We start from the raw sequence: 57,671 nt of genomic DNA, 5'->3' as shown, positions 1-57,671 counted from the left end.
ACCCCCTCCTTGCGATACCAGCGTGCCATCCACATTCACCTCGCTGAGGTCGTTGACGATCACGGCGACGCGCATGCCTTCCCGGTTGTTCAAGACATGATTGAGCACGGTTGTTTTGCCTGCTCCCAGATAGCCGCTCAGGACAGTTACCGGGATTCTTTTATCGGTCATAAGCCAATCTCCTTCGCTTCTCAAAACGTAATGGTTACGATTTAATAAACATGCTAACGCAACACTCTTTCCCTTGTCAAGACAAATCGTAATGATTACGTTTAGGCGTAACAAAATGATGAAGTGACCCTATCCTCGCTCTTTTTCTGCCCGCTCTTGTTTCATCGTTTGCTATAATCAATTTATGTCGCAATGGAAAGTAGGGGCAGATGTGACGTTATACGGATTTTACACAGATGAATCAGGAAACAACGGCTTCAATGATATGAGAAATCAACCCGTTCTCTGTTACGCAGGCATCCTGGTCCCCATCCATTACCAGGTGTTTTTGCATCATGAGGTCCAGAAAATCAAAGACAATCTGGAAAAAGATATAAAAGCCACCATTCACGGCATACCCGCAGAGCAGTTTCCCCATATCGACTTTTTTAAAAAGTTTGAAATCCACGGAAAGGCATTTATTGACGGGGAAAATTTCTACTATAACTTATCGGATGGCCAACGCTTCAAAGTCGTGGAAAATTTGTTGTCTTTAGTGAAGGCTTCGGAAGTAAAGGTAGTGGCTGCTCTCGTCAACAAACAGCTTTACCAGACCCGGACGGGTGAAACCAACCATAACCGCATGCATCTCCACGCGTATACGGAGCTTGTTCGCTGCCTGTCCAACGAGCTGAGCCGTGCTGACTCGTATGCGTTTGTCATTTGTGACGACGGCAAGCCGAGCGAGCTCAACCATTTTCGTGACGCCCTGCGAAATCCGCTCAATCGCAGAGTGTATCCCGACCTGCAGGTAAAGCTGTCGCACGATCATAACGGAAACCTGATTCAACTGGCTGATATGATTAACTTCATCACCTCTGTCCATTTCCGGCATCGTTACGGCTTCCCTCCGCGAAAACGACACCAGGCCGCCATCCTCGATATATATGCACGGCATCTGGACTCCAAGCTCATCATCTGGGAATACAAATAAAAAGAGGAGGACGCACACAACGTGCGAACTCCTCTTGTCGGTCGTACACAACGTGCGACCTTATTTCTACCCTATCCAAAATCACCGGACGATATGTCAAAATAAATTAAGACATTCTGTTCATAGGTCAATGCATGAGCTACGTACAGAATGCCTTAATTTTCGTGTGGATTTAGTCGTACACAACGTGCGAGCAAATCCACATCTATAATTGTACGTTTGCAAAAGGAAGTTGTCAAGCATAACGGAGAGAAAACACAGGCTTCGCCCAGCTTTTCAGCGAAGCCCTGTTTACGTGTGTCGATCCTTCCGCTACTTCACCCGCTTCATCGCCACCGCTTCCCCATACGCGCCGATGACCGGCTGATACAAGCTGCGGTTGTTCAACTGATCCTGGCTCACTACCGGGGTCGGACGATTCCCTTTCCATGTAATCTGGCTGTATACATGGCCCGCGGCGGTCGGCATCGTGACCAAAATGTCCTTGACCTGATCGTTGTTGCCGTCTGTTATGTGCAGCTTCGGCAGCAAAGCTTTGTCGCGCGTGCCCACCGAAACAAACGTCTGCTGGTTGTTTTTCCCTTCGCGAACCACAATGCGCAAATTCTCGGCCGTCTGGTTCATCGCCAATCCCATCTTGTCGCCTACCAAAAAAATGTGGTCCTTGATCCCGTCGCCTGTCACATCTGCGTATTTCGTATCCAGCACAAATGTACTGTCGCTTTTCATGCTGAACCCGCTATTGATTGAGACATCCGGCGAAGGCAAGTTGTCGACATCGGTTTTTTCCAGCGTGACCCCGAGCAGTTGCGGCTTTTGGTCCACGATATTCCACACGCTCGTCGCTACAGCAATATGGTCCTGATTGTTTACTCCCCAAATATTTTGCTTGCCCATCCAGCGCAGATTGCCTTTGGCATCGCGAAAAGGCACCAGTTCCACCAGCTTTTGCACGTAGCCGTTCGTCGGCTTTTGCAGCTTGCCGTTTGCCTGATAAATCCCTTGATGCAGGTATGTCGCTTTATTGGCAGACAAATCAAACGTGCTGACTGCTTTTGTCTGCAAATTCGTTACCTTTACCCGAAACCCGTCGGTAAACTGCACGGAAAACGGAATGTTGTGCTGCGGTTGCAACAGGGCAACGGTAGCATACGATTGGGACTGTGACGGAAGGACATTCGCATGAACCGGAGCAACCCCCAGTCCTGATGCCATGAGAATAGCACCGCTCCATACGATTGTTGCCATCGTTCTTTGCCAAAGTCTCATGATTCTCTCCCCCTATGTAACAGGCACGCAGGCACGCCGTTTCTTGCCAAAGGTTACACCCGTGCCTTTTCTTCGCTGCTCTTCTTTCTAAACGAGATGAACCGTTCAAATGTTGCTAGGAAATAACCCCAATGTTTTCTCGCCATTTTTACCGATTTGCAACAACTTCGCAGATAATGCAGGCTACAATATAGTCAAACGGAAGTAGCTGTAGAAAGGAACAAGCACAAATGAAAAAGGCCTGGCTTTTGCCTGCCGCGATCTGCGCTTCTCTTCTGAGCGGTTGCGGCCTGGCAGATACCCCTAACGAACTGATGCGCGCGCCCGCTGCCGATGGCGATCAAAAATCGATCAATCAGGCGGTCATGCAATTTTTGCCTGCGGGCTCACAGTTGGCGATGCCGCTCCACCCCGCAGAGGCGAGCGCCGTCTCTCTGCAAGACCTGAACGGCGATGGTACTCCCGAGGTCGTCGCCTTTTACAAGTCGGAAAAAACCGATTACGAAATCGGTGTGCTGGTGCTTACGCAAAAGCAAGGAAACTGGCAAAAGCTGACCTCCTTTACCGGGATTGGCAATGAGCTGGACTACGTTTCGTTTCACGATCTCAACGGCGACCAGGTTCCCGAGATGCTGATTGGCCTGGGCGGCGGCGACGGTCTGAACCGGGAGCTGTCGGTGTACTCCATTACCGACGACAATACCAGGGAGCTGATGAAGCAACCCTATTCCGTCATGGCGGTTGGCGATTTGACCGGAGATCAGCAGACTGAGCTTGCTCTGGTCCTGCACGATCACAACAATTTCACCTCCAAGGCAGAGCTGTTTGGTGCAAAAGACGGCCAAATCACCAAGCTGGCCGAGGTAGCGCTCGACGGCTATGTGAACGGATACGAGCAAGCGATCATCGGAAAAGCGTCTCCTGAAAAAAATGCCCTGTTCATCGAAGCCGGGGTAGGCGCGCACTCGGCATCCACCGACCTATTGATCTGGGAAAATGGCACCTTGCACAACCCACTGGCCAAGGCAGAGGGAGAAATGGATGTCACCTTCAAGGCCTATGCCTTGTACAGTGAGGATATTAACGGAGACGGCATTATCGAGATCGGCACCAGAACGCAGCCGCCTGGCACAGAAGAGATGGCCATGGCCGAAATTCCCTGGATCTCCTCCTATTTTCAATGGGACGGCAAGACTGGGCTGAAGCACGTGGAAGATCATTACCAAAACTATTCACTTGGACTGGATATGAAAATTCCGGAAAAATGGCGCGAAAAATTCACCATATCCGCCATTCCCAACGCCAGTTCGCACACCATCCGCTTTTTCTACTACGGAGAAAACGGAAAAAATAAAGCCGAGCTTTTGACGCTCCAAACCATTCCGCAAACCGAATGGAACAAATTCGAGAACGGACTCAAACAAAAGCAAGTGCCTTACGTTCTGTTGAAGGAAGAAGGAAAGCAGGTTCTGATCGCGCTCCTTCCGCAAGCGACACCCAGCCTTGGCAAGTCTGCCATGCAGGAGTACCGCTCCATGCAGCTCACGGCAGACGAGATACGTCAGCTCTACAAGCCTTTATCCATTCCGTGATAAAGGCCAAAGCGGTTTTTCCTGTACCAATCCACCTGAGAGCGAAAAAGTCAAAATCAGACCAAGGGGATTTGTTTATGAAGGTTTTATTGCTGGAAGACGAAAAATCCATTCGTGATTTTGTCCGCATCAATCTGCGGCGTGAAGGCTGGGATGTCGTTGAAGCAGCGACAGGCGAAGAAGCGCTGGAAATCGCGCAAGCGCAAAGCGATATTGAAATTGCCATTCTCGATGTGATGCTGCCCGGCATTGACGGCTTTGAAGTGTGCGGACAGCTGCGCAAAAAATACCCGCGCCTTGGAATCATCATGCTTACTGCCAAAAGCCAGGAGCTGGACAAAGTGATGGGGCTGGAGTTCGGGGCAGACGATTACGTGTCGAAGCCGTTCAGTCCGGCTGAGCTGTTGGCCCGCGTAAAGGCATTGCACCGCAGGCTGACACCCCTCCCCGCTGCTGTGGAGGACAAAAATACGATTGACATCGCTCCCTTCACCCTGCTGCTCGATGAGCGAAAACTGCTCAAAAAGGATCAGGAAATCGTCCTGACCCCCAAGGAGTTTTCCATTATCAAGCTGCTGGCTGAGAATGCCAACAAAGCGATCAGTCGCGATGAGATTTTGAGGAAGGTCTGGGGGCAGTTTTTCGTCGGGGACCTGAAAATCGTGGATGTGAACATCCGCAGAATTCGGCAAAAGATCGAAGACGATCCTGCCCATCCAACCTTCCTGGAAACGGTCTGGGGGTACGGGTATCTCTGGCGGAAGGATGCTCCTGATGAAAGGAATTAGAAGCAGGCTCGTCTTTTACTTCGGCATGATCCTGCTGTTGATCGTACTTTTGCTGGAAGGACTGTTTTACTGGGCCGTCCATACGTACTACTTCGGAACGGCTACCGAAGCGTTGGAGACGCGCAGCACGACCTTCACCAATTTTATCAACAAGTACGCAACCGGCTATCGCTTGAAAGACAAGGCCCGCTACATTCTGGAGAACGTATCGAGCCAGGAATACGCCAAAATCGAGGTGCTCGACCTAAACGGCAAAGTCATACTCAACTCGTACGGTTTCCAGACAGGAGAGCTTGTCCAAACCCCCGACGTCATGGAAGCGATCAGGGGGCAAAAAGGTCTGTTCGTGGGCAGAACGTCCGAGTCTCGCGAACGGGTCATTGCCGTTTCCAATCCCCTCACCTTCGGGTCAGAGTACGTCGGCGTCCTCCGCTACACGATCTCGGCAGAGCCTTTTTATCAGGCAGTCAATCGCATCGCCTTGTACGGGCTGGGCGTTGGGGCTGGCGTCGTCCTGCTGGCCTTTGCCCTCAGCCTGCTCATGGCCAAACGGATCGTCGACCCCATCGAAGACCTGACGAATGCCGCGAAGCAAATGGCGGAGGGCAACTTCACCGCCCGCGCTCCGAAGCGGTACGACGACGAGGTCGGGACGCTCGCCGATACGTTCAACTACATGGCAGCAGAGATCGGCAAAAACGAAAAGCTGAAAAACGATTTCATCTCTTCTGTCTCCCACGAGCTGCGCACGCCGCTGACCTCGATCAAAGGCTGGGGGGAGACGCTCATCTCCGGCGGCCTGGAAGACCCGGAAGAAACGATGCTCGGGCTGGAGGTCATCTCCAAGGAAACCGACCGCCTCATCGGTCTCGTGGAAGAGTTGCTCGACTTCTCGAAGTTTCAGTCCGGTGAAATGAAGCTCACCCGTGAGCTGCTCGATTTGCGCGAGATTTTGGACGACGTGCACGTACAGTTCGCGATCCGCGCCCAGGAAAAGCAGATGGAGTTTCAACTGGCGCTCCCGTCCTCCCCGCTCACTGTCATGGGCGACCGCAACAGGCTGAAGCAGGTGTTCGTTAACTTGCTGGACAACGCCTTCAAATTTACGCCAAAGGGTGGCACTATCTCCGTAGCAGCAGAGGCCTCCGCGGACAAGCTGACCGTCACTGTCACAGACAGCGGAGAAGGGATACACCCGAATGATCTGCCGCATGTCACGGAAAAGTTTTTCAAAGGAAGCTCCAAGCTTTCAGGCAGCGGACTTGGACTCGCGATCTGCAAAGAGATCATTCAGTTGCATACTGGACGCTTTTTGGTCAATAGCAAGCAAGGACAGGGTACTTCGATCATGGTAGAGCTACCTTGTGTATGTGGTGGGACTGTAAAATATTCTGTGTAAACTCTCAAAACCTATTACAATAAAAGAAAGGTTGGTTTGAGAGGATGACACCTATGGCGAGATTTAGTAAGGAACAAGTGAAGGCGTTTGTGAAGGAAAACAACCTCAAGACGATGGACGATGTGCAGTCGGCACTGAAGGAACTGTTTGCAGAAACGCTGCAGTCGATGCTAGAGGCGGAGCTTGACACGGAACTCGGCTATGAAAAGCACGATGTGAAGCGAAAGAAAACAACAAACAGCCGTAACGGGAAGACAAAGAAGACGGTGACAAGCGAATACGGCGAGGTGGAGATCGCGGTGCCACGTGACCGTAATGGCGAATTTGAGCCCGTTATCGTGAAAAAGCATCAGTCTACCGTTACCGGCATTGAGGACCAAATTATCGCCATGTATGCCAAAGGTGTCAGCACACGGGATATTCAGGACCATCTGAACCATCTGTATGGAATTGACGTTTCTCCTACCATGATCTCCAATGTGACGAATAAGATCGTGCCACTCATCAAAGAATGGCAGAACCGACCGCTACAAAGCATCTATGCGGTTGTATTTATGGACGCCATTCACTACAAAGTCAAGCAAGACGGTGCTATTGTGAACAAAGCGGCTTATATGGTCATTGGCATTGATTTGGACGGCAACAAGGACGTATTAGGCATGTGGATTGGAGAGAATGAATCCTCAAAGTTCTGGCTGAGCGTACTGAACGACTTACGGAACCGTGGGGTTCAGGACATTCTCATCACCTGCGTGGATAACCTAACGGGCTTCTCTCAGGCCATCTCTGCCTGCTATCCGAATACGGAGATCCAAAAGTGCATCATTCATCAAATCCGCAACTCGACCCGTTATGTTTCTTATAAGGATCTTAAGAAAGTGACGGCGGATTTAAAGCCAATCTACAAAGCGGCAACAGAAGAGGCTGCCTTACTGGAATTGGATCGTTTTGAGGAAACATGGGGTAACAAATATCCCCTCATCGTTCGCTCTTGGCGTACCAACTGGGACGAGCTAGCTACTTTTTTCAAGTATCCACCAGAGATTCGTAAATTGATCTATACGACCAATATGATTGAGAGTTACCATCGGCAACTCCGGAAGGTGACGAAGGGCAAGAGCATTTTCCCCACCGATGAAGCCCTGCTCAAAATGCTCTATTTGGCTACCATGGACGTCACCAGGAAGTGGACTGGACGAGTGCAGAACTGGGGGCAAATGCTCCTCCAGCTCTCCGTGTTCTTCCCGGATCGGATCGGCCAATACTTACGCTAGTTTTTTATTCCAAAAGGGTTTACACAAAATACTGGACAGACCCTATGTGGTTCTGAGGAAAATTATTCAGCAGGCTGACCAGGCAGTCGGTTCGCTTGTCCTCCTCCCGCCGTAACGGAAAGCCGCTGTTCAACGGCTTTCCGTTTGTCCTTGGTTGGTCATTTTGCCGCTTCGCCAATTTTAGCGAACAGCATCTTCACCCATCTTCCTCGATCAGCCCGAAAGTCACACTATCGATCATGTCTGGTCTTTGTACATATCATTCAAAAATTTAATCTACACACCCTATTTAATGTACTTTCATTCTTGATCTGCGTACTTTAAATTAATAATTTCAGTATTTTCAATACCCTCAACATCTGTCCAAGTTATTTTGTAAACTGGATACTCCCCGAAGAAAAGGGTAATTTCTTCGGGGGTTACACCATTTTTAAACTCGTTTTTCGTGCTTTCTGAGTTAGGTACATCTTGAAAAATGGTGAGATAGCCATCTTTAAAATCAGGATTTTGAACATGACCTGTTTGTTCACTCGTTTGAGTTAAATTAGATACAAAACGAATTGTATTCACCTTTTTATCCCCGAGATACTTAATTTTCCCAATAAAGCGTGCTCCATTCTCTTGATCTGGAATAATTTCAGTAACACCATGCCAATTTTCTGTTGTTCCTTCGTACCGATAGGACCATTCCTTTTCAGAGCAAGCAACGAATGAAAAAAGGGAGATAATAATCAAAAATACAAAGCCTATGTTCTTCTTCACATTGTATTCCTCCCTTTACACAACATTATTTAGCCTTACACTACAATATTCATGGCAATATGCTAGCGGTGCATCAACATTTTCCCACCGTTCAAGATACCCATTATTTCGATTGTTTAGTGCTCGTGCAAAAAATCTTCAACATTGAAATAAGAGGTATACTCCTATTTCAATCAAAAATGATCTTAGCCAGATTAACTAAGAGGAAATGGGAGCGATTGATGTTCGTCACACCAAAGAAACTTATTGATAACTTGCCAAGTAAACGGCCAGAACGACCGTTTACTTGATTTAAAAGAACGTACTACCAACCAATATTACCTACTGAAACAGTACTATAAATGGTACCTGTTGACGATCGAGCCGTATATGATGTTTTTAGTCTTGCACCAAAACCTCCAAGGTTATCATCCATTCTAATATAGTCCCATGAAAGTAGCTTTATATAGCTTTGGCCCCAGGCGGGAGGGGTATACAGCTTTGGATCACTATTGCTAACAAGCTTTCCACTAGATTTGCTATAGCCAGCAGCTTTCGCATTGAATTCCCCGGACTGTATTGTCAAGCCGTTCCTATCCAACAAATCCCATCTCGCCTCATATCGTGTTGCTTTTCCCCACATATCAATACCGTTCTGTTTAATGATACTCGTCCACATCCAAACGGTTTGTTGAAAGTTTAAACCTGAGTTGTTATCCCGATCCCGTTGGTCATAATCAGATGGATCTGAAACTGCATATACTACGTAATCGCTAATTACCTGTTGACCCACTTGCGTTTCCTTCAATTTTTGTACCGTATAGTAGCTGTGTTCGGTAAGATCTTTTACAACATTTCCTTTTTCATCTCGTAATTGAATCTTAATCTTTTTAAAGTCGTAATCCTTTTTCCCCGCTAAGGCATCTTTTCTAAGCTCTTTTTCTGATTTCATTTCCGCTTTATAAAGCAATTTTTCTTGCTTTTCAGCAGCATATCCATGTCCAAAAGAAAGTGTAGAAACAACTAGAGTTAATGTAAATACCATCCTTGAAAGTAATTTTTTCATTTCAGATTAGAACCACCTTTTTAAGGATCTCATCTCTAAACACAATAAGCTAAGTGTATGTTACCAGGGGATGCTGCCATTCCCAACCATAACCGTGCTATACAGAGTACCAGTGCTCGAACGAGCAGTGTACGAAGTTTTTAATCTAGCACCAAAGGCACCAATCGAATCGTCCAGGCGAATATAATCCGCTGTAGGATTCTTTACATAGCTTTGACCCCAGACCGGGGGATAATATGGTTTTGAATCACTGTAATTTACGTTTTGATTATTAGATTTACCTTTGCCTATTGCTTTGGCATTGAATTCCCCGGACTGTATTGTCAAGCCGTTCCTATCCAACAAATCCCATCTCGCCTCATATCGTGTTGCTTTTCCCCACATATCAATACCATTCTGTTTAATGATACTCGTCCACATCCAAACGGTTTGTTGAAAGTTTAAACCTGAGTTATTATCCCGATCCCGTTGGTCATAATCAGATGGATCTGAAACTGCATATACTACGTAATCGCTAATTACCTGTTGACCCACTTGCGTTTCCTTCAATTTTTGTACTGTATAGTAGCTGTGTTCGGTAAGATCTTTTACAACATTTCCTTTTTCATCTCGTAATTGAATCTTAATCTTTTTAAAGTCGTAATCCTTTTTCCCCGCTAAGGCATCTTTTCTAAGCTCTTTTTCTGATTTCATTTCCGCTTTATAAAGCAATTTTTCTTGCTTTTCAGCGGCATATCCGTGTCCAAAAGAAAGTGTAGAAACAACTAGAGTTAATGTAAATACCATCCTTGAAAGTAATTTTTTCATTGCTATGCTCCTCCTGTAAAATTTTTACTTTATAGGTTTTTATTATATAGTTTTATCTGAATATTCTCAATGTATTTTCAACAAAAAGTTAAGTCTATTTAAGTAAAAAAGATGAACCCTTTTCAAAACTCTCGGTTAGAATGGTAATCTTGAGTCACCATTGCAAAATACAAATGGCTCCACTAGCGTTGCATAAAAATCGTCAGGGTTAATAAACTGATTTTTCTGAAGTAATTTCCACTTCCAAAAGGCTAAAGAACGGAGTGACCCACAAAGGTAGTTCCGCCCATTTGGCATTTATATACACTTAAACCAGATGCTACACAACCGTTTCCTTCCTGCTTATGGATCAGGCTTTCTTCGTTTCGATGTTAATCGCTCCCACCAGATTCGGCTATCCTCCCAGAGCATCACACGTAACCACCGATAGATTTGGAACCAGTATTTTGATAATGTTCAATACAACATCAGTGCTTCAGTATTAATTATTTATGTAAAATATGGAAATTATAGGTGGTAGACCAAACTGCGGAAATACGTACCAAATCAAGTCATTCAAGCGCAGAGGATAGGAACAAATGGGCGTTTCTGCTACGAGCAAACAGATGGGCGAAAAAAGAATGCTCAAACAGCATCTTCCCTAGTTGAAGCCATCACATTGATTATTCCTCGAATTTCTTGGTGGAAAATTTTCGACAAAGCTCTTAATGAGTTACTAGCGGTGTGAAAACGCGTTTATCTTGTCAAAAAGATAGAGGATAGTTACAGCAGTGTGCCTGTACGAAAAGTAGCGCATGCAAAATTGTAAGGAACAGAGCTTTGAAATGTTCCTTATTTGGCCCCGATCATCAGGACTTGGAATCATCACCTCAAGACAGTCACATTTCCTTGCACTCGTCGATGTGATATTTCTCCAAATCCATGTCAAGTTTCACCTCGTGGCAATATGATCGGGATCGGAGTATATAGTGAAGAGTATCGAGCAGTACGAGCCATGAAGAATTGTTGATAAAAATACCAGAGCAACTTCATATCACTCTAATCTTAAACTAGCCGATGCCAAGAAGCCACTTTCGCATCTTTAGAACAGTATGTTTAAATGGATTTTTATAGCTCTTCACCGTAAAACGTGCTTGATCTTCCTCTAGCGCAGTTTTTCGTAGTTATATAGCCGGTTTACACTCCAGTCTAATGCGAATCTTGAATCTCTCTAGATTGCGGTAGCCGTAGGCTCTTCGTTTGATCACCTTCACTTTGTTGTGTGTCCCTTCAATCTTGGCATTCGTTACCCGAAAGGAAAAATAATTCTGAATGGGCTCTCTCCACTGGACAATCGTTTTGGCAATGGAACGAACCGCAGGAGTCGGAGAATAGAGATGGTCGTCGATCCATTTCTGAAGTGCTTTCTCACCTGCTTCTTGGGTTTGAACGGCATACACGGCTCTGATGTCTTGAAGCGCAAAGTAGAGTCGTTGAGGTGTGGATCTTCTGCTAACCAATTCTTCAGTTCCTGAAGCTCTTCGGGCTTCAGTTTGTCAGGGATCGTATGGAACAGGCGTTGCTCATGTCTACCCCGACGATGTGTTCCACGAGCATGCGTGCGTTTTCGGGTAGCTTCCAACGCTTTCGAGAAAAGCTGGATCACGTGAAATTTATCTGCTACCACAAGGCTATGCTTCCAGACTTGGCGTACGGTTTCAGCCATTCCTGGAGCCAAATCCGTGACAACGACATGAGGAGCCTTACGAAAGGGCCATTGCTGCAGGGCGTTTTGTACCTGTTCACGTGAACGTCCTTCTGTAACTTGCCAGATATGACCGGTTTGAGCATCCATGAGGTTCACGCCATACTTATGGCCTTTTTGCAGAGCAAACTCCTCCAGACAGACCACTTCAGGAGCTTCCTGTTCTTGTGGTTGAGCAAGGCGTTGGGGGGCTAGTTGGTAGTACCAGCGTTCGAGTGTCGAGTAGGCCACACTCAATTGTTTGGCAACCGAGAGCAAATCCCGGCCGCGGCACATATCCACTGCCATCTCTTGAAAAGCAGAGGTGACCGATCCTCGAGGCGGGATACCGTTCCATTCCACTGTCCATGTAAGCCCACAACTCGCACAGCGCTGGCGATACATGGGAACGGATACCCAGACGGTTCCCCAAGAAGGAACGAAACGATGACGAAGAATACGCCGTCCAGGACGGGCATGGTTGGTACTAGCTCGGAGACAGAGCGGACAAAGATAACAAGCAGAATTCGGTTCCAGAACAGCGATCCAATCCGTTTCCGTTGTTTTTTCCCAATGAGTGAGATGGAATGATGGAAGTCTGACAAAGTCTGTGCTAAAATCAAGGAACAACGCAGATTTCCTCCTTTTCAGTGGTTGTCTCAACAACTCCCACGATAGAGGAACATCTGCGTTTTTTCAATGTCTAGCACGGGTTATGGTGATGAATCATATTTTATGACGTGTGAGAATGGCATATTGTTTCTTAATGAACCTATACTTTTTTTAAAAAAATCCCCCCACATCGACAGAGTAAGGCCTTGCTTTACTCTGTCGATGTGGGGGACTTGCAAAGGTTGGATTAGAAGCTGTTCGTAATCACCAGCTCATCCAGTCCAAAGCGGGCTGTCGGATGAGCTTGCTCGCTTGCTTTGCCGAGTGACAGCATCAGCGTCGGGATGTAACGGGACGGAATGTTCAGCTCTTTGATGAGCGCGTCGCGATCGTATCCGCCCATTGGGCATGTGTCGTAGCCTTTGGCTTTAGCCGCCAGCATCAGTTGCATGGCCGCATAGGAAGAGTTGCGGATTGCTTCGTCGCGGGCGATCTCCGGATTGTTATTGTAAGCTGCTTCGATTTGCCCGATCAGGGTGTCACGCACTTGTTCGGTGACGTAGCCTTTTTCGAGGGCAGCGTCATACACTGGGCGCGCCGACTTGTACGCTTCCAAATCTCCGAGTATGATGATGGTGGCATACGCATCCACGACTTGCTGCTGGTTGTAAGCAATCGGCAGAAGCTTTTGCTTGATCGCCGGATCAGTCACGACGAGAAAACGCCAATGCTGCAGGTTCCAGGAGGACGGAGCGCTTGCCGCGAGACGCAAAATTTCGTTCAGGTCGCCCTGTGGGATTGTGGCATTCGGATCGTATTTGCGCACGCTATGGCGAGCTTCCATCACTTGTTCAGCAGTCATTTTCAGTTCGGTACTCATACAATTTTCTCCTCTCCATCTTCATTTCCTATTCCTGATACACACTTACTTTAATATAGTTAGAAACATTTTACAACCACCTTTTTCCTCCCGGTTGCAGTTTGCCGGAAGACGGACAGGGACATGGTATTACATCCTATATTGTTGGGAGGAGTTTTGCTTGAAATACACGGATAATATTGTCATCGTCACAGGCAGCGGACAGGGCATCGGACTTGCCGTCGCCACCATGTACGCCGCTCACGGTGCGCACGTCATCATTGCCGAGCGCAGTTCCGAGACCGGTGAAGCTGCCGTCCGGAAAATAAACGGAGCAGAAGCAACGACAGGCTCAGCCTCGTTTGTCCAAACCGATGTGAGCGAGCCGCAGCAGATCGAGCGGCTGATGCAAACCGTTGACGCCCGCTGGGGCCGCCTTGACGTGCTCATCAACAACGCCGGCTTGTCCGTCTGGGAATCTCCTTACGACCTGACTGTCGAAGCGTGGGACCGTATTTTGAACACAAACCTGCGCAGCGTCTTCCTCGCTTCGCGGGAAGCGGCCAAACTCATGCGGCGAAACGGCGGCGGAGCCATCGTCAATCTGGCCTCGACCAGAGCCCACATGTCCGAGCCGCATTCAGAGGCGTACGCAGCGTCCAAAGGAGGCATTTTGGCCCTCACCCACGCCTTGAGCGTATCGCTTGGTCCCGACAAAATTCGCGTCAACACCATCTCGCCAGGCTGGATTGAAAACGGCGATTATACGGCGCTGCGCCCCCAGGATCATGCGCAGCATCCCGCAGGTCGCGTCGGTACGCCCGACGACATCGCCCGCGCCTGCCTCTTTTTGACGCAAAAGGAAAACGACTTTATTACCGGAACCGAGCTAGTGGTGGACGGCGGCATGACCCGCAAAATGATTTACGAGCCATAAAGCCAAACCAATGCCTCTCCTCCTGAATACTTTGGAAGTAACAAGAGATAAAGGAGGAGTTCCATGTCTTTTGAAGAGGATGATCTCAGGCTGCTCGCTCTCTGGCTGCTAGCAATTGGCTACTTGATTCTCGCCTTCACCGAATTGGCCGCTCTTGGATACTGGTAAAAGCAAAAAGAGCCACTCCCATGCATATAATATGGAGAGTGGCTCTTGGCTTTTTCGTTTTCTTAATCTTACCAGGTCCGGAATGGAGGCGAGCCTGGCGCTTGATGCTGAATCTGCTCCATGATCGGATAGCCGTAGGCCAGAACAATCAGGAAGGCGAGCAGCCCGATCCATACAGGCCAACGCTCCAAAATGCCTGGCACTGTCTGATTAGTCTCGGTTTCAGCAATTGGATACTCGGTGTTTCCTTTTGGTGCGTAGAATGTCAGGTACAGCAGGATGAGAATCAACAGAATCGCGGATACAAACAGCAGCCCTCCACCAAAGGCCATGACGCGTTGGTAATCCATCCAGCCAAGCGCGGTCGGATGATCCATGTATGTCGTGTAGTCTGTCCGGCGCGGTGCGCCTTGCAGCCCCATCGTATGCATGGCAAGCGACATCAGGAACATCCCTACCGACCAGAATACGGTTTGCACCATCGCCATGCGATTTGCCGTCTTGGTCAGCCTGCGTCCCGTCAAGGCTGGCACCAGCCAGAAGCTGACACCGAAGAAAGTGAGCGCAACAGCAGCACCGACTGTAATGTGGAAGTGTCCTGTTACCCAAATCGTATTGTGTACGACTGCATTGAGCTGGTTACTTGCGTTGATAATTCCGCCCGCACCACCAGGAATGAAGAACAGCATTCCCATAAACGGAGCGAAGAAGCGAGCGTCACTCCAAGGCAACTTCTTGAACCAGCCGAACAGTCCGCTGCCACCTTTTTTGCGGCCTGTTGTCTCGAAGACAGCAAACATCGAGAACGCCGTCATCAGCGACGGAATAACAACGATCAGCGTCAGAACGACGTGGATCATTTTCCACCCGGCGGAAATTCCCGGCTCCATCAATTGGTGGTGGAACCCAACCGGAATGGAGAACAGCAAGAAACAGATAAAAGAGAGACGGCTGAGCGAGTCACTGAAAACATGACCGCCAATAATGCGCGGAACGCATACATACCAGGCCATGTAAGCCGGCAGCAGCCAGAAATAAACGAGCGGGTGACCAAAAAACCAGAACAGCGTGCGGCTGAGCATGATGTTAATACTTGGTACCAGTCCGAGCGACCACGGAATGAGTTGGAACAGCACCTCAACCGCTACCGGAAGTGTCGCGATGATCCACAGAATATAAGTGGCGACAGACATGAAGACGAACAGCGGAGAGGTTTTCCCCGGATTTTCCCGTCTCCATTTGCGGTAGCTGGCAAAAACCCCGACGCCTGCCAGCCAACTGCCCACTACGAGCAAGGCCGCACCAATGTAGAAATAAGGCGATGCTTTCAATGGAGCATAGAAGGTGTACAGGACCGAAGCTTCATTCATCACAATTGTGACACCAGCCATCAACGTACCTGTCACCATGAGAATCCAGCCTACCCAACCAAGTTTCAGCGTCGTTCCGTGCAAGGAACCGCCTGTCGTTCGGGCTACACCGGAAAAGATAAACCCGACAATGAAAAACGTGGTAAAAATAAGTGCCATCAATACGCCATGAGCTGTCAAGATTTGATAGTAGTTCATCCAGCTTGGCAGTTCTATGATACCGCCGCGCACCATTCCCTGAAGCATACCTGCCAATGCAGCCAGCCCGAAGGCGATATACGCCACCCACACATACGCCAGACTAAGCTTTGCCGCTGACCGCTGTATTGGAACGTGGGGAATCGAATCGTCTATTTTTCGTGCGATTACCATAGGGTTCACCTACCTCTATTTCACAATAATCGTGGTTGCCATCACCTGATGGCCTGCGCCACAGTATTCGTTGCAAAGAATCAAATACTCGCCCGGTTTGTCAAACGTATAGCTGGCCGAGCTGATATGTCCCGGCAAGACCATGAAGTTGACATTTGTTTCCGGAATCTGGAATCCGTGAATCACGTCCGGACTTGTGACGTGGAAGTTGATCGTAGAGCCTGCTTCGACCTCCATCTTCGTCGGCGCGAAGCCAAAGGCAAACGCCGTCATGTAAGCGTCGTACTCCTTGTCTCCTACCTGCACTAGTCCCGGTTTATCAAAAGGAGGGGTTTCCATCACCTTTTCAGGGTCGATCATTTCCATACTGCTTGGCGGGGCCATTCCCATCGCAAACGCATTGACGCACAGCAACACGACAAACAGCGCCAGACCGCCTGCACCAAGCATCAGCCATATTTTTTCATAACGGTGCAAATGCATAAGTATCCTCCTTCTCTTCCTCTATTACGCCCGTTCCAGGAAAAGCCCGAATACACCCAGCCAACCGACGAGAATGATGCCCCCCACAATTAGCACAGCGGCAAACGTCCCCTTCAGTTCCTCTTGCTCTGGCTGCGTCTTTTTTTCTTTCGACTTTTTGCCTTGCTTTAATTTGTCGATTTGCGTCTCCATCGCACTTTTCTCCTTTCTGTGTGCCGCGCAGGCGCATCATATTTTTCACGCCTTCATTCTACTCCTGGAACCAGAAGGAAGTAATTCGGGGAAATCCCCTAAATTGGTCGGGGAAACTCCTGATTCTGCTCGGTTTGTGTCACATGTTCGACAAAAAAGCCGATTTCTGCAAGTGCAGAGATCGGCTTTCGTGGTTTGTAGTATTTTTATTGATATTTCAATTCGATTAATTTGCCCGTAGTTGCGTCGACAAAGCGGTAGCTGCCCTCTCTTTTTGGCTGGTAGACCAGCTTTGGCTCAGGTGCACGCTGATCTTCGTAGTGCTCCCAGTAATACACCAGCTCCAGCTCGACTTCCTTTTGGTACGTTTCTTTTGCTTCCTGGGCGCTAACCAGCTTTGTGGCAGCGGGCAAGACGATATCAGGATGGAGCGGATGGAGATTCAACTCTATAACGGCGCCTGTCACCAGATCGATCTCAACCTGGTAAAACTCATCCGATACGGGGATTCCGTTGCGTTTTCCCTCAAAATGGAAGGAAACCGTACGCCGCTCGTTCCTTGGTCTCAGCTTGCTCTTGTCCACCCAGGCCGGAATTGCTTTATCATCATACGCGAACGTGAACAGCGTCAGCTCGGTAACAGCCGGATCGAGGTATGGCTGCAACACGGCAAGCGCTTTTTTCTTCGCTTCTTCGACGCTGATTTTGTTCTTCTGCTCCTGTCCTTCCCGCAGATGCAGATGGAAGGCGATCAGACGGTCACTGGCTGCATCAGTGGTAAGCGAAATGGTATCAAAAGCATGGTCGTCTTTTTTTGAGAAATCCCATATATACGACTCAATCGTCTGTAATCCTCCTTGGAGATTGTCCTTGTGATCGTCGTATTCAAAAATAGCGCCGGCAACGTCGATGCCAAACTGGGACTTCAGCCATTGCTCGGCCTCTTTTTGCGAAGTGATTTTGACGGACTTTCCTTCGCCTTTTACCTGAACGTTCTCCTTGGCCTGCTGGGCTGGCTGGTCCAGCACCTCTCCTGTGAGGGCGTCGATTGTTCGCACCTCGTTTGGCTGGTAAGTTAGCATCGGCTTTTTCTCATTTACCTTGCCAGGCCCTGAATAGGAAAGCGGCTGCTCATCTACGTATTGCAGTTCCATTTTCAGCTTATCCTGATAAACCTGCTTTGCTTTTTCCAGCGGGATTGCCTGTTTCGGATCAGGCCATTTTGCCTCGTCAGGCAAGACTTGATTGTACGCATCATAACGGATTATGTGTCCGGCGTGGTCAACAGAAACCGAGAGTGCATGGTCCTCAACCGGAATCTGATTGATGAGCGTCTTGTAGTGGACAGTAGAGCGTGCCCATTCGAGCGTTGTACCTTTTTCGTCGCTCATCCCTGCTTTTCCCCTGGACATCAACTTGGACTGCTTGAATTGACTGACATCCTTCCCGATCATGCTGGCGAGAAACGCATCGGCCTTTTCGCGCGCCAGCTTTTCGTCCGGGTAGGCAGCAGATGCCCAGGCTGGATTTTGCACGTCCAGGTAAAGCAGTCGCCCTTTCTGGGAATCGATTACGATTCTTGCGGTAGTATAGGCAAAGCTGTTTTGCTCTGCTCCTGTTTCCGGCTCATCTGTCAGTATTACGTCCCAAACCGGATGCGAATAGTGAATGCTCTGTGTTCTCTCCGTTTTGCTTTTCATACGAAGCTTTTTCAATTCCGGAATGGCTTCCTTCAATTTGTCCAGCGTATTTTGCACCTCTTGGGAAAATTCCTTTTGCTGAGACTGCTGCTCCTGTGTACCATTTGCTGCGTTCGCTGGCACCGTCCATATTGGCGTTGCAGCGAGCAGGCAAGCTGCAACAACTGTCATGACAGACTGATTGATCTTCTTCATCTTGCCCTCCTGAACCTTGCATGAAAAATATTTTTACACTTACAAACAAAAAGACGCGAGGGATACCCAAAAAGTTACATATTTACCTCGTCTTTTACAAACAAAAAACACGCCCTCGCATCGCGAAAATGGCGTGTCAAAGCATGAAGCTATTCAAAATCAAGCCAGCCTTTTTTAATCGCATACCGTACCAGATCAGGCCGCGTGCGCAAATGCAGCTTTTCCATGATGTGCGCCTTGTGCGACTCGACGGTCTTCACGGACACGGTGAGCTGCTCGGCGATTTCCTTGTTGCTGAAGCCTTTGGCGATCAGCACGAGCACTTCTTTTTCCCGATCCGTCAAAATTTCGTACTTGGCCTGCTCCTCGCCGTTTTTGACCATCTGCAAAAATTCCTCGATCAGCGATTTGGTCGCTGACGGATACAAATAGGCCATGCCGTTGTTCACGGAGCGGATTGCGGAGATCAGGTCGAGATCGGGAGCGCTTTTCAAAATATAGCCGGCAGCTCCGGCCTGCAGTACGCGGAACAAGTATTCTTCATCGTCGTGCATGGTCAGGACGAGCACCTGAATGTCTGGCGCTGCTTCCTTCAGCCTCGCGGTAGCCGTCAGGCCGTTCTCCCCCGGCGGCATGCTCAAATCCATCAGCACCACGTCCGGGCGGATTTCCAGCGCTTTTTCGCAAGCCTCCTTGCCGTCAGCCGCATAGCCGACGACCTCCATGTCCTCCTGGGCATTGATTAGCATCCCCAGCCCGGACCGTACAATCGCGTGATCGTCAGCGATCAAGACGCGAATCGTCATCCAACTTCCCCTCCTCAGGCAACGGAATACGGACGATGACCGTCGTCCCTTCCTGGGGCGCCGAGCGAATATCGACCGTACCTCCGAGCAGTTGCGCCCGTTCCTTCATGCCGAACAAGCCAAGCCCCTTGCCGAAATTCAACGTCTTCTCCACCTCAAAGCCGATACCGTCGTCCACGATCGTTACAACCACTTCTTTTTCCCGATTCTCAAACACGATCCCGAGCTGGCTCGCCTGCGCGTACTTCGCCGTATTGGTCATGGCCTCCTGAACGATCCGGTACAGCGCTGTCTCCATCGGGGCGGAATACCGCCGCTTCTCTCCCTGCACATGCAGCTCGATCTGGAGGTGGAACGTTTTTTCCAGCCGCTTCATCAACGAACGCAAGGCAGGCAAAAGGCCCAGATCGTCGAGAGCGGACGGGCGCAGCTCCAGTGCCATACGCTTGACTTCCTCCATCGCCCGCGACGTCATGTTCACCAGCTCTGTCACATGCTGCATGACGGCTTCGCTCGGATTGCCTTGCCTGACCACATTCAGCCCTACCAAAATACTGTAAAGCGCCTGCCCTATGCCGTCGTGCAGTTCGCGGGCAATACGCTTGCGTTCCTCTTCCTGAGCCTGAATGGCAAAGTGGGTCAGCTTGTGCTGGTAACGCTCTTTTTCCACACGCTGCTGAGCCGACATGTCGCGCAAAATCAACACCAGCTTGCCACCTGTATCATCAGGCAATCGGGCGGAGCTGGCGGCTACGGGAAAATCACGACCGTCTTTTGTACGGAGCTTCATTTCAAAGGACGGCATCTGTACGCGTTTGAAAAAACAGTCCGTACAGCTCGTTTCCTCCATACAGGTTGCCATCCCCAGGCAAAGCTCGCAAATATGCTTTTCCCGGATCAGTTCGTCTTCGGTCCAACCCGTCATCTTCTCCAGCGCGGCATTGGCCCGGACGATCCGGCCCTCATGGTCGATCACCAGGATGGCGTCACTGACGTTGGCAAAGATGGACTGCATCAGGGATATGGCTTCATAGGATGTCCCCAGGTCTTCTCTCCACGTACTCATGCGCTCCTCCTTTGAGACAATCATCTAAGTGCTATTGTAGAGTTTACAGGGGCGGTTGTGTATCAGGGAATTCCCTTAACCTGCTTGACTGGCACGCTGAGGGCATTGACATTTTCTTATATTAGATTACCATCTAATTAGATTGTTGTTAAATGACGAGAAAGGAGCCTTCGTATGCCACATTCTCCTGCTTTTATCCCCTGCAGCAAGCGGCTGCATTTTTCGCCAGTCACTCCCGCAGATTTTGCCGAGCTGCTTGCTGTCTATAACTCGAACCCCGACTATATGGAGTACGCCTTCGGAAAACGCGCCGTCACTGTCCAGGAGATAGAAGCCGATCACCTGGAAAACCTCGCCCTCGAGGACTCCTACAGCATGGCGCTGCGCGAATCTGCCAACGGCAACATCATCGGGATTGCACAGTTTATTCTCTGCAATCCGCGGGACAAACAACCTTGGCTCGGGCTTATCATGCTGCACAGCGACTGTCAAGGCAAAGGCTACGCCAAAGAGTTCCTCGACTGCCTGATCGATTGGTACCGGGAAAACGGCTATACGTCCCTGCACCTTGCCGTCCTCGCCAAAAACAGCAAGGTCGTCCCGTTTTATGAAAAGTACGGCTTCACTGCCTACGAGGAACGGGAGCATGAGCGACTTGGCCGGGTCATTTGCATGGCATACGCTTTTTGAACGAAAACTGCCGAGATTGCCCTGATTGCCGGGCTGTGCAGCCTGTGACCTACCCCGAAACAAAAAAGGCACTCCGGTCGCTGCCGTTCCGCTCTTGAGCATTCGCATGGGACGATTGATTTTTGACAGAAAAACCGGGACAGCAGTGCCATCCCGGTTCCTTTCACTTTTGCTTGAAGAGGCTTTTTGTATTAGCAGGTCAGCCTGGGTGTTTTCCGGTTGACCTGTTTTATTCGGCTTCGGTGATTTCCACGACGATTTTCTCCGCCACACCGATTGGCGGCAGGCTGCGCGTCAGTTTTGGCCCGTAGAATGCGAACACATTCATGCCAGCCTTCAGGTCTTCCGGCTTGAGGGCCTTGTTGTCTTTGGCATTGACGATGCTGGTCTTGTCGTTGATAATCAGCGCCACTTTTTCCGGAGAGGTCGCTGTCAGGCCGCGGCCCTCTACAACCATCTTGTAGGTGCCTTGCTGGTCAGGCTCGATGCTTGTTACTTTTCCGGTTGTCCCGATGACTTCCGCAGATTCCAGGCTGCTCTTGACAACGATGCTGAGCGCGCCTGTCTGCGGCGGCATGCTCATCGTCATCATTTGCTGGTGTGTCGCTTCCACTTCCATGCCCAGCTTCAAGTCTTCCGGCTTCAGCTCTTTGCCGGAAGCGTCAGTCATTTTGGTTTCCGCGCTGATGTGCAGGATGATTCCCGTCTCGTATCCATTCAAGGCAATCGAGATTTTGCCATCGTCTTTTTTGTTGATTGCCGTGATCGTGCCCGTACGCACTGGCGCTTTTTCTGCCTCTTCGTCCACAACCGTCACCGCACTGTCTGTCACATGGACTTCTGCTTGCAGGATTTCATCCACGAAAGCGACCGGAACATAGGTGCTGCCATTTACGAGAAGCGGCTTTGCTCCGAGTGTCTTGTACATTTTCGCAAACGGGTAGCGATCCTCTCCAGCTTTGACGTAGCTCGCGATCGCGCCTTTTTGCACCTCCGCTGCCTTCAGCTCGTTGTTCCAGCTTACTTTGTACCCAAGGGATTCCGCTACAGGGCGCAGCGGGACCAAAACAGTTTGTTGTCCTTTATCAAAAATCGCAGCTTGCTCAATCGCGCTTCCGTTTACATTGACCGACAGTTCTTTTACCGGTTGGGAGGCAGCCGATACGATATTCGTTCCCAGCACGGCCAAAGCCGCCAATGTCATCATGCCTGTACGAATTGTTTTCATGTTGTGTTCCTCCAATGCTTGTATTTCACTTGTTGCGTGTTTCTATTCATTGGACGGAGGAGTTTTGGATACGTTTCAACAAATTTTTTCGGGTAGGGTTAAATTGATTGGTTAGATAATATTACTATATTTATATAAATTTGTAAGAGAGGCGAAAAAATGGAGACATTCCTCCATGTTTTATTAGGCATTATGATATTATGGCTTGGAATCTATGGTTTACTCCATTTAGAAACAATTGTGCAAGGCTTTGGCGACTCTGTAAAAAAAAGAAGCACGATGGGGTACGTCACACCTCACGACTGGAATAAAAGAATTTTCCGAACTGTATTCATTTTCTTGATGATCTTCGGTGTTTTATTTGGTTTTGTCGGACTGAAAAATATACTCTAAACATGACGGATTCGCTCAAATCAGAGGCCAAGAGGTTTCATTATCAACGAGGATGCCAGACGCGGTTTCCTCTTGGTCCCGGCAATGCAAATTAGGAAAAGGAAGCGATTAGTGTGAAAAAAACACAAGCTGTTATTCTGGCAACCTCTTTGCTTGGTTTGGGGCTTACTGGTTTTTATGCCGTGAAAAGTCATGCAGAAGAAACTCCCAAAATGGAAGCAACACAATCAGCGACAATAGCTGAACCAGTTACAGCCGAGCAGCAGACGGAATTAGTTCCAGCGGTCATGGATGCAAAGACCCTTCAAGCAAAAATGCTCAATGCCATTGACAATTACCAAAATGTTAGCGGCTCCTATCGGGTAATTCTCGCTCCGCTTGGAGTCGATGAAACGGTAGAGTTTGAGGTTCAACAAGGAAACAATCCCCGCAGCCATGTAAAGGTGCTGAATAATACGAAAGCAGAACTCATCAAAGAAACGGCATTTGATGGAGAGTTTTATTGGGACGTTAAACATAACCGAAAAACGTACAAGAAGACCAAGGTCAGTAAAGCAAATGAACCAACTGCGTTTAACAAAAATGAACCTCGAACGTATAAAAATGAACAAGGAGAAAAAGTATTTGTCAAAAGACCTGACCCGGCCTTCTCCGCAAGCGCGAAAGATGTCGTGTTTCCCCAAGACTATGCATTCTGGCTGACTCCTGACAACCATGAAATTGTGGGCACAGAAAAACTGCTTAACCGCACTGTAGCTATGGTGAAAGGCAAGCACGAAGATCGTATTTTAGCAGAAAAGCATCAAGCTACACACTTTACGATGTGGGTCGATACCGAAACGGGGGTGTTACTAAAATTAGAAGAAACCAATGACAAAAATGAAGTGACAAACAGCATAGAAGTGCTTTCCATTGAGTTTGATAAAGAAGCGAAAAAGGCTACCTTTGCATTACCTGAATCCTTCCAAAATAGTACACCCTCATTTGAACAAACCAAGTTTAAACAAACAACGGAATCTGCAAAATAACACGAGCAAAGGGCGGCCAAATTGCCGCCCCTCTTCCATTACGGCTGGTGAATCATCTGCTCATTCCTCGGCATCGGTACATCCGGCTTCCCGGCCGGGTTGTTGTACAAGTAGCTCGGCACCTTGCCTACGATCAATGCCTCGCTGATCGGTATTTGCGTCGTGACCGTTTGCTGCTTGGTCGCAAACGGGATGACTACGCGCAAGTCGACCTCGACGTAAATGTAGACGGTGACGAGCACCATGTTGATGCCAGCCTGCTTCAGCCCCGTTTCCAGGCGGGTCTTCACGGCGCCGATCGGCACGAACGAGACGGGAATTTCCGGGCCGAAATGTTCCAGAAACACGTTTTTGGTAGCCAGGCCGAGCGGAATCGTCGTCTGGACGTGCTCCTGCTCGAACTCTTTCAGCCGATTTTGAATGCGGGCGGTCGTCTCCCCTACGATTCGCGAATACTCGCGGAAATTGAAATTGACCGCTTTGATGCTGCCTTCCTCGTCTTTTTCCATCATTACGATCTCGTTGAAATCCACGCCTTGCTGCGTCAAACGCTTCGTAACCGCATCCGTAATGGCGAGCTTTGCCACCTGATCGGCCTTCGATTGGGCGATCAGCATCAAGGTTGGCTCAATCCGTTTTTCCACGATGATGAACAGGATCAACAAGCATACGACGCCAACCAAAAACATAGCGAAGATGCGTCTGCCGCGCCGTTTCCAGCCTCCTTTTCGAAAACGCACAGTTGCTTCCTCTCCCTCGTTTCGCTGTACACAGCAAGCTCAGCTTTCAATCAGGACGTACCGTGCGCATGGCAGAACGCTTTTCCCTGCCTGCCTGTGACCGACCGCTGGCGAGAACGCCGCCGATCCCGGCCACGAACGTAGGGACACCAGATGTGACGAGAATCAGCGCCCAGTCGCGAAGGGACAAATCTGTCGTTTTGAAAATCGGCTGGAGAGCGTCGATGTACACGACCCCAATCACCAGCACCAAAGACGAAATGACAGCCCAGACGAGATATTTGTTTTCAAACACGTTGCGGTGAAACACACTGTACTGGCTTCGGCAGTCGAACACGTGGATCAGCTGGGCCATGACTAATGTGACGAAGGCGACGGTCTGGGCGTGAACGAGATCGTTTGGATTTTCGCGCAGCGTCATCCAGAAAGCGAGCAAGGTCATCGCGCCGATCAAAAAGCCGCGGCTGATGATCTTCCAGCCCAGGCCCCGCCCAAAAATATTTTCTGCCTTGTTGCGCGGGCGCTGATACATCGTGTCAGCCTCAGCCTGATCGACCCCAAGCGCCATGGCAGGCAAGCCGTCTGTCACCAGGTTGACCCACAAAATCTGAATGGGCACGAGCGGCAGCGGCAAGCCGAGCAGCATCGCAAAAAACATGACGAGAATCTCGCCTACGTTGGACGCGAGCAAATAGCGAATAAATTTGCGGATGTTGTCGTATATGTTGCGCCCTTCCTCGACGGCGGCGACAATCGTGGCGAAGTTGTCGTCGCGCAGAACCAAATCGGCGGCTTCCTTCGTCACATCTGTTCCGGTTATCCCCATCGCGATGCCGATGTCCGACGTTTTGATCGCCGGGGCATCGTTGACACCGTCGCCTGTCATCGCCACGACGTGTCCTCTGCTTTGCAGGGCCCGCACAATCCGCAGCTTATGTTCGGGAGACACCCGCGCGTAGACGGTCACGCGCTCGGCGTGCTCGGCCAGTTCCTCGTCAGACATCCCGTCCAGCTCGCGCCCCTCCAGCACCTCGCCGTAGCCGCGCATCATCCCGATCTGCCGGGCAATCGCTTCCGCCGTCACCTTGTGGTCGCCCGTAATCATCACGGTCTTGATTCCGGCCTGATGGCACAGGTTGATCGCGGAGCGAACCTCTTCGCGCGGCGGGTCGATCATCCCGACCAGCCCGACGAAGACGAGATTGTTTTCCAGCGTACCGATTGGCTGCCCGGGGCGATAACCTTGCAGCGTTTTGTAGGCGAAGCCGAGAACCCGCAGTGCTTGGCCCGCCATCAGCTCTGTCTGCTCCAGCACCCGATGGCGCAGCGAAGCCGTCAGCGGCTGCAGTTGGCCGCCCCAGAGAATGTGCGTGGACCGCGCCAGCACCGCCTCTGCCGCGCCTTTGGTCAACAGGGAGTGAACGCCGTCTGCGCCTTTTTCGACGACAGACATCATTTTGCGGTCGGAATCAAAAGGCAGCTCTTCGACGCGCACCGACTGCTGTTTCGGGTTGCTCCGCTCTCCGGCATGGCCTGTCGCTTTTGCCGCCAGCACCTTCAATGCTCCCTCTGTCGGATCGCCGACGATCTGCCAATGCCGTGTTGTTTTGCCCATGCCAAGCAAGTTGCGTGTGCCTTGTTCCTCGCAGATCAGGCGGGCATTGTTGCAGCGGTCTGCGATGCGAATGATTTGCGTGAGCGCTCCGTCACGGGTAGGAGACACCATTTTTCCCTGATAGTGAAAAGCTCCCTCCGGAACGTAGCCACTTCCGGTGACTTCATAGGTGGAGTCGCTGTGCCAGACATGCGTAACCGTCATTTTGTTCTGGGTGAGGGTACCTGTCTTGTCGGAGCAGATGACCGAAGCGCAGCCAAGCGTCTCGACCGACGGCAGCTTGCGCACGATCGCATTGCGCCGGATCATCCGCTGCACGCCGAGCGCCAGCGCGACGGTGACAATCGCTGGCAAGCCTTCCGGGATGGCCGCTACCGCGAGGCTGACCCCTGCCAAAAACATCGTGAACAGCTCATGTCCGTGCCAAACCCCGGCGACGATCACGACAATCGTCAACAGCAACGCGACGACCACGAGAATTTTGCCCATTTGCTCCAGACGCGCTTGCAGCGGCGTTTCCGCTTCTTCCGCTGCGTTCATCATGTGGGCGATCTTCCCGATTTCCGTCTCCATCCCTGTCGCCACGACGATGCCGCTGCCTGTTCCGCCCGTCACCATCGTCCCCATGAAGGCGAGGTTTTTCTGATCGCCCAAAGGAACCGTCGAGGCTTGGGCCGTGTCCAATTTTTTGACGTTTTTGGCGACAGGGACAGATTCGCCTGTCAGCGCCGACTCTTCTATCTCCAGCCGATTGGCGGTCAAAAGCCGCATGTCTGCCGGAACCCGGTCCCCCGCTTCGAGCACCACCAGGTCGCCCGGCACGAGACGGGAAGCGGGAATCATGGAGATTTGCCCCTCGCGAATGACCCGGGCCATCGGGGATGCCAGCTCTTTTAGCGCTTGCAGGGATCGCTCAGCCTTGGCCTCCTGAATGAACCCGAGTATGCCGTTAATGATGATGATCGCAATAATCGTAATCGCATCCAGATACTCCCCCAGAAAGTAGGAAATCAGCGTGGCGATGAACAGGATGAGCACCATAAAATCTTTGAACTGGTCAAGAAAGACCGTGTAGAGCGGCTTGCGTTTGTTCTCAGCCAACTGGTTGGCCCCATGCTTGGCCAGTCTCCGTTCCGCCTCCTGCTGGGTCAGTCCCTGCGCCGCATCGCTATGAAGGGCTTCGGTCACGTCGGCTGCTGCCAACGTGTACCATTTTCGAATTGGCTGTGTATCCACCTGCATCTCCTCCATCCACTTCTCACTCATTGCCATGTGTATGCAGACGAGCCGGAAAATAAAACAGGAGCTGTCCAAAGCGACAGCGTAAGCGGATTTTTGGACGCAAAAAAAATCGCCACATTCTGCAGAATGGCAGTTTTCACACACCGCCATCTGAAGAAAGGGCGATTCTCCGATCAGGACGCAGTATGCGCCTGAACCAATCCCTTTTGCAACATCACGAGCACTCCTTGCCGTTCACCGCAGGAGGCTTCTTCGTCCATTAATCGTGAACCGACTCCAGCACCTTGCCCAGTGCTTCCATCGCTTCCGCTGCTTGTCCTCCGGAGATTTCCAGCGTGATTTGATCTCCCTTGGCTGCTCCCAGCGTCATCAGGCCCATGATGCTTTTGCCGTTGATTTTCTTGGTGCCTTTGATGACGTTCACGTCGCACGGAAAAGAGGTCGCTTTCTCCACGAACAATCTGGCCGGACGGGCGTGGATGCCGCTCGGATTTTGAATGGTGAATGTTTTGGTCAACATGATGTCCAACTCCTTTTACTCTGCTATGTCTTTTTTCAGCAATTTTATCATCAGGGCTGTCACAATGACACCCGCAACAATCGAAACGAGGTACAGCGGCCAGTTGCCGACAACCGGAAGAACGAACAAACCGCCATGCGGAGCCGGCAATGTGCACCCGAACAGCATCGACAAGCCGCCGGCCACGGCAGAGCCGACCATGATGGAAGGAATGATGCGCGTAGGATCAGCCGCCGCAAACGGGATCGCTCCTTCCGTGATGAAGGAAGCCCCCAGAACGTAAGCGGTTTTTCCTGCTTGCCGCTCTTCGTCCGTAAATTTCTTTTTGAACAGGGTAGTGGCCAAGGCAATGCCGAGCGGCGGAGTCATGCCAGCCGCCATAATGGCTGCGTGCGGGCCGTAGTTCCCTTCGGTAATCATCGCAATTCCAAATGTAAAGGCCGCCTTGTTGACGGGTCCTCCCATGTCAAAGGCCATCATCGCGCCCAAAATGATACCAAGGATAACCGCATTTCCCGTCCCCATGTTTTTCAGCCAGTTGCCAAGCGCCGTGTTGGCTGCTGCGACGGGATCGGAGACAATATAGACCATGATAAAGCCTGTAATCAAAATACCCAGCAGCGGGTACAACAGCATCGGTTTGATCCCTTCCAGCGATTGCGGCAGTCCGGCAAACAGCTTTTTCAGCCCAAGCACGACATATCCGGCCAAAAAGCCAGCGATAATTCCGCCAAGGAAGCCGGAGCCCGATGTAGTAGCGAGCAGGCCGCCCACCATACCGGGCGCAAAACCAGGTCGATCCGCGATACTGGACGCGATAAACCCTGCCAGTACAGGAATCATCAGTTGAAATGCCGTATTTCCCCCGATGTCCATCAATACTTTGGCCAGCGGATGGAAGGACGGGTCGTTCGGGTCAAACGCCTTGATTCCGAACAAAAAGCTGAGCGCGATAATAATCCCGCCGCCCACGACAAACGGCAGCATGTTGGACACGCCATTCATCAAGTGACGGTAAAAGGCTGGCTGTTTGGACTTTTTCGCGTCCTTGCCTTCCTGAATCTTTTCCTGATAGCTGCTCGCGCCCCCGCGATAGACGCTGCCCTGCTGTTTGACGGCGCGCTGCAGCAGGTCTTCGGCATTGCGGATACCTTCGGCGACCGGAACCTGGATGACAACCTTTCCGGCGAACCGCTCCATCTCCACCTGGCGGTCAGCGGCCACGATGACAGCAGCAGCTTCTTCAATATCCTGCGGCGTCAGCTCGTTTTTCACTCCGCCAGAACCGTTCGTCTCCACCTTGAGCGAAATCCCCAGCTCCGCCGCCTTTTTCTTCAAGGAATCGGCAGCCATGTAGGTATGAGCGATACCAGTCGGGCAAGCTGTTACGGCGACGACTTTGGCGGACACATGCTGCTGGTCGGCCGCCACGTCCGCGGTAACGCTTTCATCTTCGCGCTGGAGTTCTTTTTCCTTGCTCGTGATAACCGCAAGCACCTGCTCCTTCGTCTCTGCTTTCATCAGCTCCTGGCGAAACGACTCGTCCATGAGCATTTCGGAGAGCTGTGCCAGCGTCGCCAGATGAGCCTGGTTGGCATCTTCGGTTGCCGCGATCATAAAGAACAGATGCGCTTTTTGTTGATCGAGGGATTCGAATTCCACGCCCTCTTTGGAAAAACCGTAGGCGATGCTGGGCGTCTTGACCGCAGCAGTCTTGGCATGCGGGATGGCGATTCCCTCGCCAATTCCCGTAGAGCCTTGAGCCTCGCGGGCGAGAATGGCCTGCTTCATGCCAGCCTTGTCATTCAAACGTCCCGCTTTGTCGAGTTGCTCGATCAACTCATCCAGCACAGCTTCTTTTGTGGTAGCCGACAAATGAACGATAATCGTGTCTGATTTCAGCAAATCAGCAATGCGAATCTGATTGTTCATGGGTGTAAACCCCCCTTCACGAAATGACGGAAATGGTAACGTCCTGCATAAAAGCTTCTATTTTTTCAAGTGTGCAAAAACCTTCCGACAAGGCCGTCGTACTTCCGGCCGCTACGGCAAAACGAAACGCCGCTTCGTTATTCATCCCGCGTGTGAGCGCGTAGAGAAATCCTGCGACCATCGAGTCCCCGGCGCCGATTGAATTGATTGGTTTGCGCTGGGGAATCTGGGCGGTATAAGCCTCATTTTGGTTGACAAAGACCGCTCCTTGACCAGCCATGGAGACGATGACGTTTTGCGCGCCCATTTGCAGCGCTTTTCGCCCCCACTCAATCGCTTCGGCAGGAGTGGCAATCGTCACGCCGTACAATTCGCCCAGTTCATGGTGATTCGGCTTGATGAGAAACGGCTCTTCCGCCAACCCGTTTTTCAGGGCCTGTCCTTTGGCGTCGAGGAAAATGCGTACTCCCTTGCCGCGCAGCCGCTGCATCATCATCTGGTAGATGTCGGCGGGCAAGCTCTTCGGAACGCTTCCGGCGAGGACGAGGTAATCGCCGCTTTGCAAACGGTCGATCTGGGCAAAAAGGCGCTCCAGCGCTTCTTCCGGAACAGGGGGAGAAACCCCGCTAATATCCGTCTCGTTCTCAGCCTTGATTTTTACGTTGATCCGCGAATCGTGCTGGATCTGGATAAACTGATGAGCAATACCGGCTTGCTCGATCTGTTGTTGTATGAATACTCCCGTAAACCCACCGACGAATCCAAGAGCCGTACTATCTTCACCGAGAGCGCGGAGCACTTTCGAGACGTTGATCCCTTTTCCGCCTGCAACCTTCCACTCTTTTTGCGCCTCGTGAATCGTTCCTTGCGACAGGGCAGACAGCCAGATGTGATAGTCAATCGATGGGTTCAGGGTTACTGTGTAAATCATGCTTTCACCACTTTAAGAGTTGTTATTCTGCTGTACACTTGTTGTTCCTCCGGGCTAATACCGTTATCCGTGATGAGCGTAATTCCGTGCAGGTCGCTCACCTTGGCAAACGTGACGCGCGAAAACTTGTCGGAGTCGCACAATACAAAGCTTTCATCCGAGAACTGCAGCGCCAACTGCTTGACGTACGCTTCATCGGGGTCCGGTGTAGTCAGACCGTGGTTTTGGTCGATCGCATTCATGCCGAGAAAGCATTTGTCAAAGCGATATTGGCTGAGCGACTTGATCGCGTCTCGCCCGACGAGCGACAATGTAGCCGCTTTCAATTCACCTCCCAGAAGAATGGTTCGGATGTGGCGCTTAATCAGGTGGAGGGCTATATCCACCCCATTCGTCACGACCATGATGTTCTCGGGCAAATACGGAAGCATCTGATACGTCGTGGTGCCCGCATCGATAAAAATCGAATCGCGGTCGTTTACCAGGCTGGCAGCGTATTTGGCAATCGCTGTCTTTTCCCGCTCGCGCTTGACCGACTTTTCCAGAATTGTCGGCTCCTCGATTTTGCTCTGCAGCACAGACGCTCCACCGTGGACACGCTTGAGCAGGCGTTGTTCTTCCAATTCACTCAAATCCCGTCGAATCGTTGACTCGGACGCTCCTGTAGCCTCGACAAGTTCATGGATGCGCACAAAATCTTTTTCTTTTACAAGCCCGATAATCAACTGATGACGTTCTGGAGTTAGCATGATACCCTCCCTTCTGGCAGTGCCATCGGATTGATTTTGATTATACACGCACATTCAATCAAAAACAATCGTAAATAGTCATAATCAATCAGAATTTCTGTCAAAATTGGTCATACTTCCGCGAAACAAACGGGAGACGTTGAATAAATCGCATGTTCCGGCCAGCAAAAAAACCGCGACCAGCATTCTCCACCCTGGTTCGCGGCTTCCTTTTTTTCATCCACATGATACTTGTCTTGTACGGCAAGCTTACAGCTCAAAGCGCTCGGCAATCTGGTGAATCTTCACCGATGTATCGTGAAGTCGTCTGGCTTGATCGGCTACCTGCTCGGTTGCGTTTAGCTGAGCCTCGCCGGCTGCGGCCGCCTCCTTCGCTGAGACAGAAAAGCTTTGCGAGATGTGCATGACCTTCTCGATATTTTGCTCGGCCTCGTCGACATCGCGCAGCACTTCGCCCATGACTTCCGCATTGCGCGCCGTATGAGCGGCAGAGAGGGCTGATTTTTCGGACAGGACGTGCACGATTGCTTGCAGTTCCTGCATGAGTGCCAGTCCGCTTTGCACCTCCTGGCGTTCTTCCTGGACGACTTGCACGGTCTGATAAGACTTCCTGGTAATCGCACCGGCGACGTCCATAATGTGGGAAGCAGCTTCGTCTGCCCGGCTCGCCAGCTTGCGCACCTCATCTGCGACGACGGCAAATCCCCGTCCTTCCGCCCCCGCTCGCGCAGCTTCAATCGCTGCATTCAGCGCCAGCATGTTTGTCTGTTCGGCGATTTCCCGAATTTCGCGGATCATCTGCTCAATCCCGGCAGCCTGCTGTTTTAGCTCCTGCATCGAGGTTTCTGTCGTATGGCTTGCCTGCTCGATACGTTGCATTTGCATGTGCAAGTGGCTCGTTTTGACGCTCCACTCCCTGGCGGCCAGCTCTGCTTCCTGGGTCAGCGTACTCGTCTCTTTCAATTCGCTCCCGGCCTTGCGAATCAGCGTCGTAATCTTTTTTAAAACCGCTTCTGTATCTTCAACCAGACTTGCCTGCTCCAGCGCTCCGCTGTGTACCTGCTGCAGCCCGGCAGAAAGCTGCTCGGAAGCGCTTAGCAGCTCCTGAACCATCGCGTCCTGCTTTGTACTGATCTCTCTGGTTGCCTGCGCCGTCTGCCGCAGCTCCGTCAAAATGCCATGCATGCCAATAATCATTTTGTTGAGTTCAAACGACATTTGCCCCCATTCGTCCCGCCGCGCCGTCTGCACTCTCGCTTTCAGCTTGCCTGATGAAATGGCTTTCGTGACCCTCATCCAGTCGCGCCAGTTGTGGCGAAAATTGCGCTGGGTCAACAGCCCGATCCAGACGGCGAGCACGATGCCTATCGCTACCGCCGCTCCTTCTGTCCAGGGCGACTGAGCCAGCCACAGACCGACTGTTGCGAAGCAAACAGGAACGACGAAGGCCCCCACCAGCTTCCAGCCATAGGACAAAGCTGGTACGACCACGCCCAGGCGCAGACTGTAAGCGTGCTCTCCCCTTACCCGAATCGGCACAGAGGTGTCCAGCAAAAGCTCCCCGGTGTTGCGGTGGTACATTTGTGCCAACGGTTCATTGGTTCGCGCGGCGCGTAACCCGACTTCATCGTTGAACAATGTGCCTTCGCGCAATCGGTTCGTGTGAATGATCCCAAGACCCTCCCGCGTGACGAGAACCATATATTCGTCTCCTTCCAGCATCTCGTCCAGCTTTTGTCTGATTTTCGCGCTATTGTCCTGGAACGTCCCTTCCTGCAAGAGCGCTTCGATTTCTTTTGCGGCTTGCTGCACCTTTCGCAACGACCTTTGCTTCAGCTTTTGACTCGCTTTCACAACCCCACCCACTCCATTATCCAGAATAGTAAGTATTGTTATAATTATCCAATTACTCCTACTCTCCTTTCTGTCGTTTGGCATTTATTCGAAAAATGCCGCTTCGGTCCAGGCGGCACAAAACCAAAACGTCCGCCTGTGCGGGACGCAAGCAGCGCTGCCCCGCACAGGCGGACTACAGGTTACAGGGATAGTTATTTCAAGCTTTTGGCTAACCCGATGCAAATGAGCAAAATCGGCGGCAGCCAGGTCAGACGGGCAAGCCACCGCGTTTTTCCCGCGCGCCGTCCGATCGCAAGCCCCACTGCAAGTAAGAGCGCGCTCATCACCGCGATGCACAGGGCGACGACGAGTGGCGAGTAGCCCAAAAATGTCAGACTGATCCCCGCTCCAAACGCGTCCAAAGACAGCGCCAGCCCCAGCATGACCGCTTCCCAGCCCATAATATGTCCCGAGCGATCCGCATCGGCTTTTGAAGGGTCTTTCAAAATCTGAATCATGACGCCGAAGATGCGAAATTGGGTCAACACTGTGCGATCCAGCTCCACCTGCGCTTCTTTGGCTGACACAGCCGCCTCTCTGCCAGCAGCCGTCTGCGCGTCTGCCTGGCTCGCCAGCATACCGGACTGTACAGGCAGCGGATCCGGCAGATCGGGCGCCTTTTCCCGCTCCTGGCGCGAAGAAAAAAGCCGCCAGAGCGTAAACAAGCCCATGAAAATCAAGACGGCCGCGCCAATATACTTGCCAATCTCAGGCGTCAGCCAATCCGTCAGCGAAGCACCCACGAGCATGACACCATATACAACAGCAAACGAACATCCAGATACGACGACCAGCGACAAAAAGGGCATTTTCATGTTGCGCAAACCATACGTCAATCCAACGCTGACACTGTCCATGCTGATGGCCAGGGAAACGAGCAGGAGTGCGAGCCATCCGCTCATATATGGTCACCTCTTTCCCATTGCCTATTAGATATACGCAAAAAGGGCTTTTCGCGTGCAACCATACAAGGGAGCGGCTCATGCCCGAAGCGCTCCGCGTTTTGCGAAAAGTCCGCGAGTGGACGGGCGACCCGGGAGATGACGCCCGCTTTCGCCGGATTGCTGCAAAAAAGCCACCGCCTGCCGTCGTCCAGCAAGCAATGGCTTTCTTTCCTGTATGCATATGAAGAGTGCCTTTTCCAGTTAATCGTCAAATCCGCCAAAGTCGAAGTCGAAGTCAAAATCTGTCTCATCGCCCTCTCCGCCATCATCGAAGGCCATTTCCTCAACGGACGACATCATCTCGCCAAGCAGCATGCCACCCAGCAGCCCGGCTGCCACGCCCCCGATCATGCCGCCCATGCCGCTGCCGTGGTGGCCGTGATGACCGTAATGCCCCTGGCGGTAGGAAGCGAGCGACACGTACGGAATCGCTTGCGGGTTGTTTGCAAACTCGCGAATTTTCTCCAGCAGATAACGGGACAGTTCTTCCTCTTGTCCGTCTGCGAGCAATGGCTGCGGAACCACGATCTCGGCCTTGTATTCCTTCTCGCGGCGCATAAAGCCTGTAGCCAAATCCAGCTCTACCAGCATGCGCAGCTCGTCTGGCGCGGTAAAAAAGACCACTTCCAGCTCATTGAGCGGAATGCCCAGGTTGGCTGCCGGGAAAAAGGAGAACTCTTGCCCGTATGGTGTCAGCTTGCCGGAATCCGGCTTCTGGCGCAGGTTCAGGCGGTCAAACGCACGGAGTACGCGCTCCACTGGCTCCGGCGGCAAAACCTCGACGCGGTCAAAATCGGTCGGGTCGAGTGCCATTTCCACATCAAGTCTGGTTTGCAGCGCGTACTGGACCGCTGGCGTCGACACAGCCAGTTCAGGCGGCATCTCAAACGAAAACGGAATCTCCTGCACGAACGGCTTTGGCTGTACCGTAAAGTTGCGGCTGATCGGATAAACCTGCACCTGCCTGGTTACTTCCTGCCCGCGCAGATTCACTCTCATCAGCAGGACAGCGCTCAGCTCGGAAATGCGCTGCTCCACATTGCCGCCCTCGATCCGCACGACACCCGTCATCGTCTCTCCCAGTCGGTAGCCAGGGGCGTCCAGCTTGAGATCAACCGTTGCCGCTCCTACCCCGAATTTTGCCATCAGCTTTTTGAACATCGGCTTCTCCTCCACATATAAGCAATACCTTATGTTTTTAGTGTAGCAGAAAAAACGCCTGTCATGCGAGGGGCTAATCCGCGAGCGAACAAATGCACCGATCTGACCGCCTGCTCATGGTTCGTATTCCGAACCAGATGTACCTCCTGAACACAGAATGGAAAAACCGCTTGGCTCGTAACGGGATACACATGCAAAACGCCCCCGCCCGAACTCACCGTCCAGACAGGGGCTTGACGTACTGACAGCTATTCAACCACGTCGTATCCTTGCTCTTCAATCGCTTCCTTGATCGCTTCCAGCGTCAGGGTGCTTTCGTTGTAGGAAACCTCGACTGTTTTGGCGGCGAGGTTGACTTTGCCCTCTGCGCCAAGCTCCTTCAACGTTTTTTCCACGGTGTTCACGCAATGGTTGCAAGACATGCCTTCTACATTCAATGTTACGTTTTTCATTCTCAATCTCTCCTTATGGTTTTAAGTGTATAGGGATGCGGCCGAAGCCGCCTGTTACCGTTTTGCATTACAGCTTTACGCGCTGCAGTCGCAGGGCGTTGAGCACGACGGAGACGGAGCTGAACGCCATTGCCGCTCCGGCGAGCCATGGGGCGAGGAAGCCCAGGGCGGCAAACGGGATGCCCAATGTGTTGTAGGCGAAAGCCCAGAACAGGTTTTGCTTGATGTTGCGAATGGTGCGCTTGCTCATTTCGATGGCATCGGCGACACTGGTCAGCTCACCGCGCATCAGCGTAATATCTGCCGCTTCCATCGCCACATCTGTCCCGGTTCCGATTGCCATGCCGATGTCAGCCGTAGCAAGCGCCGGGGCATCGTTGATTCCGTCGCCGACCATGGCGACCTTTTTGCCTTGGGCTTGCAGCTTTTTCACTTCGGTGGCCTTGCCTTCGGGCAGGACTTCGGCGATGACGTGCCCGATTCCTGCCTCGCGGGCGATGGCTTCCGCAGTTTGGCGGTTGTCGCCCGTCATCATGATGACGGTCAGCCCCATTGCTTTCAGCCGCTCAACCGCTTGCTTCGAGGTCGGCTTGATCGTATCGGCCACGGCGATCAGCCCGACCAGCTTGCCGTCTACGGCAGCAAGCATCGCTGTTTTTCCCGCCTGTTCCAGCGAGAGCATGACATCTGCTACCGCCTGATATGATACGTGCTGCTGCTCCAGCAGACGGCGGGTGCCGACCAGCACGTCCTTGCCCGCAACGGTGGCCCGAATGCCAAAGCCGGGGATCGCTTCAAACGAGCTGGGTTCGGAAAGCACCACGCCTTTTTCTGCAATCCCGCGAACAATCGCCTGGGCCAGCGGATGCTCGGAGTTTTTCTCCGCAGCCCCCACCAGTGCGAGCAATTCGCGTTCGGCAAAATCAACGGGGATGACATCTGTCAGCTCAGGCTCCCCTTTGGTGACGGTCCCCGTCTTGTCGAGGACAATCGTGTCCAGATGGTGCGCCGTTTCCAGATGCTCTCCGCCCTTGAACAGGATACCCAGCTCAGCCGCGCGTCCGGAGCCAGCCATGATCGAGGTTGGGGTAGCCAGGCCAAGCGCACACGGGCAAGCGATCACCAGTACGGCAATAGCCTTTTCCAGCGCTTCGGCGAAGTTGCCGGGCATGACAGCGAAATACCAGATGAGAAAAGTCACAACGGCCACCCCGACGACGATGGGAACGAAGATTCCGGAAATGCTGTCGGCCAGCCGTTGAATCGGCGCCTTTGTCCCTTGCGCCTCTTCCACAACCTTGATAATTTGCGCGAGAGCCGTTTCTTTGCCGACTTTGGTCGCGGTAACTTTCAGGAAGCCGTTTTTGTTCAAGGTCGCCCCGATCACCGTATCGCCCGCCGTTTTGTCTACCGGGATGCTTTCTCCCGTCAGCATCGACTCATCCACAGCCGACTGGCCTTCCAGCACAATGCCGTCGACAGGCACTTTTTCGCCGGGCTTTACATGCACGACGTCTCCGGGCTGTACTTCCTCGACGGGGATCGTCATTTCCACGCCATCGCGGACGACGACAGCCGTTTTGGCTTGCAGGCCCATCAGCTTGCGGATCGCTTCCGAGGAACGTCCCTTTGCCTTCGCCTCGAACAGCTTGCCCAGCAAGATCAGCGTAATCAGCACCGCGCTTGTTTCAAAATACAGTTCCAGCATATGCGCACCGGAACCGATGGAGGAAATCGCCACGTACAGGCTGTAAAAGTAGGCAGCCGAAGTCCCCAGCGCAACAAGCACATCCATGTTGGCACTTTTGTTGCGCAGCGCTTTGTACGCCCCGACGTAAAACTGCGCCCCGATGATGAACTGCACAGGTGTCGCCAGAGCGAGCTGCACCCACGGATTCATCAAAGCGTCCGGCAACCAGATAAACGAGGTGAAGGAAAAGTGGCTGACCATCGCCCAGAGCAGCGGCAGTGACAAGATCAGCGAGATCAGGAACTTTTGCGTCTGCCGCCTGATCTCTGCCATCCGGCGATCAACCTGCTCCTCTTCCTTGCCTTCTTCCTTGCGCGCCGCCTGGTACCCAAGCTTTTCCACCTGACGAACCAGATCCGCCACACTCACCTGTGAAGCATCGTATTCGACCGTGGCCGTTTCCATGGCGAGATTTACATTCGCCTTCAGGACGCCGGGCATTTTGTTCAGGCCTTTCTCGATGCGAGTCGAGCAGGCTGCACACGTCATGCCCGTGATGTTCAGTTCCACCTTGTCTGCGGGGACACCATAGCCAAGCGCTTCAATTTTCGAGCGAATATCGTCGAGACTCGTTTTCCCCGGATCGAAGACGACCGTCGATTTTTCCAAGGCCAGATTCACATTGGCGGTCTCAACACCATCGAGCTTTTTCAAGCCTTTTTCAATACGGAGCGCGCAGGCCGCACACGTCATCCCGGAAATCGGCACGGTAGCTTCTGCCGTTTTGGTATTCATACCAATTCCTCCAGATACCCATATGGGGTATATTTTATCGTATTGTTTCCCTGTAGTCCCTTTTTATCACATCTCCAATATACAATACCCCCATAGGGTATATCAAGCGGTTTTGCAAAAATTTTTCCCGCACCTCGATTGTTCCCCAAAAAAACAACGTAAAAACCCCCGATGGATACCACCGAGGGTTGTCTGTTCAAAGCTTATTTTCCTTCGTTCACTACTTGCTGGTACGCTGCTGCCACCTTTGCCGCTACTTCCGCATTGTGGCGCACCAGCGCGATGTTCGTCTGCAAACTTTTGCCTGCTGTCAGTTGCTTCACTTTGTCGAGCAAGAATGGCGTTACGTTTTTCCCTGTAATGTTGTTTTCCTTCGCTTCGCTGAGCGCTTGCTGAATGACCCCCTCAATCTGCTTGTGGTCAAGCGCATCCGCTTCCGGCACAGGGTTGGCGATAATCAGGCCGCCGTTCAGTCCCAGATTCCACTTGGTGTTCATCAGCGTGCCGACTTCTTCCGGCGTATCCAGACGGAAGTCTACGCCAAAGCCGCTTTCGCGGGCGAAGAAGGACGGGAACTCGGAAGTGCGGTAGCCGACAACCGGAACCCCTTGTGTCTCCAGGTATTCCAGCGTGCGTCCGATGTCGAGGATCGATTTCGCCCCCGCGCACACAACCGCGACGTTCGTTTTTGCCAGCTCTGTCAGGTCTGCGGATACGTCCCAGGTGATTTCGCCTTCCCGGTGTACCCCGCCGATGCCGCCAGTCGCAAACACGCGGATGCCCGCCAGGTTTGCTGCGATCATCGTAGCTGCAACCGTCGTCGCACCGATTTTTCCGCTAGCCAAAATGTATGGGAAGTCGCGGCGGCTCACTTTTTCTACCGACTTGTTGGTCGCAAACTCTTCCAGCTCGCTCTCGCTCAAGCCGATCTTGATTTTGCCGTTCATGATCCCGATGGTCGCAGGCACTGCACCGTTGTCGCGGATGATTTGCTCGACTTCTTTGGCCATCTCGATGTTTTGCGGATACGGCATGCCGTGGGAGATAATCGTCGTCTCCAGGGCAACGATCGGCAAATGATTCTCCAGGGCGTGGCGTACTTCCTCCGTAAAGGTCAAGTATTGTTTCATCACTTATCGCTCCTTTTCGTATTGTGCAACCGTCAGTTGCAGTTGTTCCGGTTTTAATAAGGGGGAAACGGATTGCTCCGTTTGCAGGGTCAGGGCCGAGGCAGCAAGGCCGAGACGGCAAGCAGTCTGAAACGACTCCCCGTTCACGATTCCATACAGCAGGCCGGATGCAAACGCATCGCCCGCCCCTGTCACATCGACCACTTCGGTCGGGTATGGTGCCAGGTGTTCCGATACATCCTCCGACTGATAGTAAATGCCCGCTTCGCCCATGGTCACGATGACGTGCTTCACGCCGCGCTCCCTGATTTTGCGGCACGCCTCGGCGCAATCCTCCATCGACTGGATCGCCATGCCAGCCAAAAGCTCCGCCTCTTCCCGATTGGGCAGGATCGCTTCTACTCCGTCCAATTGCTGCGGGAGCTTTTTCGCTTTTGCAGAAGAGACCGGGTCAACAAAAAGGCGAATGTTCTCCTCCCGGCATCGGCCGATAATGTAGGCCAAGCAATCCTCCGGTATGTTCGTATCAACAAAAATCGCGTAGGCTGCGGCAAGATGGGACCATTTTTCCGCGAACATTTCCGGCGTGAGCGCATCGTAAATATCCATATTGGCTAACGATACGACCATTTCCCCATCTATATCGAGCAGCGCGGTGTACGTCCCTGTGCGCTGCATCGGCAGACGCCACACCTGGCTGATGTCTACGCCGTGCTTTTTCGTCTCCTGCAAAATCCATTCGCCTTCCTTGTCCTCACCGACACTGGTGAAAAGTGCCGTATTGCAGCCGAGCCTGCCGAGATTCTCCGCAATATTGCGGGCCACCCCGCCGCACGACTCCATGATCGTAACCGGATTGGAAGAGTTCAGCCGCACCGCTTGTTTGCTGCGCGCTTTCCGGTCGAGGTTCGCTCCGCCGATGCAGGCAATCATGCCTTCGTCGCGCAAGATATACGCCCTGCCTTTGATCTCGCCGCGCCTGGTCAGTTGGGCGATGTACCCGGCTACAGCCGAACGCGAGATTCCGATCAAGTCGGCCAGCTCCTGCTGGGAGATGAACGGATTTTGCCGGATATAGTGCAGGATCAACCTGTCTTTTTCCACGGTCATCCTCCTTTCTTATCATTCGCATTCACAGCTTCGTCTACAAACAAAAGTCTACCACAAAAACATTTGTTTTGAAAGAGGGATGATTTTTCGTCATTTGACAAAGGATAACCGTATCATGTAGGATTATCTTAAATTCAAGATATTAAAACATCGATGGAAAGGAGGGCTTTTCATGGAGCGAAACAATGCCCTCGACCTGTTTGTCGTCCTGTCGAGATCGTATAACTGGGTAACGGCCCATGCCAATCGTCACATCCGCCAGCACGGATTGAATCCTACAGAGTTCGGCGTCCTGGAAGTGCTCTATCATAAAGGCGCGCAGCCTTTGCAGCAAATCGGCGAAAAAATCCTGATCTCCAGCGGGAATATTACGTACGTTGTGGACAAGCTGGAAAAGAAGCAACTGCTGATTCGCAAGCCCTGTCCCAAGGACCGTCGTGTCATTTACGCCGAGCTGACGGAGAAAGGACACGCTTTTTTGGCAGAAATCTTCCCTTCTCATCAGCAGGCGATTGAAAAAGCGGTCGCAGGACTCACAGAGGAAGAACAGCAGCAAGCCATCGGGTTGTTAAAAAAGTTGGGACGTGCTGCTCAGGAAACGTATTAGACTGAGCAGCACCCACCAGGTGCAAAAAAAGTGTTGACAAAACGTTTGGCGCATAATAATCTTAAAATCAAGATTTACGCATTAAAGGTTAGATGCTTACAAAAAGAAAGGGGAATACTTCTCTCATGAGTAAAGTACTTTTCATTAAAGCCAACGATCGCCCTGCTGAGCAGGCTGTGAGTGTAAAGCTGTACGATGCTTTCGTCCAATCGTATAAAAAAAGTCATCCAAACGACGAAATCGCCGAGCTGGACCTGTTCGCTGAAAACCTTCCTTACTACGGTAACGATCTGCTCACCGCCATGTTCAAAGCTGGACACGGCATGGAGCTGACGAGCGAAGAGCAAAAAGGCGCAGAACTGGTCAACAAATATTTGAACCAGTTCGCTGAGGCGGATAAAGTGATGATCGCGTTCCCAATGTGGAACTTCACCGTTCCAGCCGTACTGCACACGTACATGGACTACCTGTCGCAAGCCGGCAAAACATTCAAATACACCGCTGAAGGCCCTGTAGGTCTGATGGGCGACAAAAAAGTGGCTCTCCTGAGCGCACGCGGCGGCGTCTACTCCGAAGGCCCGATGGCAGAAATCGAACTGGCGAACCGCTACGTTCGCACGCTGCTTGGCTTCTGGGGAATCAGCAACATTACTGAAGTGATCGTGGAAGGTCACAACCAATTCCCTGACAAAGCAGAAGAAATCGTAGCAGCAGGCGTAGAAAAAGCAGCAAAACTGGCGGAAACCTTCTAAGGCCCGCCAGCCTTTCTTGTCCTAATATCTCAAATTCAAAATACTAGAATTTAAAACAATTAAGGAGAGATGAAAAATGATGGATCTTGGTTTGCTCATTATTCGTTTGGTCGTTGGCTTGTCGTTCGCAGGTCACGGTGCGCAAAAGCTGTTTGGCTGGTTTGGCGGTTACGGTCTGAAAGGCACAGGCGGCTGGCTGGAGTCCATCGGGGTAAAACCTGGTGTGGCCATGGCGCTGCTTGCCGGGTTGGCTGAACTCATTGGCGGCTTGCTGTTTGCGGCTGGTGTCGGCACATGGGTCGGCGCTCTGCTCATCGTCCTCACCATGCTTGTTGCGATTGTGAAGGTACACGGTCAAAATGGATATTGGATCACGCAAAACGGCTATGAGTACAACCTGACCTTGATCGCGGTCGCAATCGGTGTCGCTTTGATCGGCCCAGGCGCATACGTGTTGTTTTAAGCAATCGCTCGCAAGCCCGTAAGCCAGCATTCCACCAAGGGAGGATACAACAGATGGAAATTCGCGTCTATACACAAAACGAACAGGCAAAAGGACACTTTGGCGACGGTGAGATTGTCGAAAACAAGCCGATCGGCTTCCCTCATGAAAACTCCGCTGTGAAACGGGTTGGACCGCTCTTTTACTGGGCGTGGGCAAAGTCGCTCAAGACCTTTGAGATTCCCCTGCACCCGCATTCCGGCTTTGAAATTTTGACTTACGTTCTGAATGGGACAGTCGGCCACCGGGACACGCTGGGCAATTTGCAGCAGGTGACTACAGGCGGAGTCCAGATCATGCAAACTGGTTCAGGCGTCTACCATGCCGAAGAGCTGAGCAAGGACACCGAGATGTTCCAGATCTGGTTTGAGCCGCACCTCGCCAAAACGACGAAAACCCCGCCGACGTACAACCAGTACGACCACGAGGAGTTTCCGAGCGAGACTGTCGACGGTGTGCAGGTGAAAAGCATCATCGGTCCCTCTGCTCCCATTTCGCTCGTGACCGATTCGCGCATGAAGGATATGGAGATTCCCGCAGGCAAAGCTTTCGCGATGCGGCTTCCGGCTGGCTACGCCCACGCTGTCGTCGTCGTGGAAGGAAGCGGAAGCATTGGCGGGCAAGATGAAGCTGACGAGCCACAGGCAGTCGCAAGCAAAGGTGATTTCGCCATAATCTCTGCTGACGATGAGGCCAGCGTCACTTATCGGGCACAGGCAGATGCGCCGTTTCGGATCGTACTCATTCAGGTTCCACTGGAAGTAGACTATCCGCTGTACCGCAAGTAAGCTTATCCCGCTTTTTCCGTACAAAACCCGCCCAGGCAGCAACGCCCGAGCGGGTTTGTTTTTTTGATATGGTCCTGCTCCCTACAGGTTTATACCACCGCAGCCTTTTTCTCCAGCATCGTTCCTTCCTGCGCATAGCGCACATGCCAGGAAAACGCCTTTTCCAGTACGTGCGGAGTGTGCCCGCCGCGCGTGAGTGCTTCTTCGTAGTACGCTTTCAACTGCTCCCGGTACATCGGGTGCGCGCAGTTCTCGATGATTTTCAAGGCGCGCTCCCGCGGCGCCAGGCCACGCAAATCAGCCAGCCCTTGCTCGGTGACGATGATGTCGACGTCGTGCTCTGTATGATCGACATGGGAGGCAAACGGCACGATACTGGAGACTTTTCCGCCTTTGGCAATCGACTTGGTTACAAAAATGCTGAGGCGCGCATTGCGGGCAAAGTCGCCAGACCCGCCGATGCCGTTCATCATCTTGCTGCCCAGGACGTTCGTCGAGTTGACATTGCCGTAGATGTCTGCCTCAATCGCCGTATTGATGGCGATCAGCCCCAGGCGGCGAATGATTTCCGGATGGTTGGTGATCTCCTGCGGACGAAGCAACAGCTTGTCGCGGTATTTGGCAAAATTTTCGGTAACGTATTGCATTTTGTCAGCCGTCAGCGTGATCGAACAGCCGGAAGCAAACGAGATTTTGCCCGCATCCAGCAGGTCAAAGACCGCGTCCTGCAGCACTTCCGAGTAAACAGTCAGATCGGTAAACTCGGAATCGAGAAAACCGTTGAATACGGCGTTGGCGACAGACCCGACTCCCGATTGCAGCGGTGCGAGATTTTCCGGCAGCCGTCCCGCCTTGACCTCCTCGCGCAAAAACGCAATCAGATGGGCAGCGATTTCAGCCGTTTCCGCATCCGGCTCGACAATCGTCGATGGCGAATCCAGTTGGCTCGTCAGCACAATTCCTTTGATTTTATCGAAATCGACCACAATGCCCGCTGTGCCCATTCGTTGGTCTACCCGCGTGAGCGGAATCGGCTCGCGCTCCCCCTGGACTGCTGGCGTGTAAATATCGTGAATGCCCTCCAGCTCAGCGGTTTGGGCGAGATTCAGTTCAATGATGACATGCTTCGCATAATCGACAAAAATGTTGGAGTTGCCAACAGAAGTGGCGGGAATAATCATGCCGTCCTCTGTAATTGCAACCGCTTCCACAATCGCATAATCAATGGCGTCCATTGCTCCCTGACGAATCAGCTCGGCAGTATGAGACAAATGCTGGTCCACAAACGCCATGCTGCCGTCGTTGATTTTTTTGCGCATGACCGGGTCCGCTTGAAAAGGCAGCCGTTTTTTCACAATGCCTGCCTCCGCCATCACAGCGTCCACGTCTGATCCGAGCGAAGCTCCTGTATATACATTCACCCCAAAAGGCTTGTTGGCTTTCTTGACTCGCTCAACCAATGCAAGCGGCACAGCCTTGGCATCTCCTGCACGAGTGAAACCACTTAACCCGATCGTCATGCCATCCTCGATCCAACTTGCCGCTTCCTCAGCTGTCACGATTTTATCTGCCATCCGTTTATCGCGTAAGCGCTCCCACATCATTGTGACCCCCTATGCCATCTTTTCTTGCTCCTAACACTAGCACATGTATTCTGAGCGAACACTCGATTTTCAGCAAACCAGCATATCAGGGAGACCAGCCAGCAAAAACGGCAGCGAACGATTCTTGCTGGCAAAGCACCTGCAAAAAGCTAAAAACCGAGCAGCTGCCGAAACGAGCTGGCATACGTCTGGCTCACAGGGACTCTCGTCTTCTGCTTGTCCTTCATCTCCAACATGAATGTCGAATGGAAGTGCGGATGAATAAAGCCGATGGCCTCCAGATTGACAAAATAAGAGCGGTGGCAGCGCACGAACTGCTCGGGCGGAAGCATGCATTCCAGCTCGGACATGCTGTACTTGTTCGCATACGATCCGTTTGCCGAATGCAGAAGCGTCTTGCCCTCATGCGAGCTGATGTAGACAATCTCGTGCAGCGGGATCGGCAACCAGCCATCTTCCCCTTTTCCAATCAAAAAAGACAGCCGTGGCTGCGGATTCGAAAGCGGCACGCTTGGCAAAGGATAGATGGCGGTAATACAGCCCATGACCTCTCCATCGTGAAACAGCGGCAGCGACAACCCGTAGTACGGCACGCCAAAAATGCGTCTTTCCACCTCGTGCCCGACCTTGCCTCTCTCCACCAGCGCCTTGTGCGTGGCAGAGCCAATCGGCACCTGATCGCCAGGCGCAATCTTCAGATCAATATTTGCGCTCGGCTGATAGTACAAGTATTGCGTGCCATCCGATATGGCAATCGATACCTCTTCCGGCACAGCTTGGCCAATCATCTGGAGCACTTCCGGAACAATTTTATTCTCCATGCTGATTCCTCCCGCTCCTTTTTTCTTCCCTCTTCTATTAAACCACACTTCCCGTCCGGCAGGTCCGTCCTTGTCTTTCCTGCACAGACAAAGGAATCCAGCCGTTGCCGGACAGCTGTTGTGCTATCATGGTATCAACAGTTTTTCGAAAAGGGCGGTGCACCATGGACCACACCATTGTCTTGATTGCAAAAGGAACCGACACGCTCGCATTTTTGCTCAAGGAGCTGCGGGCGTATTTTGAGCCTTATTGCAAGGTGATCGGCTATGCCAGCCATGACCCAATCCCTGACCTCTCCGGCGTGTCTCACGTCTTCATTACGACGCGGGCGCCAGAGTTGTACACGATTGCCCGTCAGGCCGTCCCCGAAACAGTCCCGATTACCGTGCTGAACCGTTTTTTTGAATTGCGCAAAATCAAGGCGCTGATGCAAATTCCGCCCGGAACGACCGTGCCTGTCATGAACAACTCGCCGATCACGGCGCAAGAGGTCATCCAAAACTTGCTGGAAGTCAAGATCGACCACTTGCATTACGTCCCTTTTCACCCAGGCAGTACGTTCGAGGAGCACTTTCGCTACGCGATCATCATGAGCGTACCCGATGTGCCGCTGCCCCCGCATGTGGAAGTCATCGACCTTGGGTTTCGCAAAGTCAGCATCCACGATCTGATCGATACCGGGCGCAAAGTGGGCGTCCCGATTGAATGGGAGCGGCAATACCTTTCCGCCTTCATCGTGGAAATGTCCGAGCTGGCCAAAATGCTCGGCACCTCCTATGCCGAGGTGCAAAAGCTCAACAGCCAGCTGCAATCCACCTTTCAGGCGGTGAAGGACCCGGTCATTGCCTGTAACGAAGACGGCCTCATCACGTTCATCAACGATGTCGCCGTCGAGCTGTTCTGTCCGCACGAATCGGTGGTGATCGGCAAGCCCTATACCATTTTGAAAGAACACAGCCTGCTCGCACCCTTTTTCGAACAGGAGGACCAGGAAGACGCACTCATCACCATCGACCAGCGGCAATTCATCGTCAGCAGCCACAGCATTCGCCGCAGCCAGGAGCATCTCGGCTTCGTCTGTACGCTAAAGGATGTGACGGAAATCCAGCGCCTGCGCACCCAGCTTGCCTTGCGCGGTCACACTGCCACTTACACGTTTGCTGACATAAAAGGGAACAGCCAGCCGCTCCTGCACGCCATCGAGCTTAGCAAGAAGATGGCGAAAAACAACCAGACGATCCTGCTCACAGGCGAAAACGGCACGGGCAAAGAACTGTTCGCCCACGCGATTCACCAGCATTCCCTGCGAAAAAACGGCCCGTTCGTCGCCATCAACTGCGCCTCCCTGCCGGAAAACCTGCTGGAGAGCGAGCTGTTCGGCTACGAGGACGGAGCCTTCACAGGCGCGCGCAAAGGCGGCAAGCCCGGATTGTTCGAGCAGGCGGACGGCGGGACGATTTTTCTCGACGAGATTGGCGATATTTCCCCCGCGATCCAGGTCAAGCTGCTGCGCGTCCTGCAGGAAAAGCAGGTGATCCGCGTCGGCGGCACAGGGATTTTGTCCGTAGACTGCCGGGTGATCGCAGCCACGAACCGCAATCTGGAAGATGCGGTCCGGGATGGCACGTTTCGCGAAGACTTGTTTTACCGCCTGGCGGTTTTACCCGTCGAAATTCCGCCGCTGCGCGAGCGGACGAGCGACATTCCGCTTTTGATTGACGATCACCTGAAGCAGCAAGGCATTCGCAAAAGCTGGTCGCCGGAAGTCATGGAGCTGTTGCTCGCCCACGACTGGCGCGGCAACATTCGCGAGCTGAAAAACGTCGTGGACTACGCCATTACGGTAAGCGAGCATCCGGTCATCGGCATCTACGACCTGCCCAAGCGTTTGACAGAGCGAATTTTTCAAAAGCAAGCTTCGGCGGCGACCGTGCCGCTGGAGGATGAACGGAATCTGGATATTTTGCTCGGATTGTATCAATATTACCTCACCAATAAACCGGTCGGGCGTTATCAGTTGGCGAACACCCCCATCCTTCGTGCAAACGGCTGGACGGAAACCGCGCTCCGCAAGCGTTTGAAACAGCTTGAGCAGCTTGGACTGGTGCGCTCAGGCACAACCCGTCAAGGGACCTCGATCACCCGCGACGGCATCGAAATGTTAAAAAGATATGGAAAAATATAGGCGAAGGAAAATGAATATTAGGCTGCATTAGGTTGAATAAATCCTAATAAACATTCCTAAAAAGTGCGCTTTTGTCTGGACGTTGCCACCCTCCGTCCAGCGAAAGCGCCTTTTTCGCGAAATTCCGACAGTTGGCACGCCACTTGCTTATAGTAAGGGCAAAAAAAGCGAGGTGATCTCATGGCTACAAATCATTCTTCTCCGGCAGCGCCAGCCAAAAAACGCTTTTCCGTCCCGCACACTTATGCCATTCTCTTCATCATTATCATTTTGGCGGCGCTTGCTTCCTACGTGCTCCCTACGGGCGAGTTCGAACGCATCAAGGACGACGCCTCGGGCCGAACCATCGTGGTAAACGGCAGCTATCACGCTGTCGAGAGCAGTCCTGTCGGCTTTTTCGACATGTTCAAGGCGATTCCTGAAGGGATGCAAAAAGGCTCGCAAATCATCTTTTACATCTTCATCGTCAGCGGCGTCTTCGGAATCATCCGCCAGACGGGGGCCATTGAGGCGGGCATCAACAAAGGTGTCCGCTATTTGGAGGGCAGGGAAAAACTTTTGATCCCCGCATCCATGTTCCTCTTCTCCATCGGCGGCTTTTCGATGGGGATGGCGGAAGAAAGCATTATTTTCGTGCCAATCGGCATTGCTCTCGCCCGCGCGATGGGCTTTGACGCCGTCACAGGTACCGCCATGATTACGATGGGGGCAGCGGCTGGTTTTATGGGCGGCATGCTCAATCCGTTCACGGTAGGGGTCGCCCAGTCTCTGGCGCAGTTGCCGCTCTTCTCCGGGCTGACCTTCCGCGCCATCGTGTACGTCTTTGTTCTCGGCTTTGCGATCTGGTACGTCATGCGCTACGCCTATCGGGTAAAGGCAGACCCGACCAAGAGCGTCATTTACGCCATTGAGCAGCAGGAAAACACAGAGCAAGTAGCCGTAGATATTCCCGAGCTCAACGGACGCCACAAGCTGGTCTTTCTGGTCCTGGCCTGTGGGCTTTCCTTCAACGTCTACGGGGTATTCAAATACGAATGGTTCCTGACTGAGCTGACGGCTTCCTTTTTCATCATGGGGCTTTTAGCCGGCCTCGTCGGCGGTCTGAATGTAAACAAGCTGTTTGACGCTTTTGTCGCCGGGGCCAAAGCCGTAACCTTCGGCGCCCTGATCGTCGGCTTTGCCCGGGCGATCACCGTCGTGCTGGAAGAAGGAAAAATTATCGACACGATGATTTACGCGCTCACTTCCGCCATCGGCCATTTGCCGGACGCCATTAACGTATTGGCCATGTTCCTGATTCAAGCGGTGTTGAACCTGTTCATCTCGTCTGGCAGCGGTCAGGCGGCGACAACGATGCCGATCATGGTGCCAATCGCTGACCTGCTGGGCATTTCCCGTCAGGTTGCCGTCCTGGCCTTCCAATACGGGGATGCCGTGACAAATTCGATCATCCCGACTTCTTCTGCCTTGATGGGCTATCTGGCCGTTGCGGGCATTCCGTATGAAAAATGGGTCAAGTTCATCTGGAAGCTGCTGCTCGGCTGGGCCGTCATCGCCGCCATCGCCCTGATCGTCGCTGTAACCATCGGCGTTTCCTAGCCTTGAGACGACACAGGATTTTTTCAAAACAAGCTGGCTGCGCTGTATGCATCCCGCTATGGCGCAGCCCCAGTCGCAAACCTATGGAGGAACCATGCGCACAACTATCGAACAATTGCAGCCCGCCATTTTTTCTCTGTACGAGCACTTGCATCGGCATCCGGAGGTTAGCTGGCAGGAAGTAGAAACGACAGCTTATATCGCCCGTTTTTTGCAGGAGCGTCATTGCCGGGTTACGACGTTTGACGACGTAACCGGAGTGGTGGCGGAATGGGGAGATTTGACACCGGGAGGACTAACGGTCGGCGTGCGGGCAGACATGGATGCACTCTGGCAGGAGGTAAACGGCGTCTTCCAGGCGAACCACTCCTGCGGACACGATGCCCATATGACGATGGTGCTGGGCGTACTCATGGTCTTGCAGGCGCAAAACATCCGGCTCCCCGGCCGGCTCAAGCTGATTTTTCAACCGGCGGAGGAAAGCGGAAACGGCGCTCTGGCTATGGTGAAAAAACAGGTGGTCGACGACATCGACTACTTGTACGGCGTCCACCTGCGCCCCGTCCAGGAAATACCCCTAGGCACCGCTGCCCCCGCCATCATGCACGGCGCGGCAGGCACCATCTCCGGACAAATCAAGGGTGCCGATGCCCACGGCGCACGTCCGCACCTTGGCGTCAATGCCATCGAGGTTGCAGCAACCATCGTCGAGCAGCTCAAAGGGATTCATCTCGATCCGCTCGTCCCTTATTCCGTAAAAATGACGCAGTTGTCTGCGGGCAGCAAAAGCAGCAACATTATCCCCGGGTCTGCCCAGTTTCATCTGGACTTGCGCGCCCAGACGAATCTTGTCATTGACGCGCTGTTTGCCCGAGTGGAGCACATTTTGCAGCATGTCGCCCGGTTGTACGAAGTAGACTTGTCCTATGACATCACCGAGCGGGTGTACGCCGCCGAGGTTCACGAAGAGGCCCGGCAAATCATGGCCGAAGCGATTGTGCAGACGCTCGGTCAAGACTGTCTGGAAGCGCCGATTCAGACACCTGGTGCGGAAGATTTTCACTATTACACCAAGGAACGCCCTCACCTGCGCGCAACGATGCTGGGGTTGGGTTGCGGTCTGACACCCGGCCTGCATCATCCGCAAATGACTTTTGAAAAAGAAGCGCTGCTTTCCGGCATCGAGATTTTGGCCCGTACTGTACTCGCCACGTTTGAGCGGCACGCAGGCAAGTAACTTTGTCTGTGCGCAGCAGCCGCTCATATGAATCCATGTCCAAGGAGAGAGATCATGAAAATTGAACGCGTTGATCTGCAAAGAATCAAAATCCCGCTGACAGCCCCTTTTGTCACCAGCATGGGCCTGGAAACGCACAAGGAATGTATTCTCGTCCGCGCCTACAGCGGAGCGCACGTCGGCTTCGGCGAGAGCGTCGCGATGGACGTTCCCGTTTACAACGAGGAAGATGTCGATACCGTCTGGTACATGCTGGAGAAATACTTGATTCCGCAGCTTTTTTCCCGTGAAATCGAGCACCCGGATGAAGTATCGCAAATCTTTTCCTGGATGCGCCGCAACCAGATGGCGAAATCGGCGTTGGAAGGTGCGGTTTGGGATCTGTATGCGAAAATGAACGGCTTGTCCCTCTCCCAAGCGCTCGGCGGCACGCGCAAGACGATTGATGTCGGGGTCAGCATCGGCATCGAGCCGACAATCGAGAAGCTGCTGGCGCGTGTAGACGGCTTTATCCGCGACGGCTACAAAAAAATCAAGGTCAAGATCAAGCCGGGCTTTGACGTAGAGCCGATCCGGGCGATCCGGCACACCTTTGGTCCGGACGTTCCGCTGATGGCCGATGCCAACTCCGCCTATACGCTGGCAGACATCGACATGCTGAAGCAACTGGACGACTTCGGGCTGATTATGATCGAGCAGCCGTTGGGGCACGACGACATCATCGACCATGCGACATTGCAAAGAGAACTGAAAACGCCGATCTGCCTCGACGAGTCGATCCATACGGTGGAGGATGCGCGCAAAGCGATTGAACTGGGAAGCTGCCGCATCATCAACATCAAGATCGGGCGTGTCGGCGGCCTGACCGATGCCAGGAAGCTCCATGACCTGTGCGCGGCAAAAGGCGTTCCCGTCTGGTGCGGCGGCATGCAGGAAGTCGGCATCGGCCGCGCGCACAACATCGCCATCGCTTCGCTGGCCAATTTCACCATCCCGGGCGACACGTCCCCTTCGCACCGCTATTTTACAGAGGATGTAGTGACGCCGATGATCGATTTCGTTTCGCCGGGCGTACTGGCCGTTCCAACCGGAGCCGGCATTGGTTATACAATCAATGAAGCCGCCATTCTCCGCGCACTCCTTCAGCACAAGAGCTACTTTGCGAATCAAGAATCTACCACTACCGTCATTCCGAACTGGTAGGCCACATAGCCACAGGCAAAACAGGGAGCGCTACAGCAGCCTCCCTGTTTTTTTAACGCCCGTCTGCTCGTCTGTCTACTCCATCGTCGTCAACAGCTTGCACAGATTGCGTTCGGCATCCGGCCGCTCCCCGGCAGGCAGTCTTCCGAGCAGATCAAGCGCCGCATAAGGAAGCTTCAGCGCATGCGGGTCGCTGTACGTTTTTTCCCAGTATGCAGGCGAAAAAATGTACACAAACGCAGGCTCCTTCACCTCATCCGCCAAAACAAACTCCGGCATCTGCCGATTGAGGTAAGTCTGAATCCGGTGGTTCACGATGCCTGCCTGCACCAACTCCCCGTATCCGAAGCGCTCCAGGTCCGTCAAAGCTTGCGCGTGCGTCACGCTGTGGACGACCTCGCCTGCAAAGTGGTAGCGCTGCCCGTCGATCACTCGCCCCGGCACGACGGTATGCAGCTCGGCAAACGTCCTTCGCGCCATCTCCTCGGTTGTGTCGTACGGAGCCACTTCCTCCGCCACATCCGCAGTTGTGACGGCAAAATAGCTGTCGATGCCCCAATAGCGCGTCGGTCTGTCTTCTGTCGTCTTTTTCAGCATTTCGACCAATCCGGCGACCACGCTCGGACGAATCAGATCAGGACGCTCCCTGAGCGCCTTCAACGCCAACACGCCCAACGCCAGGCCGTGCCCGGATGTCCGCAGTTGCTTCACATTTTGCGCCAGCCCGTCAACGACCTGCTGCAGCAAAGCCGGATCAGCCTGTTCCTCTTGACCAAGCGGCGCAAACCATTCCGGCTTCAGACGTCGAAAAGCTTCGCAGTTCCGCTCAATCCCTTCTTTTACATGCTCGGGCAGCTCATGCTCGCGATCCATGTAATACCCTGCCAGCAAAGCCGCACCGTAATGCCCGCCGAACCACCCTGCCTGCGCAGCGCGCGCCATCCCCACTACACCAGGCTCCAGATACGAATCCAATAGCCGCATGCTCCATCCTCCTTTTTCCAGCTAGCTATAGATTCATTATATATTAAATATTTTAGTTTGTTAAGTATAAAAACAAAATGACTCCTGCTGTCGGGAGTCATTCTTTATCATCCAGTTTAAAATCCACTTCATCTGTCTCGGGACGGTAATCCACAATCAGTCCATGTCCATTCATATACCACAGCTCATCCCGCTCCATGTAAAAGGTGATGCCGTCTATGACTGTAGAAATCCCCATGTCGTTCGGCTGCTCTTTTGCGATCCCCATGGAAAACGAATCCTGCACTGTGCTCACGCCGCCATAGCGGACAAAAAAGCGGATGCTGTCTCCTTCTTTGCATCCCCATTCTTCCTTGAACCACGCTACTGCTGGGGCCGTTACCGTCAGTTTCATTGTTCGCCACTCCTCTCTTCTCTTGTAGTTTACCTTACTTTCTAAATATGTAAAGCAAAAAAGTATATTATTCACACTCGAACCGTGCGGCAAAACGGAAAGGAAAGACCGCCTTCCTTTTTTCAGAAAAGCGGTCCTCTGTTACTTCCATGGAAGTGTCACCAAAAAACTCGTTCCTTTGCCTTCTTCGCTGCTTACCGTAATTTTGCCGTGATGGGCGTCCACGATCCACTTGGCGATGGATAAGCCAAGCCCCGTTCCTTCCGTCGCACGCGAACGCATTTTGTCCACCCGGTAAAAACGGTCAAACAGGAACGGGATGTTCTCTTTGGATATGCCGATGCCGCTGTCCTTCACCAGAATGGCGACGCGGTTCCCTTCTTTTTTGCACGAGACAAAGATTGTGCCGCCTTTGTTCGTGTACTTGAGCGCGTTGTCCAGCAAAATGACCATCAGTTGATGCAGACGCTCCTCGTCTCCGACGATCTCCAGCGGCTCCTCAATCGCTGTCTCCAGGCTGATTTCCTTCACGATGGCGAGTTGGGAAAATACTTGGGTGCATTTTTGTACCACTTCATCCAAACGAATTTTTTTGCGCATGATTTGCAGCTCATTGGAGTCGCTGCGGGCGAGCGTCAACAGATCCGCTACCAGCTTGCTCAGCCGCTTTGCTTCTTGCATGCCGATCATGATTTTCTCGCTTTCCTGCTCAATGGTATGATCTGGATGACGGAACAGCCGCTCCAGATTGACCATGATCGCTGTCAGCGGTGTACGCAGCTCATGCGAGGCATCCGCGATAAATTGTTGCTGCTTTTCCCACGAAACCTGGATCGGAATAAGGGCGTGTCTCGCCAAAAACCATCCTGCGATGATGGCGATGACAATGCTCACTGCATCGCCAATCACCACGACGTACAACAAGCTGCTCAACATGTTCCGCTCGGGTGCCAGATTGTAAATCAGCTGAAACTGGTAGGCTACTTGCAAATGATCGCCCACGATGACTTTTTTGGGCACAGTAACCGTCTGTACCCGATATTCTTGTCCCTTGATTGTCACGGTCTCGACACCGTCCGGCTTGCCGATATGAAAAAAGTTCGGCAGTTCCTCCGGCTCCAAACGTTCGCCAAACGCCGTCCCGATCACTCGGCCAAAGCTATCCCAGACAAGCAGGGCATACCTGCGATCGAGATCCATATACTTTTTCCTCTCCAGGCGATTGTACGGCAAAGAATCCTCATTGATCCGGTGCAATCGCGGCAAAGGATCTATTGTAAGCCGCTGACTCACTTTCGCCAGCTCGCGGTCTACTTGCGAATAAAGCCGATACTTCATCGTGTAGTAAACGGCACTCCCCAGCGCATTGAGCAGCAGAAATACCACGATGACATTCAACGTCACCAGGCGAATCCGCGTTTTTCGAAACATTATCGTTCTTCCTTTTTCAAAATGTAGCCCACGTTGCGAATCGTGCGAATGTAGCTCTCGTAAGCTCCCAGCTTTTTGCGCAAATAGTGGACATACAGATCGACTACTCCGTAATTCGCCTCTGAATCAATGCCCCATACGCGGTCAAAAATTTGCTGGCGCGTCAGGATTTGCTCCCGATTTTGCAAAAAATACTTGAGCAGCTCGTATTCTTTTGATGTCAGCTTCATTGGCTCGTCATCCACGAAGCCGTCGTACTCGTTTACCTTTAAAGAAATAGGGCCGTATGCCATTTCACCTTCGATACCGGTCTTTCCGTTGCGCCGCAGCAAGGCTCGCACTCTCGCCGTCAGTTCTTCCGCTGCAAAAGGCTTGACCAGATAATCATCCGCTCCTGCATCCAATCCCTCGACTCTTGCCTTGACGCTGTCCTTTGCCGTCAAGAACAGAACAGGGGTCATCATTCCTTTGGCACGAAGCGTTTTTACCAAAGTCAGGCCATCCATGCCCGGCATCATGATGTCGAGCACAAGCAAATCATAGATGCCTCGCTGCGCCAGCAACAAGCCATCATCTCCCCGATCAGCCGTATCTACTTGATAGCCTTCATCGCTCAAAACGCCAGCAATCGTCTGTAACAGGGCTTGTTCGTCTTCGACTGCAAGAATCAGCATGTATATCCCCTTTCATCTGTAACAGCTAGCTGTTGCTGTTTATATGCTTTCCCTTTTCCAGCATCAATCGTTATTTATCCAGCATAGCATAAACGACCGGATTCACAATGCCCGCAAATAGACAGACACTTTCATTAGAGCATTCGTTTTTTTGAATGGGATTTGATTGAAAAAAGCTGGGCGTCGCTCCGTTGCCTTGCTACTGTCTAATCTATGCAAAAAAGCTGTATTCCCGATTACTTTTGCAAGTAATGGAGAATACAGCTTTTCTTCTCATTCCCTCAAAACTGAATACGCATGCTTGCCAAGAAATGTGTGGATAAGTCCTCGACCGATTAGTATTCGTCAGCTCCACGCGTTGCCGCGCTTCCACACCGAACCTATCAACCTCATCGTCTATGAGGGGTCTTACCAGCTTAACGCTGTGGGAAGTCTCATCTTGGAGGGGGCTTCACGCTTAGATGCTTTCAGCGCTTATCCCGTCCGCACATAGCTACCCAGCTGTGCCACTGGCGTGACAACTGGTGCACCAGCGGTGCGTCCATCCCGGTCCTCTCGTACTAAGGACAGCTCTCCTCAAACTTCCTACGCCCGCGACAGATAGGGACCGAACTGTCTCACGACGTTCTGAACCCAGCTCGCGTACCGCTTTAATGGGCGAACAGCCCAACCCTTGGGACCTACTTCAGCCCCAGGATGCGATGAGCCGACATCGAGGTGCCAAACCTCCCCGTCGATGTGGACTCTTGGGGGAGATAAGCCTGTTATCCCCAGGGTAGCTTTTATCCGTTGAGCGATGGCCCTTCCATGCGGAACCACCGGATCACTAAGCCCGACTTTCGTCCCTGCTCGACTTGTAGGTCTCGCAGTCAAGCTCCCTTCTGCCTTTACACTCTGCGAATGATTTCCGACCATTCTGAGGGAACCTTTGGGCGCCTCCGTTACCTTTTAGGAGGCGACCGCCCCAGTCAAACTGCCCACCTGGCATGGTCCTCTCGCCCGATGAGGGCGACGAGTTAGAAACTCCGTACATCAAGGGTGGTATCCCACCGACAGCTCCACAGAGGCTGGCGCCCCTGCTTCTCAGCTTCCCACCTATCCTGTACATGATGCACAAAGTTCCAATACCAGGCTACAGTAAAGCTCCATGGGGTCTTTCCGTCTTGTCGCGGGTAACCTGCATCTTCACAGGTATTATGATTTCACCGGGTCTCTTGCCGAGACAGCGCCCAAGTCGTTACGCCTTTCGTGCGGGTCGGAACTTACCCGACAAGGAATTTCGCTACCTTAGGACCGTTATAGTTACGGCCGCCGTTTACTGGGGCTTCGGTTCAAAGCTTCGCTTGCGCTAACTCATCCCCTTAACCTTCCAGCACCGGGCAGGCGTCAGCCCCTATACTTCGCCTTGCGGCTTCGCAGAGACCTGTGTTTTTGCTAAACAGTCGCTTGGGCCTTTTCACTGCGGCCCCCTCGGGCTATGAACCCTACCGGGGCGCCCCTTCTCCCGAAGTTACGGGGCCATTTTGCCGAGTTCCTTAGCAAGAGTTATCCCGCGCACCTTAGGATTCTCTCCTCGCCTACCTGTGTCGGTTTGCGGTACGGGCACCTTGTTCCTCGCTAGACGCTTTTCTTGGCAGTGTGAAATCAGGGACTTCGGTACTGAAATTTCCCTCGCCATCACAGCTTGCCCTTGGTGGTGTGCGGATTTGCCTACACACCAGGCTTACTGCTTGGACGGCCATCCAGTAGGCCGCTCACCCTATCCTCCTGCGTCACGCCATTGCTCAAGCGGAACAGAGGTGGTACAGGAATATCAACCTGTTGTCCATCGCCTACGCCTTTCGGCCTCAGCTTAGGTCCCGACTAACCCTGGGAGGACGAGCCTTCCCCAGGAACCCTTAGGCTTTCGGTGGACAAGATTCTCACTTGTCTTTTCGCTACTTACACCGGCATTCTCACTTCCAAGCGCTCCACCGCTCTTTCCAGTACGGCTTCACCGCTGCTTGGAACGCTCCCCTACCCAGTCCATACGGACTGCCATAGCTTCGGTGATACGTTTAGCCCCGTTACATTTTCCGCG

Annotated in this window: 48 protein-coding genes, 1 rRNA gene and 1 pseudogene (2 of these 50 running past the window's edge); 16 read left to right on the top strand and 34 right to left on the bottom strand. The window is 52.3% G+C overall.

Annotated features, from left to right (window positions below; translation table 11 throughout):
* A protein-coding gene (locus tag AAFJ72_RS02190) for a GTP-binding protein (protein ID WP_432775900.1) crosses the window boundary here: on the bottom strand, window positions 1-171 show its start. The gene continues 1,038 nt to the left of window position 1, outside the view; 171 of the gene's 1,209 nt are visible here — the first part of the coding sequence; it begins with the start codon at window positions 169-171; the stop codon falls past the left edge of the window.
* A 211-nt stretch (window positions 172-382) separates the two neighbouring features.
* Here AAFJ72_RS02190 and AAFJ72_RS02185 point away from each other — a divergent pair, with 211 nt between their 5' ends.
* The gene (locus AAFJ72_RS02185; RefSeq protein WP_122903235.1) at window positions 383-1,144 is read left to right on the top strand and encodes a DUF3800 domain-containing protein; all 762 of its coding nucleotides are present in this window, start codon (window positions 383-385) and stop codon (window positions 1,142-1,144) included.
* 312 nt (window positions 1,145-1,456) lie between these two features.
* Here the strand turns inward: AAFJ72_RS02185 and AAFJ72_RS02180 are convergent, their stop codons facing one another.
* A complete protein-coding gene (locus AAFJ72_RS02180; RefSeq protein ID WP_432775899.1) occupies window positions 1,457-2,413 on the bottom strand; it encodes a hypothetical protein in 957 nt (318 codons plus the stop codon).
* Between the two features lie 230 nt (window positions 2,414-2,643).
* Between AAFJ72_RS02180 and AAFJ72_RS02175 the strand changes: the two genes are divergently transcribed.
* From AAFJ72_RS02175 to AAFJ72_RS02160, 4 genes are all read left to right on the top strand, one after another.
* Window positions 2,644-4,005 (top strand): VCBS repeat-containing protein, encoded by a 1,362-nt coding sequence (locus AAFJ72_RS02175; RefSeq protein ID WP_432775898.1) that lies wholly within the window; start codon window positions 2,644-2,646, stop codon window positions 4,003-4,005.
* A 77-nt stretch (window positions 4,006-4,082) separates the two neighbouring features.
* Window positions 4,083-4,793 carry a response regulator transcription factor gene (locus tag AAFJ72_RS02170; protein ID WP_432775897.1) on the top strand — a complete coding sequence of 237 codons (711 nt, stop codon included), beginning with the start codon at window positions 4,083-4,085 and terminating at the stop codon, window positions 4,791-4,793.
* Window positions 4,780-6,192 (top strand): sensor histidine kinase, encoded by a 1,413-nt coding sequence (locus AAFJ72_RS02165; RefSeq protein ID WP_432775896.1) that lies wholly within the window; start codon window positions 4,780-4,782, stop codon window positions 6,190-6,192. Before AAFJ72_RS02170 ends, AAFJ72_RS02165 begins: the two co-directional genes overlap by 14 nt.
* A gap of 53 nt (window positions 6,193-6,245) precedes the next feature.
* Window positions 6,246-7,466: an IS256 family transposase gene (locus AAFJ72_RS02160; RefSeq protein WP_025845625.1), complete on the top strand. Its 1,221-nt coding sequence runs from the start codon at window positions 6,246-6,248 to the stop codon at window positions 7,464-7,466.
* A gap of 300 nt (window positions 7,467-7,766) precedes the next feature.
* Here the strand turns inward: AAFJ72_RS02160 and AAFJ72_RS02155 are convergent, their stop codons facing one another.
* From AAFJ72_RS02155 to AAFJ72_RS02135, 5 genes and pseudogenes are all read right to left on the bottom strand, one after another.
* Window positions 7,767-8,228, bottom strand: a complete 462-nt coding sequence (locus AAFJ72_RS02155) for a hypothetical protein (protein WP_122903230.1) — start codon at window positions 8,226-8,228, stop codon at window positions 7,767-7,769.
* A gap of 304 nt (window positions 8,229-8,532) precedes the next feature.
* Window positions 8,533-9,273 (bottom strand): hypothetical protein, encoded by a 741-nt coding sequence (locus AAFJ72_RS02150; protein WP_122903229.1) that lies wholly within the window; start codon window positions 9,271-9,273, stop codon window positions 8,533-8,535.
* Between the two features lie 60 nt (window positions 9,274-9,333).
* A complete protein-coding gene (locus AAFJ72_RS02145) occupies window positions 9,334-10,080 on the bottom strand; it encodes a hypothetical protein (RefSeq protein WP_122903228.1) in 747 nt (248 codons plus the stop codon).
* Window positions 10,081-11,243: 1,163 nt separating this feature from the next.
* Window positions 11,244-11,914, bottom strand: a pseudogene (locus tag AAFJ72_RS02140) (ISL3 family transposase).
* A 748-nt stretch (window positions 11,915-12,662) separates the two neighbouring features.
* Entirely contained in the window at window positions 12,663-13,295 is a 633-nt protein-coding gene (locus AAFJ72_RS02135) for a nitroreductase family protein (RefSeq protein WP_432775894.1), read from the bottom strand.
* Between the two features lie 160 nt (window positions 13,296-13,455).
* On the opposite strand from AAFJ72_RS02135, the gene AAFJ72_RS02130 reads away from it, so the two are divergent.
* Complete coding sequence (locus AAFJ72_RS02130; RefSeq protein ID WP_122903226.1) at window positions 13,456-14,211, top strand: SDR family NAD(P)-dependent oxidoreductase; 756 nt, start codon at window positions 13,456-13,458, stop codon at window positions 14,209-14,211.
* A 236-nt stretch (window positions 14,212-14,447) separates the two neighbouring features.
* Here the strand turns inward: AAFJ72_RS02130 and AAFJ72_RS02125 are convergent, their stop codons facing one another.
* The 6 genes from AAFJ72_RS02125 to AAFJ72_RS02100 all read right to left on the bottom strand — a co-directional run bounded on the left by AAFJ72_RS02125 (window position 14,448) and on the right by AAFJ72_RS02100 (window position 20,563).
* Window positions 14,448-16,121 carry a b(o/a)3-type cytochrome-c oxidase subunit 1 gene (locus AAFJ72_RS02125; protein ID WP_432775893.1) on the bottom strand — a complete coding sequence of 558 codons (1,674 nt, stop codon included), beginning with the start codon at window positions 16,119-16,121 and terminating at the stop codon, window positions 14,448-14,450.
* Between the two features lie 15 nt (window positions 16,122-16,136).
* Window positions 16,137-16,604 carry a cytochrome c oxidase subunit II gene (locus AAFJ72_RS02120; RefSeq protein ID WP_122903224.1) on the bottom strand — a complete coding sequence of 156 codons (468 nt, stop codon included), beginning with the start codon at window positions 16,602-16,604 and terminating at the stop codon, window positions 16,137-16,139.
* Between the two features lie 24 nt (window positions 16,605-16,628).
* Window positions 16,629-16,796: a cytochrome c oxidase subunit 2A gene (locus AAFJ72_RS02115; protein WP_122903223.1), complete on the bottom strand. Its 168-nt coding sequence runs from the start codon at window positions 16,794-16,796 to the stop codon at window positions 16,629-16,631.
* A 206-nt stretch (window positions 16,797-17,002) separates the two neighbouring features.
* Window positions 17,003-18,691, bottom strand: coding sequence for a YcdB/YcdC domain-containing protein (locus AAFJ72_RS02110; protein ID WP_432775892.1), 1,689 nt, complete (start codon window positions 18,689-18,691; stop codon window positions 17,003-17,005).
* 149 nt (window positions 18,692-18,840) lie between these two features.
* Window positions 18,841-19,497, bottom strand: a complete 657-nt coding sequence (locus AAFJ72_RS02105; protein WP_122903220.1) for a response regulator transcription factor — start codon at window positions 19,495-19,497, stop codon at window positions 18,841-18,843.
* Window positions 19,472-20,563: an ATP-binding protein gene (locus AAFJ72_RS02100; protein WP_432775891.1), complete on the bottom strand. Its 1,092-nt coding sequence runs from the start codon at window positions 20,561-20,563 to the stop codon at window positions 19,472-19,474. Before AAFJ72_RS02100 ends, AAFJ72_RS02105 begins: the two co-directional genes overlap by 26 nt.
* Window positions 20,564-20,737: 174 nt before the next feature.
* On the opposite strand from AAFJ72_RS02100, the gene AAFJ72_RS02095 reads away from it, so the two are divergent.
* The gene (locus tag AAFJ72_RS02095) at window positions 20,738-21,253 is read left to right on the top strand and encodes an N-acetyltransferase family protein (RefSeq protein WP_432775890.1); all 516 of its coding nucleotides are present in this window, start codon (window positions 20,738-20,740) and stop codon (window positions 21,251-21,253) included.
* A gap of 229 nt (window positions 21,254-21,482) precedes the next feature.
* Here AAFJ72_RS02095 and AAFJ72_RS02090 read toward each other — a convergent pair whose 3' ends face one another.
* Entirely contained in the window at window positions 21,483-22,481 is a 999-nt protein-coding gene (locus AAFJ72_RS02090) for a copper amine oxidase N-terminal domain-containing protein (protein WP_432775889.1), read from the bottom strand.
* A gap of 506 nt (window positions 22,482-22,987) precedes the next feature.
* On the opposite strand from AAFJ72_RS02090, the gene AAFJ72_RS02085 reads away from it, so the two are divergent.
* Window positions 22,988-23,902, top strand: coding sequence for a hypothetical protein (locus tag AAFJ72_RS02085; protein WP_432775888.1), 915 nt, complete (start codon window positions 22,988-22,990; stop codon window positions 23,900-23,902).
* A gap of 38 nt (window positions 23,903-23,940) precedes the next feature.
* On the opposite strand, the gene yunB is transcribed toward AAFJ72_RS02085, so the two are convergent.
* The 13 genes from yunB to AAFJ72_RS02020 form a co-directional block, all read right to left on the bottom strand.
* Window positions 23,941-24,642, bottom strand: a complete 702-nt coding sequence (gene yunB, locus AAFJ72_RS02080) for a sporulation protein YunB (protein ID WP_432775887.1) — start codon at window positions 24,640-24,642, stop codon at window positions 23,941-23,943.
* A gap of 46 nt (window positions 24,643-24,688) precedes the next feature.
* Window positions 24,689-27,493 carry a calcium-translocating P-type ATPase, SERCA-type gene (locus AAFJ72_RS02075; protein WP_432775886.1) on the bottom strand — a complete coding sequence of 935 codons (2,805 nt, stop codon included), beginning with the start codon at window positions 27,491-27,493 and terminating at the stop codon, window positions 24,689-24,691.
* Between the two features lie 265 nt (window positions 27,494-27,758).
* Window positions 27,759-28,019, bottom strand: a complete 261-nt coding sequence (locus AAFJ72_RS02070) for an HPr family phosphocarrier protein (RefSeq protein WP_122903211.1) — start codon at window positions 28,017-28,019, stop codon at window positions 27,759-27,761.
* Window positions 28,020-28,034: 15 nt separating this feature from the next.
* Complete coding sequence (locus tag AAFJ72_RS02065) at window positions 28,035-29,951, bottom strand: PTS fructose transporter subunit IIABC (protein WP_432775885.1); 1,917 nt, start codon at window positions 29,949-29,951, stop codon at window positions 28,035-28,037.
* Between the two features lie 16 nt (window positions 29,952-29,967).
* Window positions 29,968-30,882 (bottom strand): 1-phosphofructokinase, encoded by a 915-nt coding sequence (pfkB, locus tag AAFJ72_RS02060; protein WP_432775884.1) that lies wholly within the window; start codon window positions 30,880-30,882, stop codon window positions 29,968-29,970.
* Window positions 30,879-31,631 carry a DeoR/GlpR family DNA-binding transcription regulator gene (locus AAFJ72_RS02055; protein ID WP_432775883.1) on the bottom strand — a complete coding sequence of 251 codons (753 nt, stop codon included), beginning with the start codon at window positions 31,629-31,631 and terminating at the stop codon, window positions 30,879-30,881. Before AAFJ72_RS02055 ends, pfkB begins: the two co-directional genes overlap by 4 nt.
* A gap of 249 nt (window positions 31,632-31,880) precedes the next feature.
* Window positions 31,881-33,485: a methyl-accepting chemotaxis protein gene (locus AAFJ72_RS02050; protein WP_432775882.1), complete on the bottom strand. Its 1,605-nt coding sequence runs from the start codon at window positions 33,483-33,485 to the stop codon at window positions 31,881-31,883.
* 194 nt (window positions 33,486-33,679) lie between these two features.
* Complete coding sequence (locus tag AAFJ72_RS02045) at window positions 33,680-34,429, bottom strand: MntP/YtaF family protein (protein WP_432775881.1); 750 nt, start codon at window positions 34,427-34,429, stop codon at window positions 33,680-33,682.
* Between the two features lie 243 nt (window positions 34,430-34,672).
* Window positions 34,673-35,632, bottom strand: coding sequence for a sporulation protein (locus AAFJ72_RS02040; protein ID WP_432775880.1), 960 nt, complete (start codon window positions 35,630-35,632; stop codon window positions 34,673-34,675).
* Window positions 35,633-35,880: 248 nt separating this feature from the next.
* Window positions 35,881-36,084 carry a copper ion binding protein gene (locus AAFJ72_RS02035; protein WP_122903204.1) on the bottom strand — a complete coding sequence of 68 codons (204 nt, stop codon included), beginning with the start codon at window positions 36,082-36,084 and terminating at the stop codon, window positions 35,881-35,883.
* Between the two features lie 67 nt (window positions 36,085-36,151).
* The gene (locus AAFJ72_RS02030; protein ID WP_432775879.1) at window positions 36,152-38,569 is read right to left on the bottom strand and encodes a heavy metal translocating P-type ATPase; all 2,418 of its coding nucleotides are present in this window, start codon (window positions 38,567-38,569) and stop codon (window positions 36,152-36,154) included.
* A gap of 203 nt (window positions 38,570-38,772) precedes the next feature.
* The gene (locus AAFJ72_RS02025; protein ID WP_432775878.1) at window positions 38,773-39,699 is read right to left on the bottom strand and encodes a pseudouridine-5'-phosphate glycosidase; all 927 of its coding nucleotides are present in this window, start codon (window positions 39,697-39,699) and stop codon (window positions 38,773-38,775) included.
* A gap of 3 nt (window positions 39,700-39,702) precedes the next feature.
* A complete protein-coding gene (locus AAFJ72_RS02020) occupies window positions 39,703-40,803 on the bottom strand; it encodes a carbohydrate kinase (protein WP_432775877.1) in 1,101 nt (366 codons plus the stop codon).
* A 178-nt stretch (window positions 40,804-40,981) separates the two neighbouring features.
* Between AAFJ72_RS02020 and AAFJ72_RS02015 the strand changes: the two genes are divergently transcribed.
* The 4 genes from AAFJ72_RS02015 to AAFJ72_RS02000 all read left to right on the top strand — a co-directional run bounded on the left by AAFJ72_RS02015 (window position 40,982) and on the right by AAFJ72_RS02000 (window position 43,458).
* Window positions 40,982-41,416: a MarR family winged helix-turn-helix transcriptional regulator gene (locus tag AAFJ72_RS02015; protein ID WP_122903200.1), complete on the top strand. Its 435-nt coding sequence runs from the start codon at window positions 40,982-40,984 to the stop codon at window positions 41,414-41,416.
* 125 nt (window positions 41,417-41,541) lie between these two features.
* On the top strand, window positions 41,542-42,168 hold the full coding sequence (locus AAFJ72_RS02010) for an FMN-dependent NADH-azoreductase (protein ID WP_432775876.1): 627 nt from the start codon (window positions 41,542-41,544) through the stop codon (window positions 42,166-42,168).
* Window positions 42,169-42,244: 76 nt separating this feature from the next.
* Window positions 42,245-42,631 carry a DoxX family protein gene (locus AAFJ72_RS02005; RefSeq protein WP_122903198.1) on the top strand — a complete coding sequence of 129 codons (387 nt, stop codon included), beginning with the start codon at window positions 42,245-42,247 and terminating at the stop codon, window positions 42,629-42,631.
* Between the two features lie 53 nt (window positions 42,632-42,684).
* Window positions 42,685-43,458 carry a pirin family protein gene (locus tag AAFJ72_RS02000; protein WP_432775875.1) on the top strand — a complete coding sequence of 258 codons (774 nt, stop codon included), beginning with the start codon at window positions 42,685-42,687 and terminating at the stop codon, window positions 43,456-43,458.
* A gap of 89 nt (window positions 43,459-43,547) precedes the next feature.
* Here AAFJ72_RS02000 and AAFJ72_RS01995 read toward each other — a convergent pair whose 3' ends face one another.
* Window positions 43,548-45,059: an acetyl-CoA hydrolase/transferase family protein gene (locus tag AAFJ72_RS01995; RefSeq protein WP_432777133.1), complete on the bottom strand. Its 1,512-nt coding sequence runs from the start codon at window positions 45,057-45,059 to the stop codon at window positions 43,548-43,550.
* A 152-nt stretch (window positions 45,060-45,211) separates the two neighbouring features.
* On the bottom strand, window positions 45,212-45,883 hold the full coding sequence (locus AAFJ72_RS01990) for a LytTR family DNA-binding domain-containing protein (protein ID WP_432775874.1): 672 nt from the start codon (window positions 45,881-45,883) through the stop codon (window positions 45,212-45,214).
* A 164-nt stretch (window positions 45,884-46,047) separates the two neighbouring features.
* Between AAFJ72_RS01990 and AAFJ72_RS01985 the strand changes: the two genes are divergently transcribed.
* The 4 genes from AAFJ72_RS01985 to menC all read left to right on the top strand — a co-directional run bounded on the left by AAFJ72_RS01985 (window position 46,048) and on the right by menC (window position 52,108).
* Window positions 46,048-48,069 (top strand): sigma-54 interaction domain-containing protein, encoded by a 2,022-nt coding sequence (locus AAFJ72_RS01985; RefSeq protein ID WP_432775873.1) that lies wholly within the window; start codon window positions 46,048-46,050, stop codon window positions 48,067-48,069.
* Window positions 48,070-48,249: 180 nt separating this feature from the next.
* Window positions 48,250-49,668, top strand: coding sequence for a YfcC family protein (locus tag AAFJ72_RS01980; RefSeq protein ID WP_432775872.1), 1,419 nt, complete (start codon window positions 48,250-48,252; stop codon window positions 49,666-49,668).
* Window positions 49,669-49,762: 94 nt separating this feature from the next.
* Window positions 49,763-50,905, top strand: a complete 1,143-nt coding sequence (locus AAFJ72_RS01975; RefSeq protein ID WP_432775871.1) for a M20 peptidase aminoacylase family protein — start codon at window positions 49,763-49,765, stop codon at window positions 50,903-50,905.
* 54 nt (window positions 50,906-50,959) lie between these two features.
* Window positions 50,960-52,108 carry an o-succinylbenzoate synthase gene (gene menC / locus AAFJ72_RS01970; protein WP_432775870.1) on the top strand — a complete coding sequence of 383 codons (1,149 nt, stop codon included), beginning with the start codon at window positions 50,960-50,962 and terminating at the stop codon, window positions 52,106-52,108.
* Window positions 52,109-52,183: 75 nt separating this feature from the next.
* On the opposite strand, the gene AAFJ72_RS01965 is transcribed toward menC, so the two are convergent.
* The 5 genes from AAFJ72_RS01965 to AAFJ72_RS01945 form a co-directional block, all read right to left on the bottom strand.
* Window positions 52,184-53,092, bottom strand: coding sequence for a hypothetical protein (locus AAFJ72_RS01965; RefSeq protein WP_432775869.1), 909 nt, complete (start codon window positions 53,090-53,092; stop codon window positions 52,184-52,186).
* Window positions 53,093-53,189: 97 nt separating this feature from the next.
* Entirely contained in the window at window positions 53,190-53,486 is a 297-nt protein-coding gene (locus tag AAFJ72_RS01960; protein ID WP_122903189.1) for a HesB/YadR/YfhF family protein, read from the bottom strand.
* Window positions 53,487-53,627: 141 nt separating this feature from the next.
* A complete protein-coding gene (locus AAFJ72_RS01955) occupies window positions 53,628-54,917 on the bottom strand; it encodes a sensor histidine kinase (RefSeq protein ID WP_432775868.1) in 1,290 nt (429 codons plus the stop codon).
* On the bottom strand, window positions 54,917-55,591 hold the full coding sequence (locus AAFJ72_RS01950; RefSeq protein WP_432775867.1) for a response regulator transcription factor: 675 nt from the start codon (window positions 55,589-55,591) through the stop codon (window positions 54,917-54,919). The genes AAFJ72_RS01955 and AAFJ72_RS01950 overlap by 1 nt, the downstream gene beginning before the upstream one ends.
* Before the next feature lie 315 nt (window positions 55,592-55,906).
* Window positions 55,907-57,671: ribosomal RNA gene (locus AAFJ72_RS01945) — 23S ribosomal RNA — on the bottom strand (it continues 1,210 nt past the right edge of the window).

Source organism: Brevibacillus gelatini, from assembly GCF_050920745.1.
GTDB lineage: Bacteria > Bacillota > Bacilli > Brevibacillales > Brevibacillaceae > Brevibacillus > Brevibacillus gelatini.
Note: the sequence above shows the minus strand (reverse complement) of the source record. Positions and strands in the feature narration are given on the sequence as shown.

Coding starts and splice junctions, on each gene's coding strand:
- AAFJ72_RS02000 (WP_432775875.1), top strand. CDS start 42,685: ATGGAAATTCGCGTCTATACACAAAACGAACAGGCAAAAGGACACTTT.
- AAFJ72_RS01950 (WP_432775867.1), bottom strand. CDS start 55,591: ATGCTGATTCTTGCAGTCGAAGACGAACAAGCCCTGTTACAGACGATT.
- AAFJ72_RS02095 (WP_432775890.1), top strand. CDS start 20,738: ATGCCACATTCTCCTGCTTTTATCCCCTGCAGCAAGCGGCTGCATTTT.
- AAFJ72_RS01965 (WP_432775869.1), bottom strand. CDS start 53,092: ATGCGGCTATTGGATTCGTATCTGGAGCCTGGTGTAGTGGGGATGGCG.
- AAFJ72_RS01980 (WP_432775872.1), top strand. CDS start 48,250: ATGGCTACAAATCATTCTTCTCCGGCAGCGCCAGCCAAAAAACGCTTT.
- AAFJ72_RS02005 (WP_122903198.1), top strand. CDS start 42,245: ATGATGGATCTTGGTTTGCTCATTATTCGTTTGGTCGTTGGCTTGTCG.
- AAFJ72_RS01955 (WP_432775868.1), bottom strand. CDS start 54,917: ATGTTTCGAAAAACGCGGATTCGCCTGGTGACGTTGAATGTCATCGTG.
- AAFJ72_RS02175 (WP_432775898.1), top strand. CDS start 2,644: ATGAAAAAGGCCTGGCTTTTGCCTGCCGCGATCTGCGCTTCTCTTCTG.
- AAFJ72_RS02090 (WP_432775889.1), bottom strand. CDS start 22,481: ATGAAAACAATTCGTACAGGCATGATGACATTGGCGGCTTTGGCCGTG.
- AAFJ72_RS02070 (WP_122903211.1), bottom strand. CDS start 28,019: ATGTTGACCAAAACATTCACCATTCAAAATCCGAGCGGCATCCACGCC.
- AAFJ72_RS02125 (WP_432775893.1), bottom strand. CDS start 16,121: ATGGTAATCGCACGAAAAATAGACGATTCGATTCCCCACGTTCCAATA.
- AAFJ72_RS02010 (WP_432775876.1), top strand. CDS start 41,542: ATGAGTAAAGTACTTTTCATTAAAGCCAACGATCGCCCTGCTGAGCAG.
- AAFJ72_RS02035 (WP_122903204.1), bottom strand. CDS start 36,084: ATGAAAAACGTAACATTGAATGTAGAAGGCATGTCTTGCAACCATTGC.
- AAFJ72_RS02170 (WP_432775897.1), top strand. CDS start 4,083: ATGAAGGTTTTATTGCTGGAAGACGAAAAATCCATTCGTGATTTTGTC.
- AAFJ72_RS02110 (WP_432775892.1), bottom strand. CDS start 18,691: ATGAAGAAGATCAATCAGTCTGTCATGACAGTTGTTGCAGCTTGCCTG.
- AAFJ72_RS01995 (WP_432777133.1), bottom strand. CDS start 45,059: ATGTGGGAGCGCTTACGCGATAAACGGATGGCAGATAAAATCGTGACA.
- AAFJ72_RS02160 (WP_025845625.1), top strand. CDS start 6,246: ATGGCGAGATTTAGTAAGGAACAAGTGAAGGCGTTTGTGAAGGAAAAC.
- AAFJ72_RS01960 (WP_122903189.1), bottom strand. CDS start 53,486: ATGAAACTGACGGTAACGGCCCCAGCAGTAGCGTGGTTCAAGGAAGAA.
- AAFJ72_RS02030 (WP_432775879.1), bottom strand. CDS start 38,569: ATGAATACCAAAACGGCAGAAGCTACCGTGCCGATTTCCGGGATGACG.
- AAFJ72_RS02100 (WP_432775891.1), bottom strand. CDS start 20,563: ATGAGTACGTGGAGAGAAGACCTGGGGACATCCTATGAAGCCATATCC.
- pfkB (WP_432775884.1), bottom strand. CDS start 30,882: ATGATTTACACAGTAACCCTGAACCCATCGATTGACTATCACATCTGG.
- AAFJ72_RS02065 (WP_432775885.1), bottom strand. CDS start 29,951: ATGAACAATCAGATTCGCATTGCTGATTTGCTGAAATCAGACACGATT.
- AAFJ72_RS02165 (WP_432775896.1), top strand. CDS start 4,780: ATGAAAGGAATTAGAAGCAGGCTCGTCTTTTACTTCGGCATGATCCTG.
- AAFJ72_RS02025 (WP_432775878.1), bottom strand. CDS start 39,699: ATGAAACAATACTTGACCTTTACGGAGGAAGTACGCCACGCCCTGGAG.
- AAFJ72_RS02040 (WP_432775880.1), bottom strand. CDS start 35,632: ATGTTCAAAAAGCTGATGGCAAAATTCGGGGTAGGAGCGGCAACGGTT.
- AAFJ72_RS02055 (WP_432775883.1), bottom strand. CDS start 31,631: ATGCTAACTCCAGAACGTCATCAGTTGATTATCGGGCTTGTAAAAGAA.
- AAFJ72_RS02180 (WP_432775899.1), bottom strand. CDS start 2,413: ATGAGACTTTGGCAAAGAACGATGGCAACAATCGTATGGAGCGGTGCT.
- AAFJ72_RS01985 (WP_432775873.1), top strand. CDS start 46,048: ATGGACCACACCATTGTCTTGATTGCAAAAGGAACCGACACGCTCGCA.
- AAFJ72_RS02115 (WP_122903223.1), bottom strand. CDS start 16,796: ATGGAGACGCAAATCGACAAATTAAAGCAAGGCAAAAAGTCGAAAGAA.
- menC (WP_432775870.1), top strand. CDS start 50,960: ATGAAAATTGAACGCGTTGATCTGCAAAGAATCAAAATCCCGCTGACA.
- AAFJ72_RS02105 (WP_122903220.1), bottom strand. CDS start 19,497: ATGACGATTCGCGTCTTGATCGCTGACGATCACGCGATTGTACGGTCC.
- AAFJ72_RS02015 (WP_122903200.1), top strand. CDS start 40,982: ATGGAGCGAAACAATGCCCTCGACCTGTTTGTCGTCCTGTCGAGATCG.
- AAFJ72_RS02150 (WP_122903229.1), bottom strand. CDS start 9,273: ATGAAAAAATTACTTTCAAGGATGGTATTTACATTAACTCTAGTTGTT.
- AAFJ72_RS01990 (WP_432775874.1), bottom strand. CDS start 45,883: ATGGAGAATAAAATTGTTCCGGAAGTGCTCCAGATGATTGGCCAAGCT.
- AAFJ72_RS02120 (WP_122903224.1), bottom strand. CDS start 16,604: ATGCATTTGCACCGTTATGAAAAAATATGGCTGATGCTTGGTGCAGGC.
- AAFJ72_RS01975 (WP_432775871.1), top strand. CDS start 49,763: ATGCGCACAACTATCGAACAATTGCAGCCCGCCATTTTTTCTCTGTAC.
- AAFJ72_RS02135 (WP_432775894.1), bottom strand. CDS start 13,295: ATGAGTACCGAACTGAAAATGACTGCTGAACAAGTGATGGAAGCTCGC.
- AAFJ72_RS02145 (WP_122903228.1), bottom strand. CDS start 10,080: ATGAAAAAATTACTTTCAAGGATGGTATTTACATTAACTCTAGTTGTT.
- AAFJ72_RS02045 (WP_432775881.1), bottom strand. CDS start 34,429: ATGAGCGGATGGCTCGCACTCCTGCTCGTTTCCCTGGCCATCAGCATG.